Below are 57,671 nucleotides of genomic sequence, written 5' to 3' on the forward strand. Positions count from 1 at the left end.
TCGACAAGGGGAACTTGACGCGGCGGGACATCATACGTGTGCGCGGCGATGGCAGCGTCGACGGTCCGCACCCGCCGTCTTCGGAGTTTCCGTTTCACAAAGCGATCTATGACGCCCGTCCGGATGTTCGATCGGTCGTCCACGCGCACCCGGTCGCCCTGGTGGCGTTCAGCATCTGCCGCCAGACGCCCGACACGCGACTGTTCCATCAAGCGTACTCGGTCTGTGGCAAGCTCGGTTTCGCGCCTTATGCGTGTCCCGGCAGCAAGCAACTGGGGGCGAACATCGCGGCATCCTTCGCCGAGGGGGCTGACAGTGTGATCTTGGAAAACCACGGCGTCGTCGTCGCCGGCGAATCGCTCTCCGACGCCTTCAAGCGATTCGAAGCGTTCGAGTTTGCCGGCAAGACGCTGATCAAGGCTGCGGCGCTGGGGAAGGTCAATCTGTTGGACGATCGTCAATTGGCACAGGCCGCCGGCCGCAGTGTCGATTTCGAAAGCTTTGATCCACCGACTGCGGGCGCCAGCGAGTGTGAATTGCGGCGGCAACTCTGTGACTTCGTTCGCCGCGGTTGCCGCCAGCGTCTGTTGATCAGCACCGAAGGCAGTTTTTCCGCGCGGGTTGATGGCGAGGCGTTTCTGATCACGCCGACACAGCAGGACCGCGAGCAACTGGGCGTCGACGATTTCGTCTTGATCGATGGCCAGCGACGCGAATCGGGAAAGCTGGCCAGCCGTGCCGCCAAGGCGCACCAAGCGATCTATCGCAAGCATCCCCACGTCCAAGCGATCGTGTTTGCGCACCCGGTCAACGCGACGGCGTTCAGCGTCACCGACAGCGACTTTGACGTGCGGACGATCCCCGAAAGCTACGTGTTCTTGCGCGACGTTCGGCGTGTCCCTTACGGTGTCCAATTCGGTGACGGCGAGCAAATCGTCGACTATGTCAATGAGAAAACACCGGCCGCGATTTTGGAAAATGATGGCGTGATTGTCACCGGACGCAGCGTGCTGGACGCGTTCGACCGTTTGGAAGTGCTGGAGTCGACGGCCGAAGCGGTGATCAATGCGCGTTCGATCGGCTCCGTTCAAGCCATGTCCGACGATGTGATTGATGAATTGTGCCGCGAGTTCGACCTCTGACCGGCTCCATTCGGTTAGAATCGAGGCATGGTCACCACGGTCAAAACCCTCGCGTTTCTTTGTTTCGCCGCGCTGCTCTCGTCGGTCGTGAGCGCGGAATCGCCTGCCGAGCCGGTCGACAATGACAGCGCGATCCACCATCGCAATGCGATCGACTACCTGCAGCGGGAAGGCCAGCGGTGGATCGACAAGCAGGGTTGCGTGTCATGCCATCAAATCCCCGCAATGCTGTGGAGCTTGCACACGGCCCAATCGCGGGGCCTGGAGGGATCCGAGCAGGATTTGAAGCAATGGACCCAGTGGTCCACGGACCCCGTCAACTTCGTCAAGCCACATCAGAGGAAAGACGTCGACATCGAGAAGACGTTGGCAGGGAATATCGACACGATGGCGGCGTTGATGTTGGCGATCCCCGAGGACGCTAAGACAAGTTGGCGGGATCAGTTTGTGGCCAAGCTCTGTAGCGAGCAGGCCGATGATGGATCTTGGAAAGCCTGTGGTCAGCTGCCCGCTCAGAAGCGACCGAAGTTGGAAACCGCCCAGGCGACGACGCTGTGGGTCACTTTGGCACTGCTGCGACATGGCAGCGAGGCGTTTGATCTCGCGTCGGCGATCCGGTTCGCCGACTCCGGCCCCGAAGCGGTGTCGACCGAGTGGTACGCGGTGCGGATGATGGTCGCCGCGGAGCAGGATCCAGAATCGACCGACGGCTTCCGTGACGAGCTACTGTCACGCCAGCGCAGCGACGGTGGTTGGGGGTGGATCGCCAGTGAGTCCAGCGATGCGCTGGCGACGGGGCTCGCGCTCTATGCGCTCGCAGAGAGCGGAGAAACCGAGTCGCGGGAAATCACGCGCGCCCGTCGATTCCTACGTGATTCCCAAGGTCCATCGGGGGAGTGGCAGGTCCCTGGAACCAAGGCGTCGGCCAAGGGAAAGCCGACACCGACGTCCAATTATTGGGGAACCGCCTGGGCCTTGGTTGGGTTGCTCAGCACCCGCTCGTAGTCTACCGCAGCTTCATTTTCGATTGAGCTGGACAGTCGCCGTCCTCTCCGAGGTCGGCGCAGGGCAACGCGTCGCTTTTTCGCGCACGCGCCGAGTTCGGAGAACACGGCGACTCTCGTTGCCAAGTGAAAAGGGGCATGTCCCAACAACCAAATGGCCCGCAGGGTGCTGCCCGTTTTGAGTATCTGCCCCCGTTTTCGCGAACCACAACAACAGATCGTCTTCCGTCTCCCGCGCGGCCGGCTTCTCAGATGTCCACCGTCGCGATCGATGGATTGAAAAAAACCGGCGGGGACGGTTTCCGGATCGTTTGGGACGGCGATTTCGCTGGAAAACGCCTCGGAACCGCCTAGATCCGCCGTCACAAGCCGTTTCAGCGCCAGAACGGCCGTAAGTCACGTTTTTCCAATGGCTTGCATGCATTGGATGTCCGGGCAAATCCGTCGGAAAATCGTAGTTTTTAACGAAGTGACGATACAATAGAGCACACACGCGCAATCCTCTTTCTTTCTCGGGGTTGTCCGCTCACGGGCCCCCGACACGCGAAGAAACGCGATCGCATGCGACTCCGATCGATTCCCGGGGATTTATCTTGTGCGTTCATTTTTCGGCTGAGTCGGCAGGCCCATTGCAATGACGAACACGCCCAATCTTCTGCAGCTATATTCGGAAACCTACGAACGCGAAAAACAAGTTCGTTACACGCTGAAGGAATACCTGGAAGCGGCCCGCGACGACCCGTCACTCTATAGCAGTGTCGCCGAACGGATGGTGCAAGCGATCGGACCGCCCAAGCAGATCGACACGTCCGGTGATTCGCGTCTCGGACGGATCTTCATGAACCGCACGATCAAGGTGTATCCCGCCTTTGATCAGTTCTATGGTTTGGAAGAAACCATCGAACGGATCGTGGGGTACTTCCGGCATGCCGCCCAGGGACTCGAGGAGCGAAAGCAGATCCTTTATCTGCTCGGTCCGGTCGGCGGCGGAAAGAGTTCGCTGGCCGATGCCTTAAAGCGTTTGGTCCAGCGTCAGCCGGTTTATGTCCTCTGCGCCGGGGACGAGATGAGCCCGATCTTCGAAAGCCCCCTGGGGCTGTTCGATCCGAATTCGATGGGCTTTCTGTTGGAAGAGGAGTACGGCATCCCGCGCCGCCGGCTGAACGGTTACATGTCTCCCTGGGCGATCAAACGTCTGGACGAATTCGGCGGCGACATCTCCAAGTTCTCGGTCGTCCGTGTGATTCCATCGGAACAGCGACGTTGCTGTGTGACAAAGACCGAGCCAGGGGACGAGAATAACCAAGACATTTCGTCGTTGGTCGGAAAAGTCGACATCCGCAAGCTGGAACATTTCTCCCAAGACGATGCCGATGCGTACGCGTACACCGGCGGATTGAACCGTACCACCCAGGGATTGTTGGAATTCGTCGAGATGTTCAAGGCGCCGCTGAAAATGCTGCACCCGCTGCTCACGGCGACCCAGGACGGAACGTATGTGGGAACCGAGAACGTCGGCGCGATGCCCTACCAAGGAATCATCGTCGCCCACAGCAACGAATCCGAGTGGGAATCGTTCAAATCCAATCGCAACAACGAAGCGTTTTTGGATCGGATCTGCGTGGTCAAAGTGCCCTACTGCTTGCGCGTGACCGAAGAACGCAAGATTTATGACAAATTGATCCAGAGTTCCAAACTGGGTGAAGCCCCCTGCGCGCCAGACACGCTGGAAATGATGGCCCGGTTCTCCGTTTTGACGCGGCTGAAAGAGCACGAAAACTCCAACCTGTATTCCAAGATGCGGGTCTACGACGGCGAGTCGCTCAAGGACACCGACCCCAACGCAAAAACGGTCCAGGAGTATCGCGATGCGGCCGGCGTGGCCGAGGGGATGGAAGGCGTTTCGACGCGATTCGCCTACAAGATTTTGTCCGAGACCTATAACTTTGACACCGACGAGGTCGCGGCCGATCCGGTGCACTTGTTATACGTGCTGGAAAAATCGATCTTGCGAGAACAGTTGCCCGAGGAAACCGAACAGCGTTATCTGGAGTTTGTCAAAGAAGATCTGGCGTCGCGATACGCCGAATTTATCGGCAACGAAATCCGCAAGGCGTACTTGGAATCGTATCACAGTTACGGCCAAAACCTGTTCGACCGCTACATCGCCTACGCCGACGCCTGGATCGATGACCAGGACTACAAGGATCCCGACACGGGACAGTTGATGGATCGCGATGTTCTGAACGAGGAATTGGAAAAGATCGAACATCCCGCGGGGATCGCCAACGCCAAGGATTTCCGCTACGAGATCGTCAAATTCGCCTTGCGCTCGCGGGCCAAGAACGACGGCCGCAACCCCGAATGGACCTCGTACGAAAAAATCCGCGAAGTGATCGAAAAGCGAATGTTCTCGCAGATCGAAGAGCTGTTGCCCGTGATCAGCTTCGGTGCCAAGAAAGACAGTGAAGCCGAACAGAAGCACAGCGAATTCGTCGAGCGGATGACCCAGCGTGGTTACACACGACGCCAGGTCCGTCGGCTGGTCGATTGGTACATGCGTGTCAGCAAATCTGGATAGGAAGACGATCCCCATGCAAGTGATCGACCGTCGGCAGAACCCGAAAGCCAAAAGCCTGGGAAACCGACAACGCTTTCTCCGTCGCATCAAGTCACAGATCCGCAAAGCGGTCAATGAGGCGATCGAGAATCGTAGCGTTGCCGACGTGGACAGCGGCGAGAAAGTCTCCGTCACCACCAGCGACATCGGCGAGCCAAAGTTCGGATTCGATTCCACCGAGGGCGATCGCAGCTATGTGATCCCCGGCAACCACGATTACCAGCGGGGCGACCGAATCCGCAAACCCAGCGGCGGCGGATCGGGCAGCGGGTCCGGCGGCAGCCCCGACGGCGATGGCGAAGACGCCTTTGTGTTCATGTTGACCCGCGATGAGTTCCTGGACCTGTTCTTCGAGGACCTGGAACTGCCCAATCTGGCCAAGCGAAAACTCAAGTCGATCACCAGCACCAAGTGGAATCGGGCCGGCTACGCCAACGACGGCTCCCCGCAACGGCTGAACAAATCCCAGACGATGCGACGCAGTCTGGCGCGGCGCATCGCACTCAAACGCCCCCGGTTGCACGAGCTGAATCGGTTGGAGGAAGAGTTAGAAGCAGCCCGAGCCGAGGGGAAAGACGCCGAACACGACGAGGAAGTCAAAGGCCTGGTCCGGCGGATCGAACAGCTCCGTTATCGCATGCAGGCGGTCCCGTTTCTCGATCCCGTCGACCTGCGTTACAACCGTTTCGAGCAGACGCCCAAACCGACCACGCAGGCCGTCATGTTCTGCCTGATGGACACGTCGGCGTCGATGACCGAATCCCTGAAGGACCTTGCCAAACGTTTCTACATCCTGCTGCATCTGTTTTTGACGCGTCACTACCGGGCCGTCGAACTGGTCTTCATCCGGCACACCTACACGGCCGCCGAAGTGGACGAAGAAACGTTCTTTCACGGCCGCGAGACCGGCGGAACGGTGGTTTCGTCGGCGCTGGAGGAAATGCTTCGCATCGTCCGCGAACGTTACCCGGTCCAGGATTGGAACATCTACGCGGCACAGGCCTCCGACGGCCATAACTTTGACCACGACATGCCGAGGACGATCGCGCTGCTTCAACACGAGATCTTGGACCTGTGCCAGTACTATGCCTACATCGAGGTCGGTGAAGAAGAATCGTCGTACACCAGTGCATTGTGGAACGGATACTCGCAATTGGATTCGCATCCCCAATTCGCTCGTGCCAAGGTCTTGGACCCCACCGAAATCTACCCGGTGTTTCATAAACTGTTCGCCAGCAACCGGCAGCCGTCTTAGTCGATCATGGACAATCGAAAGCTACTGTACCAAGGCCCGGAGTGGGATTTCGAACTCCTGCGACGCGTGCACGATGCGATCGAGGAGATCGCGATCGGCGAGATGGGGTTGAATGTCTATCGCAACCAGATCGAAGTGATCACCAGCGAACAGATGCTCGATGCCTACACGTCGCTGGGCATGCCGCTGATGTACTCGCATTGGTCGTTCGGGAAACGGTATTCCCGCGAAGAAATGCTGTATCGCAAAGGGGCGCAATCGCTGGCCTACGAATTGGTGATCAATTCGGACCCCTGTGTCGCCTACGTCATCGAAGAAAACAGCATGACGATGCAGACGCTGGTCACCGCGCACGCGTCCTTCGGTCACAACCACTTTTTCAAAAACAATTACCTGTTCCGCCAATGGACCCGTGCCAGTCGCGTGTTGGATGACCTGGCCTATGCGAAACGCTTCATCGCCGATTGTGAAGAACGTTACGGTTTGCAGGCGGTCGAGCGGACACTCGATGCCGCACATGCGTTGATGCCGCAGGGCGTCAGTCGCTACGCCCCCAAACACCCCGCCCGTGCCAAAGACATCGCCATCAAGGCCGAATCGCGAAAGTCCCATCAAGAAGCAACCTTCAACGACCTGTGGAGAACGTTGCCGAAATCCAAGGAGCGTCGAAAGACGGACCATGACGAGAGCCAAGAAGGCGACGACAACACCCTGCGGCTGCCCGAAGAAAACTTGCTCCGATTCCTCTCGCTGCACGCGCCCAAGTTGAAGGATTGGCAGCGTGAGGTGCTGGACATCGTTCGGAAAACCGCACAGTACTTTTACCCCCAGCAACAAACCCAGTTGATGAACGAAGGCTGTGCGACGTTCGTGCATTACCAGATCATGAATCGGTTGCACGAAACCGGCCAGGTGGATGAAGCGGCAATGCTGGAGTTCTTGCACATGCACACCGCCGTCGTCACGCAGCCCGATTTTGATGACCGGCGATTCAGGGGCATCAATCCCTATGCACTGGGGTTCGCGATGATGAAGGACATCGAGCGAATCTGCGAGACGCCGGAACCGGAGGATTTGGAGTGGTTCCCCGAGATCGCCGGACGAGGCAATTTCATGCAGGTGTTGCGCGACGCTTGGGCGGACTATCGCGACGAAAGTTTCGTGCTGCAGTTTCTCAGCCCGCACCTGATTCGAAAGCTGCGTTTGTTCGCCGTCAGTGATATTTCCGGATCACCGCATTTGTCGGTCGACGCCATTCACGACGAAGCGGGCTATCGTGAGATCCGCCGCCGGATGGCCCACCAGTACGATTTGTCCAAGCGTGAGCCGGAGATCGAGGTGACCGAGGCGGATCTGAAGGGCAACCGGCGATTGGTGCTGACCCATCGTGTTCGTGACGGCAAGATCCTCAGTTCCGATGATTGCAATCGCGTGCTGCGGCACGTCGCCAATCTGTGGGGTTATCGTGTCCGCTTGATCGAAATCGACGCCGACACCGGCAGCACGCTCAACGATTACGACGCCGTCGCCCTGCCGTAGGAATGTGGGAGAGGCTTCCACCTCTCGTTGCGGAGTAATCTTTCAGGCTTGATGACAGCCCAGTAGTCTACTGCAACTCAATTTGCGAACCTGACGATGCGTTCCGAGGGGCGCCGTGTTCTCCGAACTCGGCGTGCGCGAAAAAACGAAGTTCTGCCCCGCGCCGACCTCGGAGAGGACGGCGACGATCCAACGGCGGCCACGCACCCACCGGGATTTCGAGTAAATTGGTGCAGCACACGATGCCCGCCCACATTCACTCTGGAGTCCACACTCTTGCGTACTCTGTTGACTCCCCCCGTGCGAATTAAAGACTGTTTCCTTCGGTTCAGTTGGCTTTTCATCACCTTTGTCTCTCTCTCGGGCCTCGCCCAGGCACAGGAGACACTCGAAGCGGAGTTGAAAGAGCGCGACGCGGATGAACTGGCGCGCCATGCCCACATCTTTGGCGATGCGTCGCGCGGGGCGATTCGGTTTTATCAAACCGGATTGAGCTGTGTTCAGTGCCACGTGGCCGACGATGGTGAAAACCGGCTCGGACCGGATCTGGCGAAAATGAACGAGCGGGCGACCTATGCGCACGTGATCGAGTCGTTGCTGGATCCGTCCAGGGTCGTCCGGCCGGGTTTCCGCGCCGAGCGATTATTGCTTGATGACGGTCGTGTCGTCAGCGGGATGATCGCCGCCGAAACCGACCAAACGCTGACCGTTGTGGTTCCCGGCGACGAGGAACCCGTGAGGGTTGCCTTGGACAGCGTCGAAGCACGCGCGGCGTCCGGATCCATCATGCCGAGCGGGCTGATCAACCAACTCGACGACGAACGCGACTTCTTTGACTTGGTCTGTTATCTGGTCGAATTGGGACAGGCCGGCCCTGAGCAGGCGGCATTGATGAAGCCCGATCCGTCGATGCTCCAACCTCCCCCGTTGCCCGCCTATGAAAACGATCTCGATCATCGCGGATTGATCAATCGTTGGAACGACCGGTCGTTTGAAAACGGCGAGCGGATTTACAAGGGGCTGTGCATCAATTGCCACGGCACACGCCTGCAAGCCGGTTCGCTTCCCAACGCGCTGCGGTTCGCGAGCGGTAAATTCAAAAACGGCAGCGACCCGCTGTCGATGTACAAGACGTTGACTCACGGCTACAAGATGATGTTGCCGCAACGTCAATTGGTGCCGCGTGAAAAGTACGATGTGATTCATTACATCCGCGAGGAGTATTTAAAACCACACAACAGCTCGCAATACACCCCGGTCGATCGGGCGTACCTGGACTCCTTGCCCCCAGGTCGCCTCCGCGGTCCCGCTCCCATCCGCAACCGACCGTGGAGCGAGATGGACTACGGGCCCTTCTTGACTCGCACCATTGAAGTCGTCGGCGAACACTCGAAGCCGCGGCCTGAAGTCACCGACGAAGACCGACGTCGGGGACGACGCGAAAATCGTCCCGCCGAACGGACTTGGCCTGCCGAAACGAACTTCGCCTACAAAGGCATCGCGATTCAGCTGGATCAACACAAGGGCGGCGTTGCCAAGGGATCACACTTTTTGGCCTTCGAGCATGACACGCTGCGAGTTGCCGGTGCTTGGCTGGGGACGGGATTCATCGATTGGGAAGGCATCTTGTTGGACGGCAAGCATTGGCGGTCGCCGCGTACGGTGGGTGAAACACATTTCCAAAATCAGCCCGGCCCCGGTTGGGCCGATCCGCTGACGGGCACGTTCGAAGACACGCGTTGGCGGGCACGCGACGGGCAGGCGTACGGGCCGTTTCCAAATTCGTGGATGGATTACAAGGGCTTGTACAAGCATGGCAACCGCGTCGTCCTGTCCTACACCGTCGGTGATGCGGCGGTGCTGGAATCTCACCGGGTCTCCGAAGAACATGGGCCGGGACCGTTCGAGATTCCCGTCACTTGGATCCGCGTCTTGAACATCGGGAAATCATCGCGAGACATGGCGATCCGAATCGCTCCCCAAAACACCGTTTCGGTCGCCGTCAATGGACCGGAGGGTTTGAAAGCGGAAGACGTGGACGGGCTGGCGATCTTAAAAATCCCGGCGGAAAGCACGCCGGTTGATTTGGAATTGCATATTGCTCATCACGAGACGGATCCGTCGTTCCGGTTCTCCGCCGGACCGGAAGACCTACGGCCACTGACCCATGGCGGTCCTGCCCAGTGGCCCCAAACGCTGAGCACGGAGCCCAAGACCGGAGACGATTCCGGTGGCTTTGCCGTTGACGAACTGACACGTCCGACGACGAACCCGTGGAAGAGTCGGTTGAGAATGTCGGGGTTGGATTTCTTTCCCGATGGCGATTCGATGGTCGCCTGCTGCTGTGACGGTGATGTGTGGATCATCCAGGGGATTTCGCAGCCGGGCGGAGAGTTGCGCTGGCGGAGGATTGCGTCGGGCCTGTTTCATCCGCTGGGCATCAAGATCGTCGATGGCAAGATCTTTGTGGGATGCCGCGATCAGATTGTCGTCCTGAATGACATCAACGGTGACGGGGAAACCGATTTCTACCAGTGCTTTAACCACGACCACCAAGTCACCGAGCACTTCCACGAATTCGCGATGGGGTTGCAGGCCGACGACGAAGGCAATCTTTACTATGCCAAGAGCGCACGGCACGCCCAGGACTCGTTGATCCCGCAGCACGGCACGCTGTTGAAGGTCAGTGCCGATGGACGGCAGACGACGATCTTGGCCAACGGTTTTCGCGCCGCCAACGGTGTCTGCCTCAATCCCGACGGGTCGTTCTTCGTCACTGACCAAGAGGGCCATTGGACACCGATGAACCGGATCAATCGCGTGGTCGAAGGCGGTTTCTACGGTAACATGTACAGCTATGGCGCGCCCGACGATACCCGTGATTCGGCGATGCAGCCACCGCTGTGCTGGCCCAACAAGCCCTTCGATCGCTCGCCCGCCGAATTGTTGTGGGTCGACAGCCGGCGATGGGGCGCGCTCGACGGCGGACTGTTAAGCTTGTCCTACGGTTACGGCAAAGTTTTCCTTGTGCCGCACGAACAGGTCGGCGGTCAGTGGCAGGGAGGAATGTGCCGGTTGCCGCTGCCGGAGTTTGAAACCGGCATCATGCGTGGCCGCTTCCACAGCGACGGACACCTGTACGCGTGTGGGATGAGTGCCTGGGGCAGCAACCAAACGGACAACCCTGGCGGGTTGTACCGGATACGTGCCACGGGCAAACCGATGCACTTGCCCACCGCGATGCACGCCCATCAACGCGGCGTCACGCTGACGTTCTCCGATCCCGTCCAGGTCACCGCCGCTGCCGATCCGAACAATTACCTGGTCGAAACATGGGACCTGCGACGAACGGCCAACTATGGTTCCGACCGGTTCAACGAGCGAACGCTGGACGTCACCGCGGTCGAGGTTTCCGGCGACGGCAAAACCGTCCAGTTGCAGATCCCCGCGATCGAGCCGACGTGGACGATCCAAATCGCGTACAAGCTGCGTGGCGAATCAGGCCGTTCGTTCGGGCGGGTGATTCAGGGCACCATTCATGTTTTGGCGGAGTGATTGGATGGATTCACCAACACTCAGTCCCGTATCATTCCGCCGTCGCGATGCGAACGAGCTGTTCGCGGCGCCCGCGGCCGTCGCCGATGCCGACGCGCAAGTAGATCGAACCGTCAACGATCGCGGGGCTGGCGTAGCAATCGTCGCCCAGCCGATTCTTGGCGACCTGCTGATACTCGTCGCCCGACGCGCCGAAGACGTAAACGTTTCCGGACAGGTCCGCAACGTAAATGTTTCCGTTGCACAGCACCGGTGAACTGCTGAAGCTGCCGCCCAGGCGTTTTTTCCACCGGTTCGTTCCGTCGTCGACCGACCAGCACAGCGCGATCCCGTCATCGTTGACGGCAAAGACGTGTTCCCCGTCGGTGATCAAAGAGGGCTCATAGACCTTCGTTCGGTCCGACCAGATTCGCTCGCCGCTGGAGGACAAACAAACCGTCTCCTTTTCCGGGTATCCGCCGGCGGCAAAGATCCGATCGTCGGTCGTGACGACGGTGCCGCAGGTCGCTTCGGCAAGGCACTCGGTTTCCCACAACAACTCGCCGGTCGCGGGATCGTAGCTGGACAAGCGATCGCCGCCGCTGATCAACACTTGATCCACTCCCCCTACGGTTGCCACGTGGGGACTGGAGTAGGAACTGGCATTGCCGCGTTTGGTTCGCCATGCGATCTCGCCGCTGTTGAGGTCCATCCCCACCAGATAGCCGCCGCCGAAGTTGTCTGCGGCGATGATGACCAGCGACTTGTACAAGACGGGCGAAGGCGCATAGCCGAACTTCGACGCAAACGCACCGATGTCCCGCTGCCAGACTTGGTTGCCCTCCAGGTCCAACGCCGTGACAAAGACACGCTGGCTGTTCAGGTGGGCGGTTACCAGCAGGTTGCCGTCCGAAGCCAACGTGCCGTTCGCGTTGGTCGCCTTGTGGTGAACATCGCGGTCACTCGGGAAACCGCCCTTGTGAACCGTGGTTTGCCAGCGTTGGTCCCCGGTTTCGCGATCGTAGGCGACGACGATCTGTTCCGATTGAGCATCGATCGCCGAGCCAACCACGACCAGATCACCGACGACAATCGGGCTGCTGTGCCCGCGTCCCGGCACGTCGCTCTTCCACACCACATTGGTCGAATCGTCCCAGGTCGTCGGCAGCGGTTGGTCATCGGCAACGCCGTTTCCCTTGGGGCCACGCCACTGGGGCCACTGTCCGGCCAAATCGCTGAAGTCGCGTTCGGAGACGACCACACCGCTCTCGCTGAGTGACACTTCGTCGACCGGCGTCTGCTTGCGACAACCGACCAAGGCGACAAGACCAATGACCAAAAGTTTGAGCGGGGCTTGAGTCATCAGGCTGCGATTGAAAACGAGTGATGTGATTGTCCGCGAATGGCAGAAGCGTTCTCTGGAGGGTGAGTTGAGCTGAATTGACGACGTGTTTCAAGTTCCACCTCGTCAGTCGTCAGATTTCCCCGGCATTTTCTTGTCACCCATTTTCGTGTCTGATCATTTTCTCCCACGCTGCATTTTTCTGCCCCCCCAATACTTCTGCCATCTGTCCTGAAACCATTTGCCGTCCGCTTTGATACTCCCGTCGGGATTGGCTATCGATTGATTCGATCGATAACGGCGGTGTGATTATGCTATCGAACCATCAATTCTTGACGGTTCTTATTTGTTCGGACCCTTGCTCCAATGAAAGCGTTTCGAATCCTGCTGATCCCGGCACTGACTCTGGTCTTGGGAGTGACCGCCCATGCCGATGTGACCGACTTTGGGACGTGGACCCTGGTCGAGGATCCCGACCATCCCGGTTTAAGTGCCTCCGTCAATGCTGCTTCGGCAACGCTTTCGGCGCTGGACACGGCCGTTCCTGCGGGCACGGACATCGGATTTCAAAGTGTCGACGGGGCAACACCGCTGGCTTCCGCCGCCGGGTTTTATTTCAACCCCGACGCCGACTTTTCACTCGCGATCGATTACGACTGGGCGTTTTCGGGCAATCCGACAGGATTCCTGGGCCTTGGTTTCGGGATCGGTGAAGACGGTGACGGGATGAATTCGGCCGGTGTGGCGATGGGCACCTTGGATGGTTCGCCGTTCCTTTCCTTTGGCGGTGCGGCGCGAATCAACGACGTCGACCAAACGCCGGTGGCGCTCGGTGGCAGTCCGTTCCTGAATCCCGCGTCTGAATCGGGGACCCTGTTCGTCGCCTACCAGGCCTCCGGTGGTGACGTGATCGTGGGCGCGTCAACGACTCTGGCTGCGTCTGCCCCAACGGTGTCGCACACCTTCGCCGGGATCCAGAATCAGTGGTCGGGCAGCGATCTGATGGCCAGCTTCTTTCTCCGCAGCGACTCGCCGCCGCCGACGTCGGCCTGGAGTGGAGGAAACGCGGATGCCGTGTTCACGAACTTCCGCGTTTTAGGCGGCAATCCGACCGCGATTCCCGAACCGTCCGCCGCCGTGGGAACGCTGTGGTTGATCGGTGCGTTGGCCTGTCGGCGATCTCGCCGTCGCGTCTAGACGCTGGCGGCAGAACTACTGCGTCTTGAGTTCCATTTCCGGTTCGCCGGTCGTCGTGTTCGCCTCTTCGTCGGTTGATCCCATGAACGGATTGGAATGCGAAACGTTGCGACGACGACCGGAGTGTTCGGTGGCCTCCACCGACAAGGCATCCAACTGCGACCCTTGTTGGACGATCGATCGAACTTCCGACGCGATGCGCTCGGGTTCAAAACCGATCGTTGACAATCCGAGCCAGAACACGAGTGCACAGAAACCTGTGGCGGCCAGACAGATCGTGCCGTGGGCCAACCCGATCAATGCGGCGGAGAAGCGATCACACCTGGCCGCATCCGAAATCATCATCAACACCACGACGATCGAAGCCGGCATCGCCAGAAAACCCAGGGGACCCAAAAAACCGTATCCGACCAGCAGCGTCGCCCCGATCGCGACGATCATTTTTAATTTCAGCCCCGCACACCCCGCATAGCTCGGGATCTCCTCCCCGAAGTACGCCATGCACATTTGTAACGAAAAGACCCAGCACGCGAGAACCGTGACCAAAAACGCCAACGCACCCGCGATCAGAATCCAACCGGTCGAGCCAATTTGAATCGCATCCATCATTTGTGTCTCTTCTCTTTTCGCCGGTACGGTACGCGGCAAAGCACAGCGGTCCGTGCTGCATGGATCCGTGCCACCGATTGCGTTTTTGAACCTACAATGCGTCTTCCCCGATCGCCGCCGACAATACGGCTTAAAAAACGATAGAACGGAATCCTCGTCCCTCCCCAGATCCCGGCGTGACAACGCACCGTTTCTGTGTCGTGATTGCCGCGGCAACCTTTACAACCGCCCCAATTGCCCCCCCGATTTCATTGATGACCATGCATGCTGCCCGATTCGGATCGTTCTTCTTGGCTGTATCGTTCGTAACGCTCTCGGTTCACGCCGAGGTTCCCAAGGGATTGGTCGGCGATGGGGTGGCCGATGACACCGCGGCGATCCAGGCAGCCGTTGATGCCAAGACCGGATTGATCGAATTCGGCCGCGGCGTTTACCGGATCACCAAGCCGATCACGATCGATTTGGACCGCACCGGATGGACCAGTTTGCGGGGCGACGGCGTCGCGCAGTTCAAGATGGAAGCTGCCGGACCGACGTTTCGGTTTATCGGCACCCACGACGGGACGGCCAGCCCGCGGACGGTCAAACCGAACGTTTGGGATCGCCAACGCACGCCGATGGTCGATGGCATCGAGATCCTCGGTGGACACCCCGACGCGTGCGGGATCGAGGCCAACGGCACCATGCAATTGACGCTGACCCGCCTGGTCGTCCGCAAGGCCAAGCATGCCGTCCACCTGATCGGTCGCAATCGCAACGTCACGTTGTCGGAGTGCCATCTTTACGAAAACAACGGCATCGGCGTGTTTCTGGATCGGTTGAATTTGCACCAAATCAACATCGCCAACTGCCACATCAGCTACAACGCCGGCGGCGGAATCGTTTCGCGGGGCAGCGAGATTCGCAATTTGCAAATCGGCACCTGTGACATCGAAGGCAACATGGGTGACGCATCGTCCCCACCCACCGCCAACGTCTGGCTCGATTCGACCGACACCTCCGTCGGCGAAGTGGCGATCGTCGGCTGCACGATCCAGCACACGCACGACGCGCCCGGTTCGGCAAACATTCGGATCAATGGATGGTCCAACGAGCGGCCGTTCACCGACGAACGCCGCACCGGCAACATCACCATCGCCGACAACGTGCTGTCGGATGTCCAAACCAACCTGGACATCACCGCGGTGCGAGGGATCACGATCAGCGGCAACACGATGTGGAAAGGCTATGCGGCGAATGTCGTTGCGCGGAATTGCAAACAGGTCGTGATGACGGGGAACCTGTACGACCGCAATCCACGCTATCACTACGGCGATGGCGGAAAGGCCAAGCTGGGCGTGATCCTCGAAGACTGCCGGGACATCACCATCAACGGCGACCACTACGGTGGCGAGGTCATCGAGCATCCGGCCGCATTGCAACTGCGTCGCTGCGACGGCGTCAACATTCACGGCTGCTCCTTCGCGCGCGTCCCTCGCGCCGGCATCCTCGTCGACGACGTCCAGTTCGGACTGATTTCCAGCTGCCTGTTCACCGCGACCAGCGACGATGCGATCGACGTCCGGCAAGCCGGCGGCAGCGACGTCGATGCCACCTCCAATCGCTTCCGCCGACCGGATTGAGGATCAGTGTCTTTGCCGACGTCTTCGCCGAATCGATCCTGGCAAGTCGACGCGAAACGGCCGATCCATGCGGCCCACTCCTCCTCGGATTGCCTGGCATCGTCTTGCCCCCATCATTATGGGTTGCGGAGTTCGGGGTGGGTCCGGACAGGCCTGAAGGAAGGGGCGAGCGGGATTTTGAGCGCGCGCGGCAATCGTATCGGATACCCTGGTGTCCGCTGATCTCGCCGATCGGCCCCCTCACTCATCTTACTTTTCGTGATTCGCTCTTCGATCGTCGCCAATGCCACTGCTTCATTCATCCCCCGTCGCCGGGAATCGGCGTCGGAACGACCGTGTGAATCGACGTCGACGTCTTGCATCGTTGATCGAGCGATTGGAACGTCGCGAGCTGTTGGCCTTTGACGTCGCGCTGTTGGCCGACATCAATCAGCAAGGTGTTTCCGCAGCGATCGATTCACTAGTGCAGTTTGGTGACGAGGCCTATTTCGTTGCCGATGACGGACGGAGCGGAAGTGAGTTATGGAAAAGCGACGGCACAACGGCGGGAACCCAACTGGTCGCCGATCTGCTGCCGGGGCCGGACGGATCGTTGCCCGAAGAGTTGACCGTGGTGGGGACGGAATTGTTCTTCACGGCGTTGGACGACTTCGGCGAAACCGACCTTTGGAAAACCGACGGCACGACGGCCGGAACGACGTTGGTGTTCGACTCCGATGTCAACGAGGCCTACTACTTTCGCGATCTGACGGCGTCGGGGGAAAAACTGTTCTTCACCGCGTATCAATACCAGACCGGTTACGAATTGTGGGTGCACGACCAAGCCACCGGCGGGACGATGCTGGTCAAAGACATCAATCCCGACCAGAGCATCATCGACCGGCCGCAAGAACTGACGGATGTCAACGGGACCCTGTTCTTCACGTCGTATGAGAACGGCTATGAAAACCGTGAGCTGTGGAAGAGTGATGGCACGGCGGCCGGGACCGTGATGGTCAAGGATCTCGCGATCGACACGAGCGATCCGTTGAATCCCGATCCGTCGATCAGTTCCTATCCGACTTCGTTGACCAACATCGATGGCGTGTTGTTCTTTGTCGCCGACGATCCCAACAGCGGCGTCGAGTTGTTCCGCAGCGACGGGACGTCCGGCGGGACCGTGCAAGTCGCCGATTTGAACCCGAACGGTTCGTCCTACCCGGATGATCTGACGGCTTTCGATGGGCATGTGTTTTTCTCGGCCGATGACGGCGTGACCGGCCGGCAGTTGTTCAAAAGTCACGTGGGTTCCGGCGACACCACGATGGTTGCAGGGGCCGCCGGCGACGGCGTCGCCCCAAACCCGACCGACTTGGAAGTCGTCGGGCAAACGCTGTTCTTTGCAGCCGAGGGTGTGGTGCCGGCGACCACCGTCAGCGCTCCGATCCCGACCCTGTCGGCCGACAATTCCATCGTGAACGGATCAGCCTATGCGGGCGTCGTCTCGGATCTCGCCCGCCCCGATCGCGGCAGTCTTGCCATTTTCGGCGGCAACGGCGTCTTCACCGCAAAGTCGCACACCAGCACGAACGACGGCCCCGGCTGGGTCGCCAACGGCAAGATCGGTGACCCGGGCGTGCAGCTGGACACGTTAGCGGCGAATGATTTTTACCTTGCCGACATCGATTCGGGCGACTTGGTCGATGACTTCTGGGAATGGACGATCTCCGACGCGGCGGGGCTGACCAACATCAACTTTTCCGGATTTGCATCGGGCAATCAGTTCGACGAAGCCCACGAAGGATTGGTGTTTGAATTGTTCCTCAACAACTCGCCGACCCGAACGGCCGTGTTGGAACTGGCCGGCGACGAATTAGATAACTGGTACGCCCCACGCACGGCCGCCAACCTTGCGATCAGCAATTCCGGCGGATCGACCGTCACGACGGCTACCATTCGAATGACGATCGGACGCGACGGGGCGCCCGCGTTTGCCGACGGAGGTTCCGAAGCGATTGTGGTGAACGCGCAATTGACCGCGGACTTGTCGGCACAGACGACCGCGCGCGTTCCCGCCGGTCGCGAATTGCACCGGACCAACGCAGCGGCCGACGGCACGGTGCTGGTCAAGGATCTGGTGCCAGGCAGTGGTTCCAACCCCAGCGATCTGACGCAATCCGGAGGCCTGCTGTATTTTTCTGCCGATGAACCCGTCGGCACCGGGCGCGAGTTGTGGGTCAGCGATGGAACGGCGGGCGGTACGCTGCGATTGATCGACTCGCGGCCCGGCAGCGATGAATACGGCGCGCCGCTGGACGGGGATCCGCAAAACCTGACCGACGTCGGCGGAACCTTGTTGTTCACCACCTTGGATGACTTCAATGACCGCGAGCTTTGGACCAGCAACGGCACCGCGTCGACCACTAATCCGGTCGCCAACATCAATCCGGGAACGCAATCGGCTGACATCCGCAACGTCACGCCGGTCGGCGATCAGGTCTACTTCATCGCCGATGACGGCATCAACGGCCAAGCGGTGTGGCAGGCCGATTCGAACAGCGGTTCGGTCGCAATGATCGCCGACATGACACCTTCGGCGATCGACAAGGTTTCGGGGCTGGCACGGTTCGGCAGTGGCGTGGTGTTTTACAATTCCGTCGCCGGATCCGGCGGCGCGATGTACTACTACGACGGTTCGGGCAGCACCGAATTCTTGGCCAGGGCGCCGGTCGAAGTCGATTTGGAAGGGACGATGTTCGTCGAGAACGCGGCGGAGGGGCGTGTGTACTTCGTCGTCAATGAAGCAACGACAGGCGAGGAATTGTGGAGCAGCGATGGGACGGCGGCGGGGACGGCGATGGTCCAGGATCTCAACGGCGGAAATGTCGGCAGCGATCCGAGGGATCTGACGGCGTTCAACGGCCGGGTCTACTTTTCCGCCGACGATGGCGTCTCGGGACGCGAGCTGTTTTCGGCCAGTGACGACGGGGGCGGCATCCAGATCGAAGGGGACCTCAATCCCGGTGCCGTCGGTAGCGACCCCTGGGATTTGACGACCAGCGGCGGACGCCTGTTCTTTTCCGCCGACGATGGCACCAATGGGCGCGAGCTGCACACGTCGGCCGGAACAATGTTTGACATCAACCCCGGCGGTGCGTCCGACCCCGGTGCACTGACCGACATCGGCGGCACACTTTACTTCGCCGCCGACAACGGAGTCGATGGTTCGGAACCGTTCCTGTCCGACGGCACGGTGGCCACCCAAGTCGCCAACATCGGCCCGCTGAGCAGCGATTCGAATCCCGACGGATTCACCGAGGTCGGCGGCAAGGTCTACTTCGCTGCCGAACAATCCAATCGTGGTGCGTTGATGGAGATTTTCTCCGGGATCGCCGGTTCCCAACTGACCAATCTCACCACCGCCCCCAACTATCCTGATGCACCCGATTCGGTTGCCTTGCTCGACTCCTTTGAAATCCCCACCAATGCGGCGGACAGTTATGGCGCTCGCATCCGCGCCTACCTGACAATTCCGACGACCGGCGATTACACGTTTTGGATCGCATCGGACGACCAAGGATCATTGCGATTGAGTTCCGATGAGAATCCCGCCAACGCAACCCAAATCGCGTCGGTCCCGGCGTGGACCAGCTCTCGCCAGTACGACAAGTATCCCACCGACCAACAATCGGCACCGGTTTCGTTGGTCGCCGGCCAAGTCTATTACATCGAAGCGCTGATGAAAGAAGGCGGGGGCGGTGACAATTTGTCCGTCGCCTGGTCCGGTCCCGGAATCACCGGCCCGACTGTGATCGACGGACAGTATCTCACTCGGTTTGGTGTCAGTCCTGCGGACCTGGGCACTGGAAGGGAGTTATGGATCACCGACGGCACCTCCGGCGGGACCGAGTTGGTCGCGGATTTGCAGCCGGGCATCGAAAGCAGTGATCCCGAACCGCAGGCGTCGACCGGAACGAGACTGCTGTTGAGCGTGACCGACGACGGCGCGGTCGGTCGCGAGCCGTGGAGCAGTGGCGGCGTCGCAGCCAACACCGGCTTGATCAGCGACCTGAATCAAGACCTGCGTTACGGAAGCGATCCGCAACAGTTCCAGCGTTTCGGCAACGACTTCCTCTTTGTCGCCGACAATGGACTGGTCGGAAACGAACTGTTCCGCTTGACAGCCAATGCCCCGGTTCCGCCGACGGTTGCGATTGCGTCACCGCCAGGAGTGTACCCGCCGGTCGACCCGATGCAGCGTTCGACGGTCGAATCGGTCAGCCTGGTTTTTGATGAAGAAGTCTTGATTTCGGAATCCGACATCGAGTTGGTGAACCGAGACACCGGGACGGAGGTGACGTCGTTGATCGTGAATTCTGTCTTCCGCGACGGACAAACGATCGTCGAACTGACGTTCGCCCCCGGCCCCTCGGTCATCACCCGCGATCAAGCCGGCACGACCGGATTATTGAATTCGTTGGCCGACGGAAACTATCAATTGACCGTGCGCTCGACCGCCGTCGAATCTCTGCAGACGGGATTGAATCTCGGTGGCGACTTTGTGCACGGTGAACAGGCGACCGATAGCTTCTTCCGGTTTTACGGTGACAGCGACGGAGACCGTGATGTTGACGGGCAAGACTACAGCCATTTCGGCATGACGTTCCTGCGCACGTCACCGGGCGAATACGATCCCGATTTAGACTTTGATGGCGACGGTGACGTCGACGGTCGAGATTACGGCCAATTCGGACTGCGATTCCTGAAACGCCTGGATCATTCATGAACCGCCATAGGCACCGGCTGAGTAGGTCAATTCGTAGCTGTGAGAATAGATTTCGATGATGTTGCCGAAGGGGTCTTCGCAATAAACCATCCGGTAGGGTTTTTCACCGGGGTAATATTCTCGGACCGGCATTCGCTGTTTGCCGCCGTTTTCGACGATCCGCTTGGCGAGACCTTCCACGTCGGGATCCTGCACACAGAAGTGGAACACGCCGGTTTTCCAGTACTCAAAATTGTTTTCCGGCGTTTCGGCATTCGCAAACTCAAACAATTCGACGCCGATCTTGTCGCCGGTCGCCAAATGGGCAATCCTGAACCGCCCCCATCCATCGCCGAAAACGTCGTCGCACATCACGCCGATCGCCGAGTCATCGGAAACGATTTCGGTCGGAGGCATGATGACGTACCATCCCAGCGTTTGGGTGTAGAACTCAACGGCGCGGTCGAGATCCGTGACGGAGATGCCGATGTGGGAAAACGATCGTGGATAGGTCATGGTGTGCTCGGGGGGAAATGGGCCGGTCAATGCCGGTCGGGTAGCAGGTTCCTGTCAATGAACATCGACATGCTCGACCCGTCAGGCACCAGCGGAACCACTTAACGCCGCGCAGATCCTTAGCGTTTCCGCGGCGGGGCGTATTCTTCGTAGCTCGGGGCGTCGTAGACTGACCGCAGCTGGTCGTAGGTTTGATGCAGTGTTTCCCGGACATCCGCGTACTCCGGTTCCGCATAAACGTTCCTCATTTCCGCGGGGTCGTTGACCAGATCGAACAGTTGCCACTCGTCGGTCCAAGGCAAGTAGAACAATTTATGCGTGTGTGTCCGGACACCGAAGTGTTGCGGGACGGCATGCTCGCCCAGTTCGTAATACGCATAATAGAGCGCATCGCGAATCTGTTGCTCGCTGTCTTTCAACACCGGGACGATCGACGTTCCTTGCACCTCGTCGGGGGTTTCCAGCCCGGCCATGTCCAGAAACGTGGGGGCATAATCAATGTTTTGAATCAACGCCGTGGGCTTCGAACCGGGCTCGATCACGCCGGGCCAGCGGATCACAAAGGGCATCGTGAAGGATTCTTCGAACATCCATCGTTTATCGAACCAACCGTGTTCGCCCAGATAAAACCCTTGGTCGGAGGAATAAATGACAACGGTGTTGTCGGCCAGTTGGTGATCGTCCAGGTACTTGAGCAACCGCCCCACGCTCTCATCGACCGCCTTGACCGTTTCCAAATAGTTCTGCATGTAACGCTGGTATTTCCAACGGACCAACGCGGGATGATCGATCGAGCCGGTCTTGTATTCATCGATAAAGGCTTTGTTTTTCGGCGCAAAGTGCGCGTCCCATCGGGCCTTTTGATCCGGCGTCATGCGATTGTACTCCGGTGTTCCGTAAGACCGGAACTCGGGCAAGGTCACGCCCTGCATCTCCTCCTTGCGGAGTTTCAAATCGTAGGCCCAGGTCATGTGACGATCGATTTCCATTTCGTTCTTCGGCAACGTCTTGCTGCGCGTCGCGTAGTCGTCGAACAGGTTGTCGGGCTCGGGGATCGTGACGCCGTCCAGTGTGCCCAAGTGGCGAAGCGCCGGTGAAAACGTTCGGTGCGGTGCCTTGTGCTGGCACATCAGCAAGAACGGTTTGCCGGCATCGCGTCGATCCAACCAATCGATGGCTTTGTCGGTCGTGATGTCGGTCGCATAGCCTTCGAATTTTCGCTGCTTGCCGTCCATCGAGATGAACACCGGATTGTAGTAGTTGCCTTGTCCGGGCAGGATGTCCCAATGGTCGAACGCGACGGGATCCGTTTTCAGGTGCCATTTCCCGATCACCGCGGTTTGGTACCCGCCGCGCTGGAGCGATTTTGCGACCGTCCATTGCGATTGATCAAACCCCGTGCCGGTGTTGCGCAGGAACCCGTTCTTGTGACTGTGTTTGCCGGTCAGGATGCAGGCCCGCGAGGGGCCGCAAATCGAGTTGGCGCAAAAGGAGTTGCGGAACAGGGCACCTTCGTTTGCGATTCGATCAATGTTGGGGGTCGGCGCGACCTCCGCCAGGCGTCCGCCATAGGCCGAGATCGCGTTCAACGCATGGTCGTCGGAAAAGATGAACAGGATGTTCGGCCGCTGGGCAGCGGCGCCGGGGACGTGGGGCCAGGGGGCGATGGTCGACACGGCGAGGAGCGCCAGGACAATCTTGGGCAGTGCAATCGGTGGTCTCATCGGTCGGCGGTCGCGTCAAAATGGAGGGGCGTGCGGGAAACAAGAAGTTCGATTTACCCAGTTTAGGGACGATCGGACGTCCGGTGGGAGAGGCCGGACGGACGGTTCGTGACGAAGGTCCGTTTTGCCCTCCCTTGGACGGCTCTCTTTTTTTCCTTCTTTCCGGGAACACGTTGCGTCCGGCCGGCGTCTGATCAGACTCTGCCCCTGCTTGATTCGCCAACCGCTGGCGGATCTGGGACAGCAGTGCCATCAACTGAGGAAAACAAGAAGTATGGATGCCGACAAAATTGACGCCATCGTCCGCTCGGTCGTCGTTTACGGAATCGGCCTGGTCGCGCTCGTGTTGGCCGCGCAAAAGTTTCTGTTCTGATTAAAGGTCGAGAGCATCCGACTCGACTTGGCGAAGCACGTCGGCGAACGGGATTTGTTCGCAGACGCCGAAGCTGGCGTGGCGGGACAGTCGCGAACGCACCATCTTGGGGGACGACAAACCGCACAGGAACCGGGCGCGTTGCCTGGCGGTTGAAAAGTGGTCCGGGTACTGCCGGCAGACTTCCTGTAGGGCGCGACGCACGCCGTCACCGATCTCGCGTTTTGCGATCGCGGGGATGTCAAAGGGGCCATCGCCCGTGCAGTGGCTGCAAACGCCGCAAGGATCGTCCATCGTTTCACCGAAATGTTCGGCCAGCAGCCGTGACTGGCAGCTCGACGCACCGGCGATGGTGAACACGTCCTCCAGCCGCGAAACTTCCGACTTCTCTCGGTCCTGTACCCTGTCAAAGTACTCGTCGGCAACAACCTTGGGCTGTTCCAGGCGTCGTTTCCAACGATAACCGTGGACCAGATCGCTGACGTTGACTTCGATCCAGTTTTGCGCGGCCATGAAATCGACGGCTTTGACGATCCGTTGTCTGTCTTGTCCGAGCGTCTTGGCGGCGGTCACCGTATTAAGCGAGAACCACTTTCGGGCTTTGGTCAATTGACCCAACAGCCCGGCCAGAAACTCACGCCGCTCGCCGTCAAAGTTGTCGAGGATGGCGCGGGAGGTCACCAGAGGGCGGATCTTGTAGCTGTCATAGCGCGGCGAGGTGGCTTGCAAGTAGCCGTCCAGTTCCAGGTAGGTCAGCAACGTGCGGACGACCAGGATTCGGATGTCGGTTTCGAACGAGAGCTTGTAATGCGAAACAAAAAATTCGTCCGGTTGACCGTGACAAAAATCGATCATCCGCCCGACGCTGTGACGACTGGGCGTATCCCCGTACGTAAAATTCTCCAGCACGACGCGGTCTTCGGGCAACAACAGTAATTCGCAGACCGATGGTCCGCCGTCACGCCCCGCGCGACCGATCTCCTGGGCATACGCTTCGAGCGACTTGGGCGGGTTGAAGTGATAGACGTAGCGGATGTTCGATTTGTCGATGCCCATCCCGAACGCGATCGTGGCGACGATGATGCCATCGTCGGACGCCAGGAATTGTTGCTGGATGTCCGCCCGTGTCTCGGCGTCCATGCCGGCGTGGTAGGCGGTCGCCGGCAGTCCGTCGTCACAAAGTTGCTCCGCGATCGTCTCGGCCGTCTTCTGTTTGGAGACATAAACCAGCGTGGCCCCGCGGTCTCGCGACGTGATGCGTTCCATCAGCGTCGGGTAGTGACTGGCCGCCGACACGATGGTGCTTTTCAGCTGCAGATTGGGGCGGTGGAACGGCGTGCGAATCGCATCGTCGGGTTCAATGGCAAAGGCTTTGCGAATGTCGTCCAGTACCGCCGGCGTCGCGGTCGCGGTGAGCGCCAGGATGCGGTCGGCGTCCAGTTTGCCCGCCAGTTCAGCCAGTTTCAGATAGTCGGGGCGAAAATTGTGACCCCATTGGCTGATGCAATGAGCTTCGTCGACTGCAAACAGCGACACATCGAGTGAACCGACCGAAGCGAGAAAGCGTTCGTTGAAAAACCGCTCCGGAGCCACATACAGCAGCCGGATCGACCCGTCGCGGATGCCTCGCATGGCGTCGCGGAATTCTTGCTCGGTCAACGAGGAATCCAATCGTGCGGCGCGAATCCCGCGGGCGGCCAACGCGTCGCATTGATCTTTCATCAACGCGATCAGTGGCGAAACCACGACCGTCGTTCCGCTCAACAATTGGCTGGGCAATTGGTAACACAGACTCTTGCCGCCGCCGGTCGGAAACACCGCCGCGGTATTCTTGCCGGCCAGCAGACGCTCGATCACCTCCGCCTGGCCGGCACGGAATTCGTCCAACCCGAACCGATCCCGCAACACCTGACCGGCTTCTCGACCCAACTCCGTTTCCGCCAATGCCATCGCAATTCCCTGTTTATACTGTGCGCTCCAACTGCACACGGCGCCTCCCGAATGCAAACGGCTGACACGCCGGGCGTGCCGATGCCCCATTTCCCGATGTCGCTAAGGTTTACCAACACTGTCATGAAATCAATCCCGCTTCATTCATTTTTGTGTCCGCTGGTCGTTTGGACGCTGATGTGCTGCTGTCAGGTCGGGGCGTGGGCGCAGGAAACACCGCCCAATGTTGTGATCATTTTCATCGACGACATGGGCTACGCGGACATCGGCCCGTTCGGTGACACGGGGTACCCGACGCCGAACCTGGATCGCATGGCCGCCGAAGGACGCAAGTTCACCGATTTCTGTGTGTCCTCGGCCGTTTGCAGCGCCTCGCGGTCGGCTTTGATGACCGGTTGCTATCACAAACGCATTGGCATCTCCGGCGCTCTCGGCCCCAAATCGACGATCGGATTGAACGCGAACGAGACGACGATCGCGGAAGTGTGCCGCAGCAAGGGGTACCGCACGGCGGTCTACGGAAAGTGGCACCTCGGACACCATCCCAAATTCCTGCCCACCAACCACGGTTTCGACGAGTACTACGGCATCCCGTACAGCAACGACATGTGGCCGCTGCACCCGCAGACTGTTGCCAAGCGACGAATCAACCCCGACGCACCGAGCAATTGGGCGGAGTTGCCGATGATCCAGGACACCAAGATCGTCATCGATCGCATGGCACCGGCGGACCAAGAGCAGATGACGAAACAGTTCACCGAGCGCGCCGTTGAATTCATCCGGCGTGATAGCGACCAACCGTTCTTCCTGTACCTGCCGCACCCGATGGTGCACGTTCCGCTGTTCGTTTCCGATGAGTTTCGCGGCAAGAGCGGACGCGGGCTGTTCGGCGATGTGGTGATGGAAGTGGACTGGTCGGTCGGGCAAATCCTGGACGCGATCGAAGACATCGGGGCCGAACGCAATACCCTGGTCGTTTTTACCAGCGACAACGGGCCTTGGCTTTCTTATGGCACGCACGCCGGTAAGGCGACGCCGCTGCGTGAAGGAAAGGGCACGATGTTTGAAGGCGGTTATCGCGAACCGACCCTGATGTGGTGGAAAGGAAAAATCCCCGCGGGAACGACCTGTGACACCTTTGCCAGCACCATCGACTTGTTGCCCACGATCGCCGCGTTGGCCGACGCCGACTTGCCCGATCACAAGATCGACGGCCACGACATCCGCCCGCTGATGTTCGGCGACCGCGATGCCAAAACGCCCCACGAATCGTTCGCGTGTTTCTACAAAGGCGAACTCGAAGCGGTACGAAACGAACGTTTCAAGTTGGTGTTTCCACACAAGTACCGCACACTCAACGGACACCCCGGGGGAACCGCAGGCTTGCCGATCGCTTACCAGCAAAAGATGGCCGAGCGGGCACTCTATGACTTGGACAACGACATCGGCGAAACCACCGACGTGTCCGAAGAGTTTCCAGGCGTCGTGGCCGAACTGGAAGCCGCCGCGGCCCGGTATCGCAACGAGTTGGGCGATAAATTGACCAAGACCAAGGGCACCGAGATTCGCCCGGCCGGGAAACTGGAGCCGGGTGACGAACAGTTGCCGCTGGTTTGGTAGCCGGCCGCTGTTTCCGGACGACAAGTGACGCGATGGGGGCAAAACGATGGGGGCAAAACGATGGGGTGGCGAAATGACGGCGGAATTCGCAGAACCGAATTGTTTTGCCCCCCTCGTTTTGCCCCAACTCCCAACTCCCAACTCCCAACTCCCAACTCCCAACTCCCAACTCCCAACTCCCAACTCCCAACTCCCAACTCCCAACTCCCAACTCCCAACTCCCAACTCCCAACTCCCAACTCCCAACTCCCAGCTCCCAGCTCCAAAAAACTACACCGACCTTACCGATGATGACGATTGGCTTCCGCACAACAAATTCCGTGTGACGATCCGTCGATAAGTGCACGACGCTTCCATTCGTTCGCCTTTAAAATCAACATTCACGGGATCGTCTATGCCATTCCTTCGCGGTAGCCTCGGATTTCAAAGATTCAGTGTCACCGGATTCGAGGCGGACAGTTTCGGCGACGATCAGATCGAGATCCTTTCCAACCACGCCGCCGGAAAATTCCAGACTTCTTCGGAAGAAAATGTGTCGGTCGGATTCTTGGGCGGCGAGCACCTGTTCGACCAGGACTTTGATCCAAGCAAGAATGTGATCAACGAGGCGGCGCATTTTTCCGCCCGATTCGACACCAATCAAATCCCCGCGGCCTATCGTGCCGCTTGGCTGCAGATGGAGTTGGCGGGGATCGCCAAAGACAGCGAAACCGGGACGGTCACCAAGTCGCAGCGCAAGGAGGCCAAGGAGGCGGTCGAGCAGCGGTGTGAGGCCGAAGCGGCGACGGGAAAATACCGCAAGATGCAGTCCTTTCCCATGCTGTGGGACTACACCAACGAGATCCTGTATTTCGGCGGCTCGGTCGGGACGGCCGGGCGGCACTGCATCGATCTGGTCGAACGTGCCTTCGGTGTCGAATTGCGACACTGGAGTGCGGGATCGCTGGCCGAACAGTGGGGGATCGACAACGAGCTGTACGGCGAGGTCGACGATCTACAACCGGTCAGCTTTGTCACCGGGCAAACGATGGGCAGCCACAAGTGGTCCAACGAACATTCACAGTCGCCGGACTTCTTGGGCAACGAGTTCCTGATGTGGCTATGGTGGACGCTGGAAACCCAATCTGACACGATCACCCTGGCCGATGATTCAGAAGTGACGGTGATGTTGGCCAAGACGTTGAGCTTGGAATGTCCGCTGGGAGAATCAGGCAAGGAGAGCATCTCCGCCGAAGCTCCCGTCAAGTTGCCCGAAGCGATGCAGGCGATCCAAAGCGGCAAACTGCCACGCAAAGCCGGCATGACGATTGTCCGCCAGGACCGTCAGTTCGACCTGACGTTGCAAGCCGAGACGTTCGGGATCAGCGGCGCGAAGATTCATCTGGAAGACGACGAAGAGTTCGATGACGATGACCGCATCGACGCGATCCGTCAACTGAGCGAAACGATGGATCTGATGTACGAGACGTTCCTCGGTCGGCGGACGGGGGGCGACTGGAAAAAAGACCTCAAAGCGATCTCCGGCTGGCTGGGCCAACCGACACAGAACAAGCGAAAGGCGGCTTAGTCGGCGGCGGCAGTTTTGATCCATCCGCTGTAATCGCTAGGTTTGCACAGCGACAGCCCCCGCTGAAGGATCATTTTGTCGGGGGCGAGGCATCATCAGGCGAGCGAGTGCTGCGTGACGTACGGTTGCTCGAATCCTTCCGTTGCCCAAAAAAACGGTGTCGCTCTCGATGGAAACATTTATTCAAGACAACCAGCTGTTTGTCGGCTTGGTGTTGGCGTTGGTGGCCGGTTCATTCTTCGCGTTCCACCTGTTGGGCGGAGCCAGCGGATGGTCATCCGATGACGGCTACGACGGTGATTTCGGCGACTGGGACTGAGGGCGAGTCGCAGGCCGTGTAGACTGTTGGCCGTAGAGATGTTTCGCGAATGTAGCGACAAAACACTCGTCTTCTTGCCTCCGGTCACACCAACGATTTTCGAAGTGCCATGTCTCGAATGTGCATCGCCCTGGCGGTCAGTCTGTGCTTTGCCTCTGCTTCGTGGGATGCTCGCGGTGCCGAGTCGCCCGACAAGACCAACGTCGTCTTGATTCTTGTCGATGACCTCGGCTGGAAAGACGTCGGTTGCTACGGAAGCGATGACTACCAAACGCCGCACATCGATCGACTTGCGGCCGAGGGGATGCGATTCACCGATGCCTACGCCGCGTGTAACGTCTGTTCGCCAAGCCGCGCGGCGATTCTGACCGGCAAGTATCCCGCGCGTCTGTTGCTGACCCAGTGGTTACCGTCGGGGCGTTGGGATGCGGAAAAAAGCCGGTTGAAAGAGGCACGCTATCTCTCCAATCTGCCGCTGGAGGAAGTGACGCTCGCTGAGGCCTTGCGCGAATCGGCCTACCGCACCGGATTCATCGGCAAGTGGCATCTGGGAACCGAGACGTATTATTACCCGGAGCACCACGGGTTCGACGTGAACATCGCCGGGCGAGACTACGGCGCGCCCGGCAGTTATTTCTATCCGTTCGAAGGGCAATGGAAGATCCCTTCGACCGGGCAGACGTTGGTGAAAAAAGCCCCGCTTTCCGGAAAACCCGGCGACTACTTGGTCGACCGCTTGGCCGAAGAGGCGGAACGGTTCATCCGCAGCAGTGCCGATCGTCCGTTTTTTCTAATGCTGTCGCACTATGCGGTGCACACGCCGTTACAAGGGAAGCCGGAAAAGCAGAAGAAGTACGAGGCGATTGAAACGTCCCAACGTCAGGGAAAGCCCGCCTATGCGGCGATGGTCGAAAGCGTCGATGACAGTGTCGGCCGCGTGATGCAGACGCTCGCGGACGTGGGAGTCGAGGATGAGACACTGGTGTTGTTGACCAGCGATAACGGAGGCTTTGCCAAAGCGACGAGCAATGCACCGCTGCGAGCGAACAAGGGTTCCAACTACGAAGGCGGATTGAGGGTGCCGCTGATCATCAAATGGCCGACACGCACCATGCCAGGGTCGGTGTCCGACCAGCCCGTGATCGGCACGGATTATTATCCGACCATCCTGGAAGCGGTCGGGTTGCCACCGCGTCCCCACCAGCACGTCGACGGCGTCAGCCTGGTTCCGGTGCTGAGTGGAACAGGACGCCTGAATCGCGACGCAATCTACTGGCATTACCCGCATTACAACCAGCATCCCCAAAGCTTTCCCTCGGGCGTGGTCCGCGCCGGAAAGTGGAAATTGATCGAAGCCTTCGAGACCGGCGAAGTGTCGCTGTATGACTTGGACAACGATCTTGGCGAACAACATGACCTATCGCAGTCCGAATCGGAGAAGGCCGCCGAGTTGATTCAATCGCTGCGGGACTGGCGTCGCGAAGTCGGCGCCGACCCGATGCGACCCAATCCGCAATACCGCGATCGCTGAACAGCGACGCATCACCGTCGCGACACTCGATGCGAGCGTGGAAAATGCCGGGGATCCACCTTCTGGCGAAGGTAGCTACGTTTGCTCAGCGAATGACGACTGGTCGACCAAAAACTTCGCCTTCATCACGGTCACCGCCTGCCCCGTCAATCGCACGCGATCGCCATCGACTTGAGTGTGAACCACGCCGCCGCGTGGGGATGCTTGATAGCCGATCAGCGACGTTCGCCCAAGTTGATCGGACCAATAGGGTGCCAAACAACAGTGGGCCGACCCTGTCACGGGGTCTTCGTTGATCCCGCTTTGTGGGGCGAAGAAGCGGGACACGAAGTCGATCCCGGGAGTGGTCGAAGCCGCGGTAAGGATGACACCGCGCGTCTCGATCTGTGCGAGTCTGTCAAAGTTTGGAGCTGCCGCGCGCAGTGTTGGTTCGGAATCGACGACGACAAAAATGTCTTCTCTCGATTTAGCGACGAACTCCGTGGCAACACCCAGAGCATTTTGTAGATCAGAGACCGTGGCCGAATCAATCTGACCCGTTGGTGGCGTCGCGGGAAAATCCATCGTGATTGACGTCCCATCACTCGTGCAGCTCAGGCACCCGCTTCGGGTTTGAAACGATATCGATTGCGACGCGGCCACACGCCCCTGCTCGATCAACACGTGCGCGGCTGCCAGTGTCGCGTGTCCGCATAAATCCACTTCGAGCGCCGGAGTGAACCAGCGGAGGTGAAATTCATTGGGGTGGCCGGTGGGGACGACAAACGCCGTCTCGGAGAGGTTCATTTCCGCGGCAACGTTCTGCATCCACTCGGCATCACGAGCGGCGTCGAGCAGACAGATCGCCGCCGGATTCCCCGAAAACGGACGATCGGCGAACGCGTCGACTTGCCAAAGGGGGATTTCGTAGCTGGGGGGCATAAAGCGATGTGTTTTGTCAGGCGATGTGAACGGTCAGTGCTGTCCGTCGGCGTTGTCGCAAACGAACGGACGACGCCGTCCCAGCTCGGACCGAGTCTTCTACCTCTCGCAAGGAGTGGCCGATCGGCCGAAAGGTGACCGAGAATCTCTCTGTCGGTGGAATATTTCCAACCTTTTCTCGTGTGCTCTGCGGTCGCGGTCGCACTGGACAGGCTGGAAGCCTATCCCACTAAGACTTGCCGGCAAAATGGTCTCGCAACGCTTCCAGCAAGGCCGCGTAGATGGGGTTGCAGAAATCGGCGACCAGTTTCGGATCGTCCGCCGTGTACTCGGACATCCATTGGGCAAAGGTCGTGCCGTCCGACGTAACGGGCAACAACTGAATTCGGCCGCGGTAGTTGGAGACCGACGACTGCGACACCGGTTCGGGGCCGTCGTCGATCGAATACAGCAGGCTGAAGTTGGCGTCGTCCAAGTCCAACAGCGTTTCTTCGAACGCGCCGTTGAGCACCCGTTTGGCGCCCACGCAATCTCCCGGCAGACCGCCGACCGCCTTCACGCTGGTGATGAACGGATGGCCCCAATCCAAACGATGAAAGTTGCGGATCTCACCCCAGACTTCATCGATCGCCGCGGGAACGATCACCGAGTTGTAACAGGACATCGTGGATCCCAGTTCGATAGTGTAATTGTCGTGCTTGAGACGCGAACGCCGCATCAATCATATAGAATACCGGGCGACGAATGTGCACGGCAGCCAACGAACTTGGCGAACGAACTTGCCCAACCATGGTGTTCCTGATGCAATCTTTGACCCGTCGCAAACTGAATGCGGCTGCCCTAATCCTTTTGTTGACACATGCCCTCGCGGCGACAAATGCGTCGGAGGCAAAGCCGAACATTTTGTTGATCATGGCGGACGACGTCGGTTGTGATGCCATCGGGTGCTATGGCGGTCAAAGTCATCCGACGCCACACATCGATGCGCTCGCTCGAGGTGGGATGAAATTCAATCATGCCTACTCGATGCCGGTCTGTCATCCCTCACGCGTCTGCTTGATGACCGGGCGTTACCCGTTCCGTTTCGGGGCCGCGGGGATGAAGTGGGGGGGGTTCCCCGAAGCAGCCGAGGGGATCTCGATCGGCGACCGTCTCAAGCAGGCCGGTTATGCGACCGCAGTGGCCGGCAAGTGGCAGCTTTGCATGATGAAGAACGATCTCCGACACCCGCGGCGGCTCGGATTCGATTCCTGGTGCCTGTTCGGCTGGCATGAAGGCGGACGCTACAACGATCCGCTGATCTATCAAAACGGCCAGCTCCGCAAGGACACGCGTGGCAAATACGGACCGGACCTGTATGTCGACTTTTTGATCGACTTCATCAGCCAAAGCCGGCGAGACGGGAAGCCGTTTTTCGCCTACTACCCGATGGCTTTGTGCCACGACGTGACCGATGACCTGAAAGGCCGGCACGTGGCATACTACAAACACGGTCGATGGATGACCTATGCCGAAATGATCTCGTCGATGGATGACATGATCGGCCGGTTGGTTGCGGCGATCCAGCAGTCGGGGCTTCGCGAGGAAACCCTGATTCTTTTTACGACCGACAATGGAACCCCGGCAGCAAGCTACTTGACGGTCGACGATTCCGGCACCATGGTCCGCCCCAAAGTGTTTTCGATCCGCGATGGGAACGTTGTTCCCGGGGGAAAGGGAAAGCACGATGACACGGGAACGCGGGTCCCGTTGATCGCCAATTGGCCCGGCCGGATTCAGCCCGGCAGCCAGGCCGATCAGATGGTCGATCTGACCGACTACCTGCCCACCCTGGCCGACGTCGCTGGGTTGGGCGATGAAGACGTCTTTCGTGACGGCGTCAGCTTCGCGCCGCTGCTGCTGGGGCAGCCCCGCAAACGCGATCGAGACTGGATCTACACCGAGCACCGCGGAAAACGAGCGATCCGCTCGCCGCGGTTTCGGCTGTACGACGACGGGCGATTCTTCGATCTGGTGAGCGATCCGCGAGAACAGTCCCCGCTTTCGGCGGGCGATCTGACCGCCGAGGCGAGCCGAGAGCGGGCCGCCTTGGAGCAGCGGATGATGCAGCTGAAATCGCCGGCGGTCCACTGAGACCTGAAATCAGAAACAAAAAACGCCACACGTTTGCGGGAAACGTGTGGCGTTTTTTGAATGGTCGGTGGTGAAACGAGACGCTTGCGTCGGCCGACAGCCTCCGCGGGTCGCGTTCACACCAATTCTTTCTTTGCTCCGACGAGCGTTCGCAATCGTTCAGCCAACAGGTGGGCGTCGAACGGTTTTTTGAACGTCTCGTTGATGCTGCTTCGATCGAAACTCATCGGCTGGCCGTCATCGGGCAGCAACGCGATCAGAATGATATCGGTGAAGTCGGCATTTTTGCGCAGGTTCTGGCAAATTTGCACGGCTTCGATCTTGCCGATCGAAAAGTCGACGATGATGCAGTCTGGCGTGAAGCTTTCGGCTTGAATACCGGCTTCGAAACCGCTCGCGGCCACGGCGACCTTGAACGATTTTTCCGGCGGCAATTCACGCTTCAAGTTCTCGATCAAAACTTGATCTTGGGCGACGATCAGGCACTTGGCCATCGCTTCGTCTTCCAAGTCACCCAACGGCATGCCGTGTTCCTTCAGGAACTTGATCAGGTATTCTCGTGGAATACGACGATCTTGTGATCCTGGGATTCGGTAGCCTTTCAAACGCCCCGAATCGAACCATTTCGAAACAGTTCGGGGTGCGACTTTGCAAATCTTGGCGACCTGTCCAGTCGTAAAGACCTTCATATCAGGCTCTCCATAACGCCTCGTTGATTATTCCCTCGAACAATGGTGCGTCGGTACCCAATGTTCTCATGGCCTTGGTCGATCGATCGTGCCGCACGCTTTCTCGTTCGCTTCATCTGTCTTACCGGTCCTGATCGGCGAGTCAAACTGTTTCGAACCTGAATGCTGTGTGTGCTGCAAACCGAACGCTGGGTCAGGCCACCCGGCTCACATCCTGTGACGCTTACCGAACGGGATCACTTGCTAGGTTTCAAACGTTGTTAAACGGAACATTCCGTTTGCGGGGTAGATGCGGTGACATCCGGCGACCAACGCCCAACGTTCCATCGTTGAAACACGGCGGACATGATGATGGGTGTCGTCATCATGCCTGTGTTTGCAGGAACGTTCGGCTATAGTCGCCATCTGCCGTCGAACGTGGTGGATGTCGCGATTGCAACACGCACCGGCCCGATGCTTTCCCAGAATCCCCCCTGGGCAGATCAACGATTCGGCTGCCACCAGCCCTCTCGCATCACGGCGGTCGAAACCGCTGCGAGGCGAGAAAACTCAGTCGAAAACTGTCGATCCGAGACTTAGTGTCGAGCAAAACCGCCCCAATTCTTTAGGGCGTTTGGAAGGGAACAAGCGTCATCGTCCCTGTGACGGGCCCTGACCGGATCAATCGGGACGGGCCGGTCGATGCGAATGATGCAAAACACCCGTGTTTCCGCGACTTTAGACGCTCCCCACGCCGTATTCGTCGCACCGGAAACGAGGATTTGTGGAGAAAAAAAACTTTTCGTAAAGTTCATTTTTATGCCCGATCGGCCTAGACAGCGTGCCAATCGAGCGGTCATTTGGCCCCCTTGGGCTGACCCACTTCACTTTCAACGCATCGAGCAATCGAAATCAAACTTCCATGCAAGACAACGCACGCGCCTTCTTTGAACAAGCCATCGCAACCCCCAGCCCGTCCGGATACGAAGAGCCGATCCAGCAGCTGAATCGTGACTACATCGCCCCCCATGCCGATCGCGTTCGCATCGACGTGCACGGAAATCTGATCGCCGAATCGGGGGACGTCCACGGTCCGCGGCTGATGTTGGCCGGACACTGTGACCAAATCGGGATGCTGGTTTCCTACATCGATGAATTGGGTTTCGTCTACGCCCAAACGATCGGCGGTTGGGACCCTCAGCAATTGATCGGGCAAGCGATGTCGATCTGGACCCAGGCCGGTGAGGTCCCCGCGGTCATCAGCCGCAAACCGATTCACTTGCTCAATGATCACGAACGCAAAAAGGTCGTCTCGCTGGATGAGATGTGGTTGGATGTCGGTGCGGCGAACGACCAGCAAGCAGCCGAGAAGATTCGCATCGGCGACCCGGTCACGTTGGACCTGCGGATGCGTCCCTTGATGAATTCGCTGGTCAGCGGCCCCGGGATGGACAACAAGACCGGGATGTGGACGGTGATCGAAGCCCTCCGCCGGGCCAAGGAACTGGCCGGCACCGATGGCCTGGCCTGTCACCTGCACAGCGTCTCGACGGTTCAAGAAGAAATCGGCCTGCGGGGCGCCAAGACCGCCGCCGGCGGAATCAACCCCTCGGTCGGCATCGCCGTCGACGTCACCCACGCCTCGGACTGCCCGACCATCGAAAAGAACAAGCAAGGCGACATCCGCCTGGGCGGCGGTCCGGTGATCTTCCGTGGCCCCAACATCAACCCCAAAGTCGCCGCGCGGTTGATGGAACTGGCCGAAGCGAACGAGATCCCGTACCAACGTGCGGCCATCGGCAGAGCCACGCCCAACGATGCCAACGTCCTGCAGCTCCACGGCGCCGGCGTCGCGACCGGATTGGTCGCCATCCCCAATCGCTACATGCACTCGGCCGTCGAAGCCATCTCGATCGACGACATCGATCATGTCGCACAACTGTTGGCCCTTTTTGCGGCCGCACTGAAGTCAGACGACGACTTCACGCCAGGGGGGTGAAGGAGTTGGGAGCTGGGAGTGGAGGAGCTGGGAGTGAAGGAGTTGGGAGTGGAGGAGTTGGGAGTGGAGGAGTTGGGAGTGGAGGAGTTGGGAGTGGAGGAGTTGGGAGTGGAGGAGTTGGGAGTGGAGGAGTTGGGAGTGCTAATAAAATTTCTCCCTTCTCCCTTCTCCCTTCTCCTTCACTCCTCCACTCCTCCACTCCTTCACTCCTTCACTCCTTCACTCCTCACTCCTCCACTCCCAACTCAAATCTTCTGCAGCCGCTCCAGCGGGACGTAGTAGCGTGAGTAACGTTTTCCGTCGCTGAACTTTTGCCCGGCGGGGTTGGGGACCAGGACGGTCGCACGGCGGGTGATGCGGTTGACCCGCCCTTGCATGCGGTGCCCGTCGTGGAAAAAGACGACGTCGTCGCCGACGCGGATGTTGAAACGGACCGCGGCGCGTTCGCGCTGGGTGATCAAGTTGTGTTGGTAATCGGTGTGGCCGAAGTAGCGATTGGCGATCGACTGGTAACGGGCTTCGCTGCAATTGCCGTCATTCCAAATCAACATTTCGATCAAGTGCACGAACTCGTGCTCGGCGATCCGCTGCATCGCCTCCAAGCGGTCGTGACACACGCACCCTGCCACTTCGATCGGACGCGAGACGTCTTCAAAGGTTTGGAACAGCAGGGTGCTGGAGAGGACGAGTTCAAATTGGCGTCGCCCGTCGTAGCTGCCTTCGGGGTACTGCGTGACCAATTTGCCGCCGACGCTGGTCATCCGTGAGGACAGATGGAACGAGATGCCTTCGGCCGAGGCGGCACTTAAAATCCGTCCTTCGAAAAAACGGTCATCGTACATGCGGATCATCCGAGCGACGTCGTCCGCGGCGACCTTCTGGAAATTCGGGCCGTCGATACAGCGGCTGGTCACCAGCATCTGCTCATAGATCTGTCGCCGCCATTGATCGCGCTGCCGCACGGGGAAGGTCCGAATCGCGACTTCACCGGCAAGCCGACTCAAGACGTCGGGATCGCGCGGGGACGGTCGGCCCGGCAGGACCCCCGCCGATGCGGCGCGGGGCTGGCCTGTGGAAGGGCGGGTTCGATTCCTGGTGCGGGTCTGCCGATGCGTCATCCTGAAGCTCACGGAGGGGAGATGCCCGCATTCTAGACGATCAGGGCCGACCAGGAGTAGTTCAATCGGCACGCTCAGATGCCGCCAAGGGGCGCGGGAGGGCACGCCGTCGGTGTGGCGAGAGACACACTGGCGTGCGTTCGGGATAAAGTTCTGGGGAAGGACCTCCCTGCGATTCAGCGACGGCTAGGCGTGGGGTACCGATGGTCCCAAACCGGCGCGTCCCTGAAGGCTGGACAATGCGTTTGCCATCGGCTCGGTCTCGTCGCGTCCCACCACCTCGTCCGTCCAATCGAGTTCGGCATTTCCAAGCAGATCGTCAACGACGTGCGAAGGGAGCGGATCGGTGGAGACTCGTTTTTTCATTGTCACCATATCAGCCGATGGGGCGTCGACGACGTCATCCGATGGCTGATCGAACGTTGCCGACTGATTACCCAGCCAATCCGACACCGCTGTCGCGAAGTTGTCCGTCGTTGCTCGAACTCGTGTCGATGACGTTGTCGAGCTTGCGATTCCCGCCCCTGTCCCTCCACCAGCCGATGTCCACCCGGCGGCGGCATAGGCGACGGAATTTAAGGTGCTGGCCTTGCCGATCGAATCACTCGCTGTCGCTTGCCCGACGGTCCCGCCGGCAAGCAACTCCCTTATTTCAGACGAAGTGAGCTGTGGGTTGGCCGACAACGTCAGCGCGGCCACGCCGGCCACATGCGGGCTGGCCATGCTGGTGCCACTGAGCGAACGGTAGCCGCCGCCGACATAGGTGCCGTAAACACGCACGCCCGGCGCGTCGACTTGAACGGCTCCGCTGCCGCCGACGTCGTTGCTGAAACCGGCTATGCGACCGTCAACGTCGTAGGCCCCGACCGACAGTACGCCGGTCGATGCGGCGCTGTGTCGCGCCGGGTAACTGGGGTTGGCCGCCGACTCGTTCCCCGCTGCGGCGATCACCAACGCTCCCAGCGAGATGGCGTAGTCGATCGCAGCGGCGATCCGTGAACTGGCGCCGCCGCCCAGGCTGAGGTTGATGATTTGTGCGCCGAGGTCAGCCGCATAGCGAATCCCGGCGGCAACGCCGGCATCCGATCCGCTGCCGGAATCATTCAACACGCGGACGGGCAGGATCTTGGCATCCGGTGCAACACCGGTCACGCCAAATCCGTTGTCACCGGCCGCGATCGTGCCGGCAACGTGCGTCCCATGACCGTTGCCGTCATCGGCCCAAGCGTCGCCGCCGACAAAGTCATAGCCCGAGACGTCGTCGATGAAACCGTTGCCGTCATCGTCGATCCCGTTGCCGGCGATCTCGTCGGTGTTGACGTACAGGCTGTTGACCAAGTCCGGGTGGTCAAGGTCGACGCCGGTGTCGATCACGGCCACCGTGACCCCTTGTCCTCGGTATCCGGCCGCCCACGATTCCGGCGCCCCGACGGCATTCAGATTCCAGTCCTGGTTGCCGCCGAAGTAGGCCACGTCCGCGAGCGGCGAAACCGTGGTCGGCTGCGCGGGTGAGTCGGTCGGCTGCGCGGGTGGGGCCGCAACCGGTGCCGGTTGATGCCTCTGTGCGTCCACGGTCAACCGATAGGAGATGTTTCGATAATCGACCGCGGAAATCGCGATGTAAAACTCGCCCGCCGGAAGTGACCCCGAAAGCGATTCGCTGCGACCGGATGAACGAGTCGAGGATCCGATGACGTTGCCGCTGCGATCGAGTACATACAGATCGGCATCACGATTGAGTTGGTCCAACGTGATGCGGACGCTCGCTTCCGAAACGACTTCGAATCGAACCACGTCGATGCGGTCCAACCAGCTGAGACTTCCGGATCGCCGGATTGTGCCGTCGACGGAGCCTAAGTCGGCCGCCGTCCGCATCGTTTCACCAGCCGCATCGGAGGCGTTGTAGTTGACAGCAATGTCTAGCGTGCTTTGAGCAACGCTTTCGATCGCTGGGGGGCTGTCGATCCGATCTGCGGCCACCGACTGGGCCACCGATTGGGCCACCGGCAAGGCGTCGCCGGCAAGCAGTCGGCGCGTTTCGAGGGATTCAACCCCGAGCCGTCGGCGACTGGAAAAATGAACACCACCACGAAATCCTTTTCGTCGACGCATCACACATCCATCACGCACAGAGCGGTTCGCAAAACACACGGACTCGGCGAGCCCGCGGCGACGGTATCAAAACCGCAGGGCCGGGTCAGCTTCAGTTTTCGAGGTGTTGGTTGTGGGGAGCTGGGTTGGTCAAAAAATGGGTTGGTCAAAAAATGGGGGGCAGAAGATGGGGCGTAGGATTGGAGGCCGGGGACGAAGGGGGATGGAAAGTCGGGGCGGGAACATTTTTTGACCAAGAATTCCCCCGGGCCTACCTCCGAATTGATACTCCATAGCCGCCGCGATTATTGCCCAGGTCGTCCAGGTGATCGTTGACCCGAAACAATAACCAGCAATGCTTGTCGATGACCAATTCGACGTCCGATTCAACGCTCTGGATCATCAACGGATCAAGCTGCTGTGCCTCGTCGGTTTTGTTGGGTAAGACGCAAACCAATAATTGGCCGATCGGCCGCTCGTTGGCGTAATGGATCGTGACTCCGGGGGGCTCGCTGATCCACGGTTTCGGATCGTCATCCAGACTGCATCGTCCCTCGGCGGAGATCTTGACTCGCATGCCGGGGGCGAATCGGACGCCGACGCTTTGCCAGCCCTGGTCGGCCGCAATCGTATTCTCAAGCGTGTTTCCTCGCCACAATTTGTCGCTCATCGCCAAATCGATGCGTTCACGCGACCAATCGAATCCGTAATCGATCGTGTGCGTCAAGATTCGCCAGCGCGCTTGGACGATCGGCCATTGTCGTGCCAACCGGCGTTTAAATGCGCTGGTAAAGGCGACCGTTCGTACGCTGCCGTTGCGTGCTTCGGCCAACACCGCCGGTCGATAATCGGGATACTCGGTCAACAACATTGCCGCGACCCAGCTCCAGCCGTACGATTCGACATCGCTTTTCAAATCCGGTGGGTACTGCAGCACGGCATCGAGTGTCGGGATGCGGTGTTCCTCGCGGCGCTGCGACAACAGTTTGAACCGCCCCCAGTAGGGGACCGCTTGGCGTGATTCCGGCACCACGTTGACTAGGACTTGCTTGCCCGTGCCGTGGTGAACCCCCAACATTTCCGCCAGCCCCTCGGCAAACCATGACGGTCCGGTGCCGTCAAACAACTCGATCGCCAACGCGTGTACGCCTTCGTGCAGCAACAGGTGGCGGGTGTAGTAGTCGCTCTTTTGCCGCAACGCCCAAATGTTGGAATCGATGGCATAGCCGAAGGGGAAACGAAGGTCCGGCGGCAGATCTCCGCTGTCGCGAAACCGCTGCGGATCGGACATCACGAACGCGTCGACCCGCCAGCGATCCAACGCCCCCGGTGTCAGCTGCCAGAACCGCTCCCATTGGGGGACCGCGGCATCGAAGGCGTCGACCAACTCGAGCAGCGACTCGCGCGAACCGGAATCCGATTTCAGCACGATGTGCTTGCCTTCGACCGTCTGCATCTCGGCCCGTTGCATTGCAGGCGTTTGTGCCGACCCTTCGGCGGGATTCAACGCCGCGATGCCGATCCAACCGATCAGTGATAGAATGCGGCGACACCCAGAAGCATTCAATTGCTTCCTGAAGACGTACTTCGCGGCACCGCAGAGCGCGGACACGAAACGCCAACCGAATTTGTTCGAACTGTTGTTGATAGATGAGACCATTGCTTCATTCTAACCTGCACGCCACGAAACGACGATTCGCCCCTGGATTGCGATCCGCCGGGATCCGTTGGTGCCTTTTGCTGTGTCCAATACTATTGGTCACGGCGGGCTGTGTCCCCAAAGCCGAACGGGACGTGGTGGTCTATTCGGCGCTGGACGAGCAGTTTGCGACACCGATCTTTGCCGCCTATGAACGAAGTGTGGACCACGAGACGGGGATCGTGGCCAAGTTTGACGTGGAATCGACAAAAACAGTCGGCCTGGTCAACCAGATTCTCGCCGAGCAGAATTCTCCGGTTTGTGATGTGTTCTGGAACAACGAGATCATGCACACCGTCCGGTTGCAAAAGCTGGGGCTGTTGAAACCGCGAACCTGGTCGGTCGCACCGGGGTGGCCGAGCGACATGATCGCCAGCGATGGGACTTGGTGTGGCTTCGCCGCCCGCGCCCGCGTGTTGCTGGTCAACACCGACAAGATTCCCTCCAAAGACGACTATCCGACCAGCGTGGCGGATTTGGTGGATCCGAAATGGAAGCACAACTGCGCGATGGCGCGACCGTTGTTCGGCACCACCGCGACGCACTTTGCCGTGCTCCGTGTCCGTGACGGTCATGATGAAACGCTGGACTTCTTGCGCCAGATTCACGACAACGCCGTGGTGCTTTCGGGCAACAAGCAAGTCGCCCTGGCCGTCTCCTCCGGCGAAGTCGCCTGGGGACTGACCGACACCGACGACGCGATCATCGAAAAGGACCAATTGCGCAAGGTCGCGATCGTGTTTCCGGATCAACAGCCCGACCAGCCGGGGACGCTGCGGATCCCCAACACGTTGGCGATCCTGAAGGACGCGCCCAACCCGGTCGCCGCCGAATCACTGGCCGATTACCTGGTGTCCGCCCAAACCGAAGACCGGTTGGCGATGGGCGACAGCAGCCAATTGCCGATCAGCCGTGACAGCGAGTACCGCCCCCGCGTGATGCCGCGCGATCCGGTGCGTTGGATGAAGGTCGATTTCGAAGCCGCCGCCGAAAGCTGGGACGCCTGGGCCAAAGAGGTGATGGCGGTGTTTCCCGATTGATCATGTGGGATAGGCTTCCAGCCTGTCGATCAATCTCTGTCGTACACGCGACTCCGTTTGAATCCTTTCCGGTGAGAGTCACTGGTTGAGTGCCATCTGCACGACGTTGGTGACAATTCTTGCGGCGTCTTCGGTCCCGTAGCCGGGGCACTGGACGGAGTTCTGACTCTCGAGGGCGCAACTGATGTCCAGCGGTGAAAACACGACCGCCACCACCTCGTCGACTTCGGCGTATTCCAAAATCGGCGGCGAGGTCTGGCGGCGGATTTGTTGACCGCTGGCGCCGCGGCCGATGCGTCGAATCGTCACCGATCGAAGGTCGTAACCGTAGTACTGGGTGGACAGCATCGGGTGATCCGAGGGCATCGATTGCAGCGAGTTCTGGCCCAGCACCGCGGCGAACTCGCGGCGAAACGCGCGGGCAAAGGATTCGTCGCCACAGATCGCGGTGCCCAAGATCACTCCGCCACGCTCGACGAATTGCCGCAGCACGTCGCGTTGGCCGGATGACAACACAAAGTCGCGTCGACCGTGGACCCACAACACCGCGACGTCCGCGAGCGTTTGCTCGTCAAAGGCGACGGGGTTTTCGGGCACGCTGATCGCGACCTGTGTTTGCTTGCGAATGATGGTCGACGCGTTGGGCAGCGCGCGGCGTGCGTCTTCGCCGCCGGCTCCGACATCCAGCCGCGCGATCCGTGTCGTCCCCCGCTCGCTCGATTCCACGCCGTCGGCCTGCAGCACGATCTGGGCGTCCAATTTGTCTTTCAGTTCTCGCCCCGTCGCATAAGCGATGATGTTTTGGCCGATGCGGATCGAATGATCGATCTGGCGGCGAACCGGATCGTCGGGGTCGCCGCGGTGAAACAGTCGGTCGCCCAATTCCCAGCGACACGTCAGGCTTTGCGGCACGTAAAACACTGCGGTCCGGCAGCACGCTTGGACACCATAGACCCAAAACCCGTTGGGCATCGCGCCGATATCGACGTTCCGCTCCGCATTCCAAACCGGATGGGAAGTCGGCAGACGTTCCAGCGGCGCACCGGGATACCACTCGGCACACAGGTTTGCGACGCTGTTTTGAAAATTTGCGGCATTCCCACAACCGCTGTCACCGCTGGCGTCAAAGACGATCGTGCCGCCCTGGTCGACATAGTCTTTCAGCAAGTCGCTTTCGTTGGCATCCAGCGAAAGGGCTTGTTTGCCGCTGATCACCAACACGGGGGTTTGCAGCAGGTCGACCAGCGAGGCGTCGTCCAGCCGCACGGTTTGCCAAGTCAAATCGCGTCCCCAGCCGCGTTCGACGTGTCGCACGAGTTGACGCAAGGCATCGGGGTGCGGTTGCCATTCGGATTGTCCGGCACGATCACGCTGCAATTGCCCGACGACGACTTGACGTTTGCCTTTGGAAAGAAACAGCAGCGCGAACGAGGTGGCGACGGTGGGACGTTCCCATTGTCCGCCTTCCCAGAATCCTTGAAAGTCATCCTGTTGCGCGATCAATCGTTCGGCACCTTCGCGATACCAATCGTGACCGCCAAAGAAACGACGCCCGGAAAGTCGTCCGGTGCGTTCGACGGCGTAGAGATAGTAGTAGTAGGTGTCGGCACTGCCGCCGGGATTGACATCGACACTGAATCGCTGGGCCAGCCAATCGATGCCGCGCGCGATCGGGTCGTCCTCGGTCGCTTCACCGCCGCAACATTCAATCTTGCCGTCGGTGACCGATGAACTGACGTTGCCCAGCCGACCGTTGGCGATGATCAATGACGCGATGCCCGCACAGGTCATGCTTCCCGTCGCCGAGCTGCCTCCGTAACCCCAACCCCCGTTAGGTTTTTGCTGCAGTTCCCAGTAGTCGATCGCTTGCTCAAACACCTTCGGGTCGACCGCCACGCCACGGTCCTGGGCGGCTCCGAGAGCCAACAACGCAAACTGTGCATTGGAGGGGTCGCCGCCGAATTGGCGTTTCCCGCCGTAGCTCCAGGCCCCGATGGCGGTTTGGGATTCGGTCAACCAGGTCACGTTGTTGCGAATCCGCGGCAGATCACTGGCCGATCCGTGTTGGCAAAACACCAGCGTTTGCAGCGCCACCGAATAGGTGCTTTCGGCAACCGTGGCCCGTAAATACGTCATCGCCCGCTTGATCGCCGGGTCGTCACGCGAGACGCCGGCGTTCAGAAGCGCGAGCGTGCACAGCGACGAAAGCCCGCACGATTGGCCCTGAAACTCATCCCAGCCGCCACGTTCGCCCTGTGTGCTGCGAAGATAGGTAATCCCGCGATCGATCGCGCGATTGACCGCCGCGGCATCCACGTCGGCGTGAACCGGTGCGGGGACCGTCCAAAATGCGACAACGACGGAAAAAACTAGCGTGATGCGGCCAAACAATCGGTGGTCCCCCTTTCCAGTAACCTGTCCCACCATCTTACACTGATGCATCAGCGTGGGCGATGCCGCCGGTAGTCGCCACCACGTGACTCGCGAGAGACGTCGATTGTATGACTGCAAGATTTGGCAAACGACTGAGATTCTCTCCCTCTGGGAGAGACGGCGTTTGCGCAGCAAGCAAACGCCAGAGAGGGCTCACGGCTTGCGAAAGTCTTGGCGACTTCCGCTACGATCAAATCCGTCGCTCAAACAATCGACGTCCCAAGCAAGAGCCGCCTGATTCGACCCCCGTCCCCTTTTGGCCCGTCCCCTTTGCAAGGTAGCTGCCCTATCGTGAGCGCCCCGACTCCACCCAATCCGCCGGCCGCCAAACCCGGCGGTCAACCCGGACGTAACCTCGGCGATGTCCTGCGTGAATTCTCCGATCACCAGTCGACGATCCGTAGCGAATTGTCCAAGGTCATCGTCGGACAATCCGAAACGATCGAGCAATTGCTGGCGGCGATCTACACCCGCGGACACTGCTTGCTCGAAGGCGTCCCGGGATTGGCCAAAACGTTGATCGTCAGCACGCTGGCCAGCATCCTGGATGTCAGCTTCAAACGCATCCAGTTCACCCCCGACCTGATGCCTTCGGATATCACCGGCACGCAAGTCTTGGAGGAGGACGAACACGGTAAACGCAGCTTCCGATTCGTCGAAGGCCCGATTTTTGCCAACATCTTGTTGGCCGACGAAATCAACCGCACCCCGCCCAAGACGCAAGCCGCCTTGCTCGAGGCGATGCAGGAACGCCAGGTCACCGTGGGACGCGAAACCTATGCCTTGCCGAAACCGTTTTTCACCATTGCGACCCAAAACCCGATCGAGCAAGAAGGGACCTACCCGCTGCCGGAAGCCCAGCTCGACCGGTTCATGTTCAATATCAAATTGGACTACCCCTCGGCGGCCGAAGAAGAACAGATCCTGACGACGACGACGCGTGGGGAGTCCGCCACCGTCAACAAGGTCTTGTCCGCCCGTGCGATTCTGAACGTCCAGCAATTGGTCACCAGCGTCGCGGTCAACCCCTTTGTCATCAAGTATGTCGCCAGCATCGTCCGCGCCACGCGGCCGTCGGATGACACCGCGCCGGAGTACATTCGCGACCTGGTCGATTTCGGCGCCGGGCCGCGGGCCGGACAGAACCTGATCGCCGGCGCCAAGGCGATCGCGGCGATGGAAGGCCGGTTTAGTGTCGACGTCAACGACGTCCGGCGGATCGCTTTGCCGGTCTTGCGGCACCGCATTGGGACCAATTTCCAAGCCACCGCCGACGGCATGGACAGCGACGCGCTGGTGACGCGACTGCTTGAAGATATCCAGCCGCCGCAACCGGAAAAAATGGCCAAATGAGCTCGTTGCTCTCGCCCGAAGCACTGCAAGGTATCAAACGCCTGGACCTTCGCGCCCGGATGGTCGTGCGTGGGTTTCTGCAAGGGCTGCACAGCAGTCCCTTTCATGGTTTTTCCGTCCAGTTCAGCGAGCATCGACGCTACAACCGCGGTGACGACCCCAAACTGATCGACTGGTTGGTCTATGCCAAGACCGACAAGTACTTTGTCAAACGATTTGAATCGGAAACCAACCTGGTCGGCTACCTGGTCATCGACCTGTCTAAATCGATGGGGTTCACCGAAAGCCAATCGATGACGAAGTTCGAGTACGTGACCTGTTTGGCCGCCGCGCTGACGTACTTGATGATCATGCAACAAGACCCGGTCGGCTTGATCACGTTTGACGAAAAACTGCATGCGTCCCTGCCCGCTCGCTCGCGTCGCGGGCATTTGGGCGACGTCATCGCAAGGCTTTCGAACCTGAAGCCCGCCGGGGCGACCGACGTCCCCGCCGCGTTGACTCAGGTGGCCGCCATGCTGAAGCAGCACTCGCTGGTGATGCTGTTTAGCGATTTGTGGCCGGCCGATGATGGCGAAAAAACGTGGCTGGAACAAATCGCCGACGTCGTCTCTTCGCTGGCAAGACTGCGGCACGCCGGGCATGATGTGATCGTCTTTCATGTCCTCGATGCGGCCGAGGTCGAATTCCCCTACGAAGGCCCGGTGCAGTTTACCGATTCCGAATCCGGACAATCCGTCTCCGTCGACGCCTCCGGGTTCCGCGATGATTACTTGGCCGCGCTGGCCGAATTCCGTGACGCCTTCCGTGATGGCTGTAATCAACTGCAGATCGACTATGTCCCGCTGGATACCAGCATGCCGTTTGATACCGCGCTGACGGAGTATTTAATGCAGCGGCAAGGGCGGTTCTAGTGGGGCAGGATGATGGTGGCAAAACGATGGGGGCAAAACGATGGTGGGCAGAATGTTGGGGGGCAGAATGATGGGGGGCAGAATGTTGGGGGGCAGAATGTTGGGAGAGGTGGATGATGGGAGGTGCGACTTGGTGAGTCGATTCGGGTGGCTCTGCTTGATTGTTTTGCCCCCATCGTTTTGCCCCTTCTCCTGCCCATCGGCGATTGTTTGCCGTCACCTTGTTCGACCGAATATGATGTGACCCTCCCCCCCCCCTCATCATTCTGCCCCGTATCATTCTGCCATCCTCCATGATCCCATCGTCCACGCTCGGTCGAACGTTCCGGCCAGCCATCCTGGCCCTGCTGTTGGTCGGATTTTCCACGCACCCTGCCGCCGCAGGATCCCCCAACGTGCTGTTCATCGCCGTCGATGACTTGGCATCGACGCTGGGGTGTTATGGCGACCCGATCGCCAAAACGCCGAACATCGATCGGCTGGCGGCATCCGGCGTGTGTTTCTTAAACGCGTACAACCAACTGCCGCTTTGTAACCCCACGCGGGCGTCGGTTATGACCGGGCGTCGGCCGGATGAAATCGGCGTGTATGATTTGGACCGCCACTTTCGCGACCAACTGCCCGATGTGGTCACGCTGCCCCAGGCATTCCAACAGCGAGACTATCTGGCGGCACGCGTGGGCAAGATCTATCACTACAACGTTCCCGCATCGATCGGAACCGATGGGTTCGATGATCCGCCGTCGTGGAACCTGACCGTCAATCCGAAAGGTCGCGACAAAAGCGACGAGGCGTTGATCTTTAACGCCGAGCCGCACCGAAAGATCAGTGCGGCATTGTCGTGGCTGGCGGCCGACGGCCGCGATGAAGAGCAGACCGATGGGATGATCGCCAGCGAAGCGATCAAGTTGATGGAAGCCCACCGTGATGAACCTTTCTTCGTGGGCGTCGGGTTCTTCCGTCCCCACACCCCTTACGTGGCGCCCAAAAAATACTTTGATCTGTATCCGCTGGAAACGATCGCGCTGCCGTACGCACCGCCGGGGGATCGAGACGACATTCCCGCCGCTGCCTTCGCGCACAATTGTCCGATCCCGAATTACAACTTGGATCCGCTGACGTTGCGCCGCGCCACCCAGGCCTATTACGCCTGTGTTTCATTTGTCGACGCCCAGGTAGGGCGGCTGCTTGATGCGCTCGAGCGTTTGGAGTTGGCTGACAACACGATCGTCGTGTTCTGGAGTGACCACGGTTACCACCTGGGCGAACACAACGGCATCTGGCAGAAACGCACGCTGTTCGAGCAATCGGCCAAGTCACCACTGATCATTCGCGTTCCCGGTGCGGCGGGCAACGGCCAAGCTTGTCGACGGATCGTCGAGTTCGTGGACATCTATCCCACCGTGGTCGGCGCGGCGGGGTTTGAAGGGCCACCGGATCTTGCCGGCCGTGACTTGGCAACGTTGCTGAAAGATCCGCTGGCGGATTGGAATGGCCAGGCGATCACTCAAGTCTTGCGGCCTGCCGATGATCGATTGGAAACACAAGTGATGGGATGCAGCATTCGCACCCGGCGGTATCGCTATACCGAATGGGCCGAAGGGGCACAGGGCGTTGAACTGTACGATCATCACGCCGACCCGCTGGAATTTGACAACCTGGCGATCGAGCCCGATGCCAGGCACCAGGCGGTGATCGAATCACTGCGCGACCAGCTGCGCAAGAAAGCCAGCGGCAAGATCCCGCGGGTGCCGGTCAACCCGGCCCGGTTGTAAAGTGGGATAGGCTTTTGCAGACCCGAGAGTCGCCGTGTTCTCCGAACTCGGTGGACCGAGAAAGCGAAGCTTTACCCCGCGCCGACCTCGGAGAGGACGGCGACTGTCCAGCCAATCGAAAACGAAGCTGCGGTAAACCCCCCGGCCCCATCGACCGGATCAGCGCGGTGCGGGCGGGGTGAATAGATTCGTCGGTTTGGTGATAGTCGGCGCGACACCGGGGCTGTGTGAATCGAGCCGCAGGCCGCCCGGCGGTTTGGCAGGTTTGCCGGCCGGAAAGACCACGTCATGCAGACTGCCCAGGATCACCACCCGCGTCATCTCCGCGGTGCTCCGCACATTCAGTTGACGGTATGCTTTTTGACGTTCCCGTTCGATCGTCTTGACCGACACCTTTAACTTTGTTGCGATCTGTTTGTTCGGAGCGCCTTCGACGACGTAGTCAACGATTTGACGTTGGCGGTCCGGCAGTCCTTGATACAGTCGATGGCAACGCAGGACATCGAACTGATGCTCGACCAGCGTGCTCAGGCTGACCGCATGTTGGATCGTCTCGATGATCTCGGGGATTTCCATCGAGTTGATGGCGACGACGTGGGCGATCCGCGCGACGGCTTCCGAGGCCGCCATGCCGCTGGAGTCATCCAACACCAACACGACCGGCGCGACCACGTTCTTTTCAAATAACAGCTGCTCGATGCTGGTCCATTGTTGGATCCGCGGATCATAGTCCAATAAGACACACGCCACTTCGTTGTCGGCGGCCGCTTGATTGATCAGCGAAGTGATCGAAGAGGACGTTTGGAAGCGACAGTTCTCCGCCTGTGCTGCCTGGGCGACCTTCGAGAGCCAGCCGGCGTCCTTGCTTGCCGCATACACGACCGGCCGGGGAGTTGGTGTCAGACCCATCGGGGTTTCGTTGTGGTTCAGCATCGTTTCGCCTTCGTTGGTTGGCGTCGTCGGGGGGCGGCGGAAAACAGTCACAACCGCGTCAGGATTTTTCTCATCACCTGTTGCATCGGCTTGTATGAGCGTTCGCCCTCACCAACCGCGAGGGCGTTTACTACGCGGGTGTTCGCCACGCACGCGCAGAAAACGCAGCGTCAAACACACGTGTGTGATCCACGCATGTGGGTTGCCGCAAACGGGGGTCAATCGGGATGGCGGCGGGTTTCAGGTTGGGAGTTGGGGGTTGGGCCGTCGCTTTTCTGGCAATGCGTCACCTGGAATCTGTGACGTTGGTGCGACACACTGTGTGGCGTACTTCTTGATTCCAACGTGATGTGGTGACGGATGACTGTCTTTCGAACCGTGGTGGTGGGGACCGGATTTATTGGACCGGTTCATGTCGAAGCGCTCGGACGAGCCGGGGTGCAGGTCGCCGGTGTGGTCGGGTCGAGTCCGGAAAAGTCGATTGCCGCGTCACGGCGTCTCGGTTTGCCGGCCGACTTCCAAACGCTCGAAGACGCGTTGGCTGATCCCTCGATCGATTGCGTCCATCTGACGACACCCAATCGTTATCACTTTGAACAGGCCAAGGCGGTGCTGCAGGCCGGCAAGCACGTCGTCTGTGAAAAGCCGCTGGCGATGAATTCGACCGAGTCCGCCGAATTGGTTCGCATCGCCCAGGGCAGCGGGCGCGCCGCCGCGGTCGCCTACAACATTCGGTTCTATCCGTTGTGCCACGAAGCGGCCGCGCGGGTCCGCGATGATTCGCTGGGCAGCTTGCTGCACGTCACCGGTTCTTATGTTCAAGACTGGTTGCTCAAGCCGACCGATTTCAACTGGCGTGTGCTGGCCGCCGACGGAGGAGAGCTGAGGGCCGTCGCCGACATCGGCACCCATTGGCTGGACTTGATCCAGTTCATCAGTGGTCGCCGCATCACTTCGGTCTGCGCGGACTTGCGGACCGTGTACCCGACGCGTCAACGGCCGACCGGTCCGGTGCAAACCTATTCTGGCGACGCCCCCGCGGATGTGGCGACCGAGCCGGTCGAGATCACGACCGAAGACTGCGGCGCGATCATGCTGCGGTTCGCCGACGGGGCAAACGGTTGCCTGTGGGTCTCGCAAACCACGGCCGGAATGAAGAACTGCCTGCGTTTCGAACTGGCCGGGGCGAAGCAATCCTTGGCCTGGGACAGCCAATCGCCCAACCTGCTGCAGATCGGTAACCGCGATCGGCCCAACGAGTCACTGGTCCGTGATCCGGCGGCGATGGATTCCACCGCCGCAGCGGTCTCCAGTTACCCCGGCGGCCACAACGAAGGCTTTCCCGATACCTTCAAGCAGCTCTTCCGCAGTTTCTACGGGGCGATCGAGAAAGGCGTCGTCTCGGATCCGGCACCGTACCCGACATTCCTGGACGGGCACCACGAAATCCTGCTCTGCGAAGCCATCTTAAAGAGCCATCGCCAGCAGCGATGGGTGGATGTCGCCTCCACCTAGGTCATGCGGAGGGCATTGATCGGATTGAGATTCTCTCCCTCCGGGAGAGACGGCGTTTGCGCAGCATGCAAACGCTAGAGAGGGGCGACGGTTTACGAAAGTCTTGGCGACTTCCGCTACGAGCTACGCCGAGACGACGTTGATGCGTCGGCCTTTTTGGTCGAATTCGACTTTGCCGTCGACCAGGGCGAACAGGGTGTAGTCATTGCCCTGACCGACACCGCGTCCGGCACGCCAACGGGTGCCACACTGACGGATCAGGATGTTACCCGCGCTGACTGCTTCGCCGCCGAATTTTTTGACGCCACGGCGTTGTGCGTTGGAATCGCGGCCGTTGCGGCTGGATCCCTGACCTTTCTTATGTGCCATCTTTGGAGACCTGAAATCGTTGTGTTTTTTGGGGGTCCAGGAGAATATCGACAGATCCCCTGGACTTCAACCCGTTTCCAGGGGCAGAAAGGCGCAGATTTTGCGACGGGCGTCACAGATGCCGTCAGGATCGGGGGCATCGGTGTCTAGACAACTTTCAATGGCTCCCTTCTCCCCCGGCTTTGCGGGGGAGAAGGGTTGGGGATGAGGGGGGCAGCGGCCTGCAAGAAGCCACTGAAATGAGCCACAGACGGCCCGGGCGTGCGGCCCCTCACCCCCAACCCCTCTCCCCAAAACAGATCGCGGTCATCGGCACTGGGCGATCGAACTCTTTTTGCGCGATCTGTTTTAGGGAGAGGGGGGGATGTCCTCGATTGCGAGCCGGCTAATGTAGACACAAATGCCCGCCAGGAGGGGGCCGTGCAAAAACCGCACGGCCTCTGTCGCCGAGGGTGAATCGGGTCGCGCTAGGTCCGGATTTGTCCGTTGCCTTTGACGATGTATTTGTACGTCGTCAGCTCGCGCAATCCGCAGGGGCCGCGGGCGTGGAACTTGTCGGTGGAGATGCCGATCTCCGCTCCCAGCCCGAACACGCCGCCGTCGTTGAACCGCGTGCTGGCGTTGACCATCACCGCCGAGCTGTCGACGCCTGCGGTGAACGCTTCGGCCGCGGCCAAGTCACGGGTGACGATCGCGTCGGTGTGGTGTGACCCGTAGCGGTTGATGTGCTTGATCGCGTCGTCGATCGAGCGGACCAGCGCGACGCTGATCACCGGTCCCAGGTATTCCGTTCCCCAGTCCTCTTCGTTCGCGGGCACGCTACCGGGGATCAATTGAGCGGCCGCTTGGTCGGCGCGGATCTCGACATTCTCCGCTCGCAGTCGCTCGGCGATCGCCGGCAGTGCCGACGGGGCGATCGACTCGTGGACCAGCAGCGATTCACAGGCGTTGCAGACCCCCATCCGTTGGCATTTCGCGTTGTGAACGATTTTCGCAGCCATGTCGACGTCGGCCGATTGATCGACATAGACGTGGCAGTTGCCGTCGTAGTGCTTGATCACGGGCATCGTCGCTTCGCTGGTGACGCGACGAATCAGCCCTTCGCCGCCGCGTGGGATCGCGACGTCGATGTACTGGTCAAGTGAAAGGAATTCGCCGACGGCGGATCGGTCGGTCGTCGAAACCAGCTGGACGGCCGCCGAGGGCAATCCGCAGTGCTCTGCCGCGGCGGACAGCAAGTCGACGATCGCGCGGCTGCTGTGAATCGCTTCCTTGCCGCCTCGCAGGATCACGGCGTTCCCGCTTTTGACACAGATCGCCGCGGCGTCGGCGGTGACGTTGGGGCGGCTTTCATAAATGAAGAACACCACGCCCAGCGGCACACGCTTCTTCAGGATTTGCAACCCGCCGGGGCGTGTAAATCCGTCAAGGACTTCACCGACCGGATCGGCCAACATGCTGATCTCGCGGAGCGCCGTGGCGATGCCGCCGATTCGGTCCGCATTGAGCCTCAATCGGTCCACCGCCGCATCGGTCAGCCCGTAACCGGGGGCTGTCGCCAAGTCCTGCTCATTGGCGGCGACGATTTGGTCGACCGAATCGATCAGCGCGTCGGCCGATTCGTTCAACCAACGGTTCTTGACTTCCGTATCGAGCGTCGCCAGTGCCGCAGAAGCTTCTTTGGCGCGTTTCGCGGTGTCACGACAGTACGTGGCGAGGTCGTTGGGGGGCGCGGCCGTGTTCATGGACGTGGAAAGATCGGTGAAAGAAAGGAAGCGAAATCCAGTATTCGTCTCTATCACCATAGCCAAACTGTGCCGGGAAGGAACCGCCAGTGGTTGCGCCGAGTCCCTTGCGCGACGGCCTGGAGCCGATGGACGCGGGTGCCGGTTGTGTGGCGGCGGAGAACCGCGGCTAATTTGACCAACGGGCCATAGGGACTTCAGAAACCAACGGTTGCTCCGATTCCGATGCACGTGGCGGCCTGGAGCGTTGACGAGGGGCGACTGCACCGATACGGTTTGGCGTGTCGGCGCCCCCGTCCGCCGGGCGGTGGGTGCCGTCGACTCGTTGCCGACTCGTCTGCCGATCACCGTCCCCCAAACCCCCGCAGTGATTCACCCGGTATGAAGTTCCTGTTTCTCGGAGACATCGTCGGAAAACCCGGCATGAGCGCTGTGCTGCAAAACACGCAGCGGATCCGCGAAGAGTTGGACTTGGACTACGTGATCGCCAACGCGGAGAACGCTTCGGACGGTTCGGGTTTGATGCCCAAGCAATTCGAGCGTTTGATCGACAGCGGGATCGACGGGGTCACCTTGGGAGACCACATCTTTCGTCGCAAGGAGATCATCCGCACGTTGGAAAAAAGCGATCGCATCGTCAAGCCCGCCAATTATCCCGACGAGGCGGCGGGGCGGCGCTGGTCGCTGGTCAAACGGGGCGGACGGCGGCCCTTGGCTTTCGTGTCGATCATGGGACGCGTGTTCATGCGGCCGGTCGATTGCCCCTTCAAGGCGCTCGATGAAGTGCTTGCGGAAATCGAGCCGCACACCGATCAGATCCTGGTCGATGTGCATGCCGAAGCCACCAGCGACAAGCAGTGTATCGGGCGCTACCTGGACGGTCGGGTCACCGCCGTGCTGGGCACCCACACCCACGTCCCTACTGCCGATGCCTGCATCCTGCCCCATCGAACCGCGTTCCAATGCGACGTCGGCATGTGCGGGCCGTACGAAAGCATCATCGGCCGAGACATCGAACGGGTCACCCACACCACGCGAACCGCAGAACCCTGTCACTTTCACGTGGCCACCGGTGACGTGCGGCTGTGCGGTGCGATTGTCGAATCGGACGCCGAAGGACGCGCGGTCAAGATCGAACGTTTCGAGCAACGTGTGATCGTCAACTAATAAAAAAGCCGGCAATCAGATTGCCGGCCGTTGACGCTGGCCGCCCGATCACAGGCGGCGGTTCTCGTTATCGTCCGCTTTAGTTGCGGACGTCGACGTGATTGACCACCTGCAACGAACCGGCGACCGGCAACACGGCCTCCTGAGCGAGCTGCTTGTGATAAAAGCTGCGAACGTTGCCGTGCAGCTGCAGCTCGTTGGATTCCTCATCCACACGCAGCGAACGAAGTTCCGGCACCGAGCTTTTCGCCAGCAGCGCCGAGGCCGCCGTGACGATCTCTTGGGTTTGCATCGTTGTCATGAATAAAGTCTGAAAGCAGTGATGGTTGGGTGACGTTGAAATATCACACATTGCAACGGAATTGCCTACAGGAATTTCAAGAATTTCGACCATTCGTTGCCGCAATGAATGCCCTGCCGCGAGCGCCTTCGCTGCATTCGCTCTGTCCCCTCAAACGCAAGTGATGCGGGCAACGTGGGCAAGCGTTTTCGTCAAGGACGGTCGACAGACATTCTTTGTTTTGCTAGCAAATACATTCATGAAAACAATTTCGGATCCGCGCATGATCCGCCTTGACCGCTGCAAAGGGGCGCCCGTATCTTCCGCCCATCGCTGAGACGCTTGGCTTTGAGCCCAACGCGGCTCGGCGATCGATGCGACTCGCTGGCGTGATCCTGCACTGGCACCTTGGAATTTATTATTCGATTCTCAGGTAGCTGCGGACGAATCGTACGACACGGATTCGACGGATTGAATCACGTGTGACGGTGAAGGCGGCGAGACGCAGGCAAGTGTTCGGCAGGTCCCGGCAAGGACGCATGGGACCGCGTCGAACCGAACCCGAGTGGTCGCCGACCACGCACCATCCACCGGCTCCCGGTCCCATAGCGCGTTATCCTCCGCCCCCCTAGGATCTCGTACTGGACCGGGGGCTTTTTTTATGCGCACGCGCTGCTCGGTCGCTGCATCCTTCTTCTCGTCCCATCGGTCCTCTCCGTCCTATTCGTCCTCTCACCTGATGGAACTGCAAGCCCGACGATCGAACGCGGCGATCACTCCGTTTGATGGTCCGTCGGCTCCAAGATAAACCGATACCCGGCGTCGCGAATCGTCAGCAGGTGGGTCGGTTGGCTGCTATCGGGTTCGATGATCTTGCGCAGTTGTGCGACGGTTTGGTCGACCGCACGGGTTTGCAGGTTGCCGCTGATTTCCCAGACCTCGCTCAGCAATTCGCTGCGGCTGATCACGCGGTCCGGGTTCTCGACAAAGTACTTCAGCAGTTTCAATTGCTTGGGTGTCATCGGGACCGTCTTACCGCCGACGGAAACCTCGTGGTTGAGGAAGTGTGCCGAGACGTTGCCGAATTCGGCCTGTTCGACCGACTCGCGATTGCGGCGCTGCGGCGTCTTGCCCGGGGAGGGCGTGGCATGCTGTAGCAGGTTCTTCACGCGGCTCAGCAATTCATCCAACTCGAAGGGTTTGTTCATGTACTGATTGGCGCCGACGTCAAAACCCCGCGCGCGGTCTTCGGCCAGCGTTCGGGCCGACAGCATCAAGATCGGTGTGGTGACCCCGGCGTCGCGAATCGTCTCGCACACCGTGTAGCCGCTCATCCCCGGCAGCATTAGATCCAAAACGATCAAATGGATCGGTTCGCTGGACGCATCGACCAACCGCAGTGCCGTCGGTCCGTCTTCGACCAGCGTGACGCGGTAGTTGTCGGCTTCAAGGTTGTACTTGATCCCGACCCCCAGGTGCTTTTCATCTTCGACGACAAGGATATGAGGACGCATGGGTGTGGTGGTTTCAGGTTTCGGGTTTCAGGTTTGGCGTGGGGCAGTCGTCGGGCGAATCGACGGCGACGTTTTTCATCGTGACTTCGAAAACGGTGCCCGGGTTTCCGTCGATTTCACGCCGTCCTCGAATCCTGACGCTCGCGCCGACGGACTTGCTGACCGTCCGCACCAGGTACAGGCCCAGGCCGGTGCCCGGCGTGCTGCGTTCCAATTCGTTTCCCAGTCGCACGAATCGGCCGAAAATCTTGCGGCGTTTGTCGTAGGGGATGCCCGCACCGTTGTCGGTGATCGCGACGACGACTTGATCTTCTTTTCCTTTCCCTTCAATGGGGCGAATCGACGCAATGACTTCGGGAGGAGACCCGCCGTATTTGATCGCGTTGTCGATCAGGTTGCGGAATAGGATTTCGACCTGGACCGAGCGACTGCGGATCGTCACGGGGGAACTGTCGACTTTGACCGTCTCGGTCGGCAAGCGGTAGCGCATGCACGCCGCCTCGCCACATTCGGCCAGCATTTGATCCAACCGGAACACCTCCTCGTCTTCCGGTTCGCTTCCCCGGTCGATGCGGGCTGCGTCCAATAGGTGGTTGATCAGGGCGTCCAACCGTTCGACGTCTTCCAGCATGATGCGGTGGAAATCACGTTGCTGGTTTTCGTCGACGCTGTGCCGCGACATCGTCTGCAGGTACAGCTTCAGCGACGCGATCGGGCTTTTCAGTTCATGGGTGACCGAGTCGATGAAATTGGATTGGCGCTGGTTCAAGCGGACGGCCTTGATCGTCAGCGTCAAGTAAACGATCACTCCAGCGAGAATGCTCAGCAGCAACAGACTGCCCAGGATGAACAGCGTCCAAAACAGACCGCTCCGCTCGGAGCCGATGAAGCTGTACACCGCCCAGATCGCACCGAGGATCACCACCAGGACGATCAGGACGACACCCAAGGTGACGGGGGCTCGGAGGGAACGGCGTTCGAGCATAACGGGGTTGATGAAGGCAGGAGGCGGGTGGGCCGACGTCTTCGGCTTAGGGGGGGGCGGCAGCCTGGCACGCTGGATGCCTGGATGGCGGAGCCGGTCCGCTGGTTCAGAGGGCCAGTTTAACGCCGCGCGGCAACTTGGCTGTAGCGGTGTTGCCGCGGGGGGGGGGGCACTTGTGCGAATCGCGTGGCGTTCGTTTTCGGTGGGGCACGCCGCCTTTGTGTTGGCCGCAACGCCTTTCGGGCAGCCGCAAAAAAATTGAACGCGCGTTCATTCTTAGACCGCAACCTGTCGACAAAAACGACGGGGCTTCGCCAGTTTGCCCCGTGCCGTCTTTTCCGAACTTACAAATATTGAGATTCGGTCCGCTTTTTCCGCATTCTGCCCATGACGGAATTTAGGTTCCCGGCAATAATCGAATTATGTGAGTTTAGTTTCCACTAGGCGGAAAATAACGAGAGGGGTCTATGAACAGCCATGTGCAGGTGATTCGGTTCTCAGAAGCGACCATCCGCCAAGTCAGGCTCGATTGCAATCGAGCCATGATCCGCGCCCGCTTTTGTCCACAACGCAGTGAAATCCTGCAGGTGCGATGTATCGACAATCGGGCCGAAACGGAAACCGAATTCGGCAACCAGCTCTGGTATTTCGAAGGGGTCGGTGTTGACGAATTGGACCGCCGGCATCGCGTCTATGGGGTTGTGGAATACTCGACTCAATTCGGCCTGAACGAACTGGTCGAAGACGGGGTGTTCACAACCGAGAACCAGCGCGAGCGGTTTCGCAGTCTGTATGAACGCGAAGTGCAACG

Annotated in this window: 40 protein-coding genes (2 of these 40 running past the window's edge); 22 read left to right on the forward strand and 18 right to left on the reverse strand. The window is 59.7% G+C overall.

Features of this window, described 5'->3' with window-relative positions; all coding sequences use genetic code 11:
- The 6 genes from H1B37_RS00395 to H1B37_RS00420 all read left to right on the forward strand — a co-directional run.
- A protein-coding gene (locus tag H1B37_RS00395) for a class II aldolase/adducin family protein (protein ID WP_182864628.1) crosses the window boundary here: on the forward strand, positions 1-1,142 show its 3' portion. It extends 148 nt beyond the left edge of the window; the window shows 1,142 of its 1,290 coding nt (coding positions 149-1,290); the start codon falls outside the window, past its left edge; its stop codon occupies positions 1,140-1,142.
- A gap of 27 nt (positions 1,143-1,169) precedes the next feature.
- On the forward strand, positions 1,170-2,147 hold the full coding sequence (locus H1B37_RS00400) for a prenyltransferase/squalene oxidase repeat-containing protein (RefSeq protein WP_182864629.1): 978 nt from the start codon (positions 1,170-1,172) through the stop codon (positions 2,145-2,147).
- Positions 2,148-2,780: 633 nt separating this feature from the next.
- Positions 2,781-4,727 (forward strand): PrkA family serine protein kinase, encoded by a 1,947-nt coding sequence (locus H1B37_RS00405; protein ID WP_182864630.1) that lies wholly within the window; start codon positions 2,781-2,783, stop codon positions 4,725-4,727.
- 13 nt (positions 4,728-4,740) lie between these two features.
- Complete coding sequence (locus H1B37_RS00410; RefSeq protein ID WP_182864631.1) at positions 4,741-6,021, forward strand: YeaH/YhbH family protein; 1,281 nt, start codon at positions 4,741-4,743, stop codon at positions 6,019-6,021.
- Between the two features lie 6 nt (positions 6,022-6,027).
- Positions 6,028-7,560: a SpoVR family protein gene (locus H1B37_RS00415; RefSeq protein ID WP_182864632.1), complete on the forward strand. Its 1,533-nt coding sequence runs from the start codon at positions 6,028-6,030 to the stop codon at positions 7,558-7,560.
- Between the two features lie 300 nt (positions 7,561-7,860).
- Positions 7,861-11,115 (forward strand): DUF6797 domain-containing protein, encoded by a 3,255-nt coding sequence (locus H1B37_RS00420; RefSeq protein ID WP_182864633.1) that lies wholly within the window; start codon positions 7,861-7,863, stop codon positions 11,113-11,115.
- A gap of 31 nt (positions 11,116-11,146) precedes the next feature.
- Here H1B37_RS00420 and H1B37_RS00425 read toward each other — a convergent pair whose 3' ends face one another.
- The gene (locus tag H1B37_RS00425; RefSeq protein WP_182864634.1) at positions 11,147-12,457 is read right to left on the reverse strand and encodes an outer membrane protein assembly factor BamB family protein; all 1,311 of its coding nucleotides are present in this window, start codon (positions 12,455-12,457) and stop codon (positions 11,147-11,149) included.
- Positions 12,458-12,802: 345 nt separating this feature from the next.
- On the opposite strand from H1B37_RS00425, the gene H1B37_RS00430 reads away from it, so the two are divergent.
- Entirely contained in the window at positions 12,803-13,633 is an 831-nt protein-coding gene (locus H1B37_RS00430) for a hypothetical protein (RefSeq protein WP_182864635.1), read from the forward strand.
- Positions 13,634-13,648: 15 nt separating this feature from the next.
- Here H1B37_RS00430 and H1B37_RS00435 read toward each other — a convergent pair whose 3' ends face one another.
- Positions 13,649-14,242 (reverse strand): hypothetical protein, encoded by a 594-nt coding sequence (locus H1B37_RS00435; RefSeq protein WP_182864636.1) that lies wholly within the window; start codon positions 14,240-14,242, stop codon positions 13,649-13,651.
- Between the two features lie 254 nt (positions 14,243-14,496).
- On the opposite strand from H1B37_RS00435, the gene H1B37_RS00440 reads away from it, so the two are divergent.
- Positions 14,497-15,864: a right-handed parallel beta-helix repeat-containing protein gene (locus H1B37_RS00440; protein ID WP_182864637.1), complete on the forward strand. Its 1,368-nt coding sequence runs from the start codon at positions 14,497-14,499 to the stop codon at positions 15,862-15,864.
- Positions 15,865-16,201: 337 nt separating this feature from the next.
- Complete coding sequence (locus H1B37_RS00445; protein ID WP_182864638.1) at positions 16,202-20,629, forward strand: ELWxxDGT repeat protein; 4,428 nt, start codon at positions 16,202-16,204, stop codon at positions 20,627-20,629.
- Here the strand turns inward: H1B37_RS00445 and H1B37_RS00450 are convergent.
- The 3 genes from H1B37_RS00450 to H1B37_RS00460 form a co-directional block, all read right to left on the reverse strand.
- Positions 20,624-21,124: a lactoylglutathione lyase family protein gene (locus H1B37_RS00450; protein ID WP_182864639.1), complete on the reverse strand. Its 501-nt coding sequence runs from the start codon at positions 21,122-21,124 to the stop codon at positions 20,624-20,626. The genes H1B37_RS00445 and H1B37_RS00450 overlap by 6 nt on opposite strands.
- Positions 21,125-21,243: 119 nt before the next feature.
- Positions 21,244-22,848 carry a sulfatase family protein gene (locus H1B37_RS00455; RefSeq protein ID WP_182864640.1) on the reverse strand — a complete coding sequence of 535 codons (1,605 nt, stop codon included), beginning with the start codon at positions 22,846-22,848 and terminating at the stop codon, positions 21,244-21,246.
- Between the two features lie 373 nt (positions 22,849-23,221).
- Positions 23,222-25,171: a RecQ family ATP-dependent DNA helicase gene (locus H1B37_RS00460; protein WP_182864641.1), complete on the reverse strand. Its 1,950-nt coding sequence runs from the start codon at positions 25,169-25,171 to the stop codon at positions 23,222-23,224.
- Positions 25,172-25,348: 177 nt separating this feature from the next.
- Between H1B37_RS00460 and H1B37_RS00465 the strand changes: the two genes are divergently transcribed.
- From H1B37_RS00465 to H1B37_RS00480, 4 genes are all read left to right on the forward strand, one after another.
- Positions 25,349-26,791 carry a sulfatase family protein gene (locus H1B37_RS00465; RefSeq protein WP_286177289.1) on the forward strand — a complete coding sequence of 481 codons (1,443 nt, stop codon included), beginning with the start codon at positions 25,349-25,351 and terminating at the stop codon, positions 26,789-26,791.
- Between the two features lie 394 nt (positions 26,792-27,185).
- Positions 27,186-28,358, forward strand: a complete 1,173-nt coding sequence (locus H1B37_RS00470) for a hypothetical protein (protein ID WP_182864643.1) — start codon at positions 27,186-27,188, stop codon at positions 28,356-28,358.
- A 169-nt stretch (positions 28,359-28,527) separates the two neighbouring features.
- Entirely contained in the window at positions 28,528-28,677 is a 150-nt protein-coding gene (locus H1B37_RS00475) for a hypothetical protein (RefSeq protein ID WP_182864644.1), read from the forward strand.
- 109 nt (positions 28,678-28,786) lie between these two features.
- Positions 28,787-30,208: a sulfatase gene (locus tag H1B37_RS00480; protein WP_182864645.1), complete on the forward strand. Its 1,422-nt coding sequence runs from the start codon at positions 28,787-28,789 to the stop codon at positions 30,206-30,208.
- Between the two features lie 75 nt (positions 30,209-30,283).
- Here H1B37_RS00480 and H1B37_RS00485 read toward each other — a convergent pair whose 3' ends face one another.
- Together H1B37_RS00485 and H1B37_RS00490 are read right to left on the reverse strand one after the other, a co-directional pair.
- Positions 30,284-31,129, reverse strand: a complete 846-nt coding sequence (locus H1B37_RS00485) for a PhzF family phenazine biosynthesis protein (RefSeq protein WP_182864646.1) — start codon at positions 31,127-31,129, stop codon at positions 30,284-30,286.
- A 229-nt stretch (positions 31,130-31,358) separates the two neighbouring features.
- A complete protein-coding gene (locus tag H1B37_RS00490; RefSeq protein ID WP_182864647.1) occupies positions 31,359-31,793 on the reverse strand; it encodes an SRPBCC family protein in 435 nt (144 codons plus the stop codon).
- A 137-nt stretch (positions 31,794-31,930) separates the two neighbouring features.
- Here H1B37_RS00490 and H1B37_RS00495 point away from each other — a divergent pair, with 137 nt between their 5' ends.
- Positions 31,931-33,262: a sulfatase family protein gene (locus H1B37_RS00495; RefSeq protein WP_182864648.1), complete on the forward strand. Its 1,332-nt coding sequence runs from the start codon at positions 31,931-31,933 to the stop codon at positions 33,260-33,262.
- Between the two features lie 116 nt (positions 33,263-33,378).
- Here H1B37_RS00495 and H1B37_RS00500 read toward each other — a convergent pair whose 3' ends face one another.
- Positions 33,379-33,951, reverse strand: coding sequence for a response regulator (locus H1B37_RS00500; RefSeq protein WP_182864649.1), 573 nt, complete (start codon positions 33,949-33,951; stop codon positions 33,379-33,381).
- A 901-nt stretch (positions 33,952-34,852) separates the two neighbouring features.
- On the opposite strand from H1B37_RS00500, the gene H1B37_RS00505 reads away from it, so the two are divergent.
- Complete coding sequence (locus tag H1B37_RS00505; protein ID WP_182864650.1) at positions 34,853-35,929, forward strand: M42 family metallopeptidase; 1,077 nt, start codon at positions 34,853-34,855, stop codon at positions 35,927-35,929.
- Positions 35,930-36,174: 245 nt separating this feature from the next.
- Here H1B37_RS00505 and H1B37_RS00510 read toward each other — a convergent pair whose 3' ends face one another.
- From H1B37_RS00510 to H1B37_RS00520, 3 genes are all read right to left on the reverse strand, one after another.
- Positions 36,175-36,933, reverse strand: coding sequence for a hypothetical protein (locus H1B37_RS00510; RefSeq protein ID WP_182864651.1), 759 nt, complete (start codon positions 36,931-36,933; stop codon positions 36,175-36,177).
- A 300-nt stretch (positions 36,934-37,233) separates the two neighbouring features.
- Entirely contained in the window at positions 37,234-39,159 is a 1,926-nt protein-coding gene (locus tag H1B37_RS00515) for a S8 family serine peptidase (protein ID WP_182864652.1), read from the reverse strand.
- A 250-nt stretch (positions 39,160-39,409) separates the two neighbouring features.
- Positions 39,410-40,798, reverse strand: coding sequence for a hypothetical protein (locus H1B37_RS00520; protein ID WP_182864653.1), 1,389 nt, complete (start codon positions 40,796-40,798; stop codon positions 39,410-39,412).
- Between H1B37_RS00520 and H1B37_RS00525 the strand changes: the two genes are divergently transcribed.
- Entirely contained in the window at positions 40,789-41,877 is a 1,089-nt protein-coding gene (locus H1B37_RS00525) for an extracellular solute-binding protein (protein ID WP_182864654.1), read from the forward strand. The two genes, H1B37_RS00520 and H1B37_RS00525, sit on opposite strands and share 10 nt — an antisense overlap.
- 78 nt (positions 41,878-41,955) lie before the next feature.
- Here the strand turns inward: H1B37_RS00525 and H1B37_RS00530 are convergent, their stop codons facing one another.
- Positions 41,956-44,268, reverse strand: a complete 2,313-nt coding sequence (locus tag H1B37_RS00530; protein WP_286177251.1) for a DUF4159 domain-containing protein — start codon at positions 44,266-44,268, stop codon at positions 41,956-41,958.
- Positions 44,269-44,676: 408 nt separating this feature from the next.
- Here H1B37_RS00530 and H1B37_RS00535 point away from each other — a divergent pair, with 408 nt between their 5' ends.
- The 3 genes from H1B37_RS00535 to H1B37_RS00545 all read left to right on the forward strand — a co-directional run bounded on the left by H1B37_RS00535 (position 44,677) and on the right by H1B37_RS00545 (position 48,352).
- Positions 44,677-45,663 (forward strand): AAA family ATPase, encoded by a 987-nt coding sequence (locus tag H1B37_RS00535; RefSeq protein WP_286177290.1) that lies wholly within the window; start codon positions 44,677-44,679, stop codon positions 45,661-45,663.
- Positions 45,660-46,577: a DUF58 domain-containing protein gene (locus tag H1B37_RS00540; RefSeq protein ID WP_182864657.1), complete on the forward strand. Its 918-nt coding sequence runs from the start codon at positions 45,660-45,662 to the stop codon at positions 46,575-46,577. The genes H1B37_RS00535 and H1B37_RS00540 overlap by 4 nt, the downstream gene beginning before the upstream one ends.
- 293 nt (positions 46,578-46,870) lie before the next feature.
- Positions 46,871-48,352, forward strand: coding sequence for a sulfatase (locus H1B37_RS00545; RefSeq protein ID WP_182864658.1), 1,482 nt, complete (start codon positions 46,871-46,873; stop codon positions 48,350-48,352).
- Positions 48,353-48,511: 159 nt separating this feature from the next.
- Here H1B37_RS00545 and H1B37_RS00550 read toward each other — a convergent pair whose 3' ends face one another.
- Complete coding sequence (locus H1B37_RS00550; RefSeq protein ID WP_182864659.1) at positions 48,512-49,285, reverse strand: LuxR C-terminal-related transcriptional regulator; 774 nt, start codon at positions 49,283-49,285, stop codon at positions 48,512-48,514.
- 360 nt (positions 49,286-49,645) lie between these two features.
- On the opposite strand from H1B37_RS00550, the gene H1B37_RS00555 reads away from it, so the two are divergent.
- Positions 49,646-50,800 carry a Gfo/Idh/MocA family protein gene (locus H1B37_RS00555; protein WP_182864660.1) on the forward strand — a complete coding sequence of 385 codons (1,155 nt, stop codon included), beginning with the start codon at positions 49,646-49,648 and terminating at the stop codon, positions 50,798-50,800.
- 123 nt (positions 50,801-50,923) lie between these two features.
- On the opposite strand, the gene rpmA is transcribed toward H1B37_RS00555, so the two are convergent.
- Entirely contained in the window at positions 50,924-51,169 is a 246-nt protein-coding gene (rpmA, locus tag H1B37_RS00560) for a 50S ribosomal protein L27 (protein WP_182864661.1), read from the reverse strand.
- A 467-nt stretch (positions 51,170-51,636) separates the two neighbouring features.
- Positions 51,637-52,914: a glutamate-5-semialdehyde dehydrogenase gene (locus H1B37_RS00565; RefSeq protein ID WP_182864662.1), complete on the reverse strand. Its 1,278-nt coding sequence runs from the start codon at positions 52,912-52,914 to the stop codon at positions 51,637-51,639.
- A 381-nt stretch (positions 52,915-53,295) separates the two neighbouring features.
- On the opposite strand from H1B37_RS00565, the gene H1B37_RS00570 reads away from it, so the two are divergent.
- Positions 53,296-54,081: a TIGR00282 family metallophosphoesterase gene (locus H1B37_RS00570; RefSeq protein ID WP_182864663.1), complete on the forward strand. Its 786-nt coding sequence runs from the start codon at positions 53,296-53,298 to the stop codon at positions 54,079-54,081.
- Positions 54,082-54,160: 79 nt separating this feature from the next.
- On the opposite strand, the gene H1B37_RS00575 is transcribed toward H1B37_RS00570, so the two are convergent.
- The 3 genes from H1B37_RS00575 to H1B37_RS00585 form a co-directional block, all read right to left on the reverse strand.
- Positions 54,161-54,382 carry a BON domain-containing protein gene (locus H1B37_RS00575; RefSeq protein WP_286177252.1) on the reverse strand — a complete coding sequence of 74 codons (222 nt, stop codon included), beginning with the start codon at positions 54,380-54,382 and terminating at the stop codon, positions 54,161-54,163.
- A 752-nt stretch (positions 54,383-55,134) separates the two neighbouring features.
- On the reverse strand, positions 55,135-55,875 hold the full coding sequence (locus H1B37_RS00580; protein ID WP_182864664.1) for a response regulator transcription factor: 741 nt from the start codon (positions 55,873-55,875) through the stop codon (positions 55,135-55,137).
- Between the two features lie 13 nt (positions 55,876-55,888).
- Complete coding sequence (locus tag H1B37_RS00585) at positions 55,889-56,860, reverse strand: sensor histidine kinase (protein WP_182864665.1); 972 nt, start codon at positions 56,858-56,860, stop codon at positions 55,889-55,891.
- A 467-nt stretch (positions 56,861-57,327) separates the two neighbouring features.
- Between H1B37_RS00585 and H1B37_RS00590 the strand changes: the two genes are divergently transcribed.
- On the forward strand, positions 57,328-57,671 hold the 5' portion of the coding sequence (locus tag H1B37_RS00590; RefSeq protein ID WP_182864666.1) for a hypothetical protein. It continues 103 nt past the right edge of the window; the window shows 344 of its 447 coding nt (coding positions 1-344); it begins with the start codon at positions 57,328-57,330; its stop codon lies beyond the right edge, outside the window.

This window comes from Stieleria mannarensis (assembly GCF_014154935.1).
In the GTDB taxonomy this organism is placed as follows: domain Bacteria; phylum Planctomycetota; class Planctomycetia; order Pirellulales; family Pirellulaceae; genus Stieleria; species Stieleria mannarensis.

Excerpts from the sequence above, each read along its gene's own strand:
- H1B37_RS00400 (WP_182864629.1), top strand. The coding sequence starts at position 1,170 with ATGGTCACCACGGTCAAAACCCTCGCGTTTCTTTGTTTCGCCGCGCTG.
- H1B37_RS00405 (WP_182864630.1), top strand. The coding sequence starts at position 2,781 with ATGACGAACACGCCCAATCTTCTGCAGCTATATTCGGAAACCTACGAA.
- H1B37_RS00410 (WP_182864631.1), top strand. The coding sequence starts at position 4,741 with ATGCAAGTGATCGACCGTCGGCAGAACCCGAAAGCCAAAAGCCTGGGA.
- H1B37_RS00415 (WP_182864632.1), top strand. The coding sequence starts at position 6,028 with ATGGACAATCGAAAGCTACTGTACCAAGGCCCGGAGTGGGATTTCGAA.
- H1B37_RS00425 (WP_182864634.1), bottom strand. The coding sequence starts at position 12,457 with ATGACTCAAGCCCCGCTCAAACTTTTGGTCATTGGTCTTGTCGCCTTG.
- H1B37_RS00430 (WP_182864635.1), top strand. The coding sequence starts at position 12,803 with ATGAAAGCGTTTCGAATCCTGCTGATCCCGGCACTGACTCTGGTCTTG.
- H1B37_RS00435 (WP_182864636.1), bottom strand. The coding sequence starts at position 14,242 with ATGATGGATGCGATTCAAATTGGCTCGACCGGTTGGATTCTGATCGCG.
- H1B37_RS00440 (WP_182864637.1), top strand. The coding sequence starts at position 14,497 with ATGACCATGCATGCTGCCCGATTCGGATCGTTCTTCTTGGCTGTATCG.
- H1B37_RS00450 (WP_182864639.1), bottom strand. The coding sequence starts at position 21,124 with ATGACCTATCCACGATCGTTTTCCCACATCGGCATCTCCGTCACGGAT.
- H1B37_RS00455 (WP_182864640.1), bottom strand. The coding sequence starts at position 22,848 with ATGAGACCACCGATTGCACTGCCCAAGATTGTCCTGGCGCTCCTCGCC.
- H1B37_RS00460 (WP_182864641.1), bottom strand. The coding sequence starts at position 25,171 with ATGGCATTGGCGGAAACGGAGTTGGGTCGAGAAGCCGGTCAGGTGTTG.
- H1B37_RS00465 (WP_286177289.1), top strand. The coding sequence starts at position 25,349 with ATGTGCTGCTGTCAGGTCGGGGCGTGGGCGCAGGAAACACCGCCCAAT.
- H1B37_RS00470 (WP_182864643.1), top strand. The coding sequence starts at position 27,186 with ATGCCATTCCTTCGCGGTAGCCTCGGATTTCAAAGATTCAGTGTCACC.
- H1B37_RS00475 (WP_182864644.1), top strand. The coding sequence starts at position 28,528 with ATGGAAACATTTATTCAAGACAACCAGCTGTTTGTCGGCTTGGTGTTG.
- H1B37_RS00480 (WP_182864645.1), top strand. The coding sequence starts at position 28,787 with ATGTCTCGAATGTGCATCGCCCTGGCGGTCAGTCTGTGCTTTGCCTCT.
- H1B37_RS00485 (WP_182864646.1), bottom strand. The coding sequence starts at position 31,129 with ATGCCCCCCAGCTACGAAATCCCCCTTTGGCAAGTCGACGCGTTCGCC.
- H1B37_RS00490 (WP_182864647.1), bottom strand. The coding sequence starts at position 31,793 with ATGTCCTGTTACAACTCGGTGATCGTTCCCGCGGCGATCGATGAAGTC.
- H1B37_RS00495 (WP_182864648.1), top strand. The coding sequence starts at position 31,931 with ATGCAATCTTTGACCCGTCGCAAACTGAATGCGGCTGCCCTAATCCTT.
- H1B37_RS00500 (WP_182864649.1), bottom strand. The coding sequence starts at position 33,951 with ATGAAGGTCTTTACGACTGGACAGGTCGCCAAGATTTGCAAAGTCGCA.
- H1B37_RS00505 (WP_182864650.1), top strand. The coding sequence starts at position 34,853 with ATGCAAGACAACGCACGCGCCTTCTTTGAACAAGCCATCGCAACCCCC.
- H1B37_RS00515 (WP_182864652.1), bottom strand. The coding sequence starts at position 39,159 with ATGCGTCGACGAAAAGGATTTCGTGGTGGTGTTCATTTTTCCAGTCGC.
- H1B37_RS00525 (WP_182864654.1), top strand. The coding sequence starts at position 40,789 with ATGAGACCATTGCTTCATTCTAACCTGCACGCCACGAAACGACGATTC.
- H1B37_RS00520 (WP_182864653.1), bottom strand. The coding sequence starts at position 40,798 with ATGGTCTCATCTATCAACAACAGTTCGAACAAATTCGGTTGGCGTTTC.
- H1B37_RS00540 (WP_182864657.1), top strand. The coding sequence starts at position 45,660 with ATGAGCTCGTTGCTCTCGCCCGAAGCACTGCAAGGTATCAAACGCCTG.
- H1B37_RS00545 (WP_182864658.1), top strand. The coding sequence starts at position 46,871 with ATGATCCCATCGTCCACGCTCGGTCGAACGTTCCGGCCAGCCATCCTG.
- H1B37_RS00550 (WP_182864659.1), bottom strand. The coding sequence starts at position 49,285 with ATGCTGAACCACAACGAAACCCCGATGGGTCTGACACCAACTCCCCGG.
- H1B37_RS00555 (WP_182864660.1), top strand. The coding sequence starts at position 49,646 with ATGACTGTCTTTCGAACCGTGGTGGTGGGGACCGGATTTATTGGACCG.
- rpmA (WP_182864661.1), bottom strand. The coding sequence starts at position 51,169 with ATGGCACATAAGAAAGGTCAGGGATCCAGCCGCAACGGCCGCGATTCC.
- H1B37_RS00565 (WP_182864662.1), bottom strand. The coding sequence starts at position 52,914 with ATGAACACGGCCGCGCCCCCCAACGACCTCGCCACGTACTGTCGTGAC.
- H1B37_RS00570 (WP_182864663.1), top strand. The coding sequence starts at position 53,296 with ATGAAGTTCCTGTTTCTCGGAGACATCGTCGGAAAACCCGGCATGAGC.
- H1B37_RS00575 (WP_286177252.1), bottom strand. The coding sequence starts at position 54,382 with ATGACAACGATGCAAACCCAAGAGATCGTCACGGCGGCCTCGGCGCTG.
- H1B37_RS00580 (WP_182864664.1), bottom strand. The coding sequence starts at position 55,875 with ATGCGTCCTCATATCCTTGTCGTCGAAGATGAAAAGCACCTGGGGGTC.
- H1B37_RS00585 (WP_182864665.1), bottom strand. The coding sequence starts at position 56,860 with ATGCTCGAACGCCGTTCCCTCCGAGCCCCCGTCACCTTGGGTGTCGTC.